Origin of the sequence: Paraglaciecola psychrophila 170, from assembly GCF_000347635.1 — a bacterium.
Classification (GTDB): domain Bacteria; phylum Pseudomonadota; class Gammaproteobacteria; order Enterobacterales; family Alteromonadaceae; genus Paraglaciecola; species Paraglaciecola psychrophila.
The window spans coordinates 1,095,759-1,153,429 of record NC_020514.1; the positions used below are offsets into that span (position 1 = coordinate 1,095,759).

Here is a 57,671-nt window from a genome sequence, read left to right on the forward strand (position 1 = left end):
TGGTAAAAGTCTAACAGGCATGGCTTTTAGCTTGTCTACCAGCGCATTCGCCATGCTGATGGGAGCAGGTTGGTCGGAAATTATATATTCTGGTTTGTTGGGCTTTATGGTCTACATGTGGACTTTATGGGCACTGCGTTCAAAACGGGTTAGCTTAATGTTGGAGCCTGTGGCTTCTTTTACTGTAGGCCTCGTGGCGTGTGCTATTAACCATTATTCAGCATCAGGATTGAACATCTGGCTGATTATTCTTTCCTCTTTAATTATATTAGTGCCTGGTTTGTCATTAACCATGGGATTAGCTGAATTATCTTCTCGTAATATGGTTTCGGGAACCGTCAGGGTAATGGATGCTTGTATGCAGTTATTTAAACTGTATTTTGGTGCTTTTTTAGGGGTGAGTCTGGGCTATCAATTATTTGGTCAACAAGAGCTAGCAATGGCGGCTACACTACCATTTTGGGTCAACTGGCTGGGTGTATTTATGCTGAGTGTGGGTTTGGTCGCGATATTTCGTACTCGCATGAAACATGTGCCCTGGGCAATAACCTCAACCTTTATTGCTTACTCCGCATCTACTTGGAGCTCTGGTTTTCTGGAGAACGGGCTGGGCGCTTTTGTGGGTGCATTTGCACTTGGCGTGTTTGCTAATATGTTTTCACGTATTGCTAATGCACCCTCTACCATAGTTGCTATGCCCGGTTTGATTGTGTTGGTTCCAGGTTCAAAAACCTATATTGGACTGAATTCGTTTATCTCAGGCCAAGATATTATCAAGACTGATCACATAGGCCAGGAAACCTTCTTGATCTTAATGTCGCTGGTGGCAGGGTTAATATTCGCTAACGTAGTAATGCCCACCAGAAAAGCGCTGTGACATAAGGCTTATTGTTACACTCTAAATTAAAATAATTTAAACCACCGAGGACAACGAGGAAAAGAAATTACACAGCACTGAAACGATCTAAGTTCCCATTTATTTAATGGAACCTAGTTATGATCTTTGTCTTTCCTCTGTGGTAGAAAAAATCTTTAGTCTTTGCTTTTTCTCTGCGCGCGGCATCCTTAAAATCAAAAGAATTTAAACCACCGAGGACAACGAGGACACAGAGGAAAAGAAATAACACAGTACTGAAACGATCTAAGTTCCCATTTATTTAATGGAACCTAGTTATGATCTTTGTCTTTCCTCTGTGTGCGGCACCAGGTTTATGCTGCCTCTTTGATTTCTGTGGTAGATAGCTTTTTGTTTTAGTCACAGAGAGCATAAAACCTTGCCGAAAAAACAAAAACACACTACTGTATAAAAAAACACGTTAATTGATTGTATGCGCCTTTTTATTGCCGAAAAACCCAGTTTAGGTCGTGCCATTGCCGATGTATTACCCAAGCCTCATAAAAAAGGTGATGGGTACATTACTGCGGCTAATGGCGACACAGTGAGTTGGTGTATTGGGCATTTACTCGAACAACAACAACCAGAGGCTTACGACCCAGCTTTTAAAAAGTGGAACCATGAACATCTGCCTATTATTCCCCAGCAGTGGCAGCTTGCAGTGAAAAAGAATACAGCCAAACAACTGGGAGTGTTACGCACCTTGGTTAAGCAAGCTGAGCAACTCATTCACGCTGGCGATCCTGATAGGGAAGGTCAGTTGCTGGTTGACGAAGTGATTAATTTCTTAGGGGTAACTGGCGCCAAAAAAGACAGTATTCAGCGCTGTTTAATTAATGATTTAAATCCCTCTGCAGTAAAGCAATCCCTAAGTAAATTGCGTAGTAATCGAGAATTTATCCCCTTGTCTACTTCTGCTCTGGCTCGCTCTCGAGCTGACTGGTTATACGGTATAAATCTGACTCGTGCCTACACCCTTCAAGGTCAAAAAGTGGGGTATAAAGGCGTGTTATCGGTGGGCCGAGTACAAACACCTCTGTTGGGTTTAGTGGTGCGACGCGATAACGCAATAGAAGCCTTTGTTAGCAAAGCATTCTATGAAGTATGGGCATGCTTAGAAACAGAAAAAGGGGAGCATTTTAAAGCTAAGTGGCAACCTAGTGAGCAGTGTGCCAAGTACCTTGATGAGCAAGGCCGAAATTTATCCCAAGCGTTAGCACAGAACGTTGCCGGGCGCATAAGCCAGCAACCGGCACAAGTAAAAAAACTGAAACGTGAGCATAAAAAACCAGCACCGCCACTGCCTTATAATTTGTCATCTTTACAAATAGATGCCAGTAAAGCCTTTGGTTTGAGTGCCCAACAGGTGTTGGATATTTGCCAGGGTTTATATGAACGCCACAAACTCATTACGTATCCTCGCTCAGATTGTCGTTATTTACCTCTTAGTCATTTTGTTGAGGCGAAAGATGTGCACGCTGCCATTTTGAGCAATAGCCAACATTTGGGTCAACAAGGTAGTCTATTTAGTCAAACCCAGTTTGATTTAAAGCGCAAATCAAAAGCTTGGAATGATAAAAAAGTAGATGCTCACCATGCCATTATTCCCACTAAAAAAACCAGCAATCATCTTTCTGGTAACGATGCCAAGGTGTATGCATTAATCTGCCGAAATTATCTAGCGCAATTTTTAGGTGAGCACCAGTATCATGCCGTACGCGTTGAAGTAGAGATTGCTTTGGGTTTATTTGTCGCAGTGGCTAAAGAGCTGATAGAAGACGGTTGGCGGTCTATCTTTATCCAGCGCAGTAAAAGCCATAACCAAGATAACAACAACGAAACAGAGCAGCTATTACCCCGTTTAAATCTTGGGCAACACCTTAAATCATTACAGGCAGAAGTATTAGAAAAGCATACCTCACCACCTAAAGCCTATACCGATGCAAGTTTATTAGCCGCCATGACAGGAATTAGTGCTCATGTTAGCGATCCCCAACTCCGAAAAATACTGCGCGATACCGACGGCTTAGGCACCGAGGCAACCAGAGCAGGTATTATAGAACTATTATTTTCACGAGGTTTTTTGTCGCGTACGGGGAAAACCATTACCTCAACTTCGAGTGGCAGGGGGTTGATCGAAGCTTTGCCCGATGTGGCCACGTATCCGGATATGACTGCCCGTTGGGAGTCTGAGCTATCTGCTATAAGCGAAGGAAGAAGTCAATATAAAAAATTAATGAGCCCGCTGCAGGAGCAACTTAAAGAACTTGTGGTACAAAGCCGTGAAGTGTTGCCAAAAGGTTTGTCGGGTTTAGGTAAACCGCGTTTTGCAAAGAAACGTAGAGCTAGTACTAAGCGTAAATAGGTTGTTTGTATTAATAAACTGAGTTGGGATATATGCACGCTATCAGCCTCAGCATTCACATTAGAATAATCGTCAGCCTTTTATAAGTTGAAAAGCAGAAGAGACACATACAGTGTCTCTTCTGCTTTTCGCTAACAACAAATTAGCCCTTGTGACTTTTAATGTTCTAATTTTTTAGATTGACCAAATAACGACCCACAACCTTAGCTTGAATAAAGCGCTTCAGATATTCTGGCGTTTGTTCTAATGGTATTTCTTCACATAGATTTTGTAAGTTTGGAAGCTTCATATCGCTGGCGACTCGATGCCAAATATGTTGTTTATCGCTAAGTGGGATATATACCGAATCCACACCAAGTAAAGATACACCTCTGATAATAAACGGAAATACAGTGGAAGAAAATGAATCAGAAGCCGCGAGTCCGCATGCTGATACGCCGCCACCAGATTTAATTTGTTTTAATAGGTTACTTAGATAATCGCCCCCTAAGGTATCTATTCCATGAGCCCATCTTTCTTTACCCATCGGTAAATCGGCTGCTTCGTTGAGCACATCACGATGCAATACTTCATCGGCACCAATAGACTTTAAATACTCGGTTTGTTCAGGTTTACCTGAAAAAGCTACCACGCTGTAACCTAATTGTTTGAGCAGGGCGATACTGATACTGCCCACACCACCCGTTGAGCCTGTCACTGCAACAGGACCATCTTCAGGGCTTGCGCCCATTTTTTCTAATTTTTGGATACAAAGAGCCGCCGTTAAACCGCCTGTTCCGTAGCTCATAGCCTCTTTTAAAGATAAATTTTCTGGGCGTTTAATTGCCCATTTTGCGGGGATGGATATCATCTGTCCTAATCCACCTGGTGTATTCATTCCCAAATCATAACCAAATACCAGCACTTCATCTCCGGGGGTAAATGTGCCAGAATTATCGCGAACCACGATGCCCGCTGCATCTATACCTGGTGTATGAGGAAAGTGAGCGCTAACTCGTTTGTTGCCACTAGCAGATAAAGCATCTTTGTAATTCAATGAAGAGTAATGAACGTTAACGAGTAAATCATTCTCAGGTAAGTCACTTACCAAGCGATTGACTATATTCAACGTAAATTGTTTGTTGGCTGTTTCTTCTACCAGCAAAGCTTTAAAAGTATTTAGCTCAGACATAGGTGCAAGTTTCCATGATGATTAATGTGAAGATTACTTTAACAAATAGCGATTGTTACGGCTAGAATTGTTGAATACGATCTGATGATGAACAGCTGATGCGGATAACATGTATGGATATAGGGATAAGTAGGATAAGTAGGATAAGTAGGATTATTGTCACACGACTTTTCAGTCGTGAATGAGATACCTGATAATGCAACTATAGCGACTTTCAATATGAACTCTAAGCAGTGTAGGTACTTAGCGAAAATTGTTAATCAAGCTTCAATAAAACATTCTTTTAGCCATCACATCGACAGGTACCTGCCCCATTATCTGATCTCTAAAAGCTCAACTTCAAAGATAAGCAAGGAACCAGAGGTTATTTTCCCCGTTGAACTGTTGCCATAGCCTAAATCAGATGGAACAAAAAATTTAAACTTATCACCCTCAACCATTAATTGAACCCCTTCGGTCCAACCTTTGATTACTTGATTTAAAGAAAAACTGATTGGTTGACCACGGTCTACTGAGCTATCAAATATGGTGCCGTCTAATAACGTACCATGGTAATGCACTTTTACCGTTGTGCTGGCACTTGGGTGTTTGCTGCCTTCACCTTTTTGTAATACTTGATATTGCAAACCAGAAGCCGTTTGAATCACATCTTGGTTAGCTTTGTTTTTTGCTAAGAAATCTTTTCCTATCGCAATATTTTCAATCGCTTCTTTTTTATTAACTGAGCTTCTAGCAAAATAGAATATCGCCAATGCAATCACTACAGCTAAAATAATATATTTCATAATTTGTCCTATTAATGTTTATAGATTTGTATTCTAACACTCGAATTTTCTGGAGGGTGAGTTTAGTCTGTAGCGTAAAGTAAAATAATACAATTTCTTGAATGAGTGGTTGAAGCGTTTGGAAATAAATTATCACCTTTGCCGCGAACTCAATTGCTGATGTCATAAAAATTTGCTGAACGTAAACAGAAACTATTCAGTTATGTTTAGATTAAAAATTGAAGTGAGCATACATAACAACTTTTAATCGAACTGAAGAAAACGTAATCGACCTGAAAAAAACCTTGCGCAAATCACCGTCGATGAGCAACCAAACTCACAAAGCAAAAAAAATTGATGATCAAGCTCTATTAGGTTCATGACTTTCACTGCGATGCTCTTCTGCTGGATCTAGAACCTCTTCTGATTCTGGATGCATAGGCAGTACATTCGATGATGTGCGAACCATCGCGACGTAATGACTTTCATGGTCTTCTGGAACTTCAACAATGCGCGAACGCAGTAATTGTATGCTAAGAACCACGCTAAAGATTGCTAAAACGAACAGGTAATAAGTGGGTAGTGCGCCAGCACCCATGTACTCCAATGTAAATCCAGCAATGGTTGGCCCAACAAACGATCCCAAACCGTAGATCATCAAAAGGCAACTGGAACCCGCTACTAGATGATCCTTGTTGATGCGTTCCACGAGATGTACTACTGAAATGGGGTATATAGCTAATACTAGGCCGCAAAAAATGGCTGACAACCCCGTAATTAGACCTCGTTCAACGACATAAAACTGAGCACTCAGAGCCATAGCTAATGCCAATAGACTGCCAAGTATAAAAGTAAATAAAATGACACGTCGACGATCCATATAATCGGACCAACGGCCAACCGGATATTGCAATAAAGCACCCCCGAGGATAGAAAGTGAGATAAAGGCAGCGAGTTCATTTTCGGTATAACCCAAGCCACTCACAAATAATGGTGTTAGGCCCCAAAAAGGTCCCATGATCAATCCAGACACTAAGCAGCCCGTTACTGCAACAGGAGCAGCATCAAATACTTTTCGAATACTCATAGACGGCATATCAACATCCACAATGGGTTGTTGTAGTCTGGTCCAAGAAATCGGCATTATTGCGGCTGTGACAAGCAGGCTAGCGACTATGAAAAGTGTATAACCAGTAGCATTGTCGATAAGCAGAAGTTGTTGGGAGGCAGCAACAGCTAATAGGTTGATAAGGGTATAGATAGAAAATACGCGGCTTCTGTAGTCATCTTGTGTTTGACCATTTAACCAACTCTCGACCACGGTATACATAGCAAATACGCCAAAGCCAGTAGCAAACCGAATAATCAGCCACGCATATGGAGAAACAACCAAGGCATAAGCCAACGTGCAACAGCCGAGTAAGGCAGTGCAGAATGTAAAGCATCGGATATGACCCATGCGCTTGATCATCTTCGAAGCCATCAAAGTAGCAATGAAGGCGCCTAAAAAATAGACTGATGTAAGGACACCTAAAAATTTACCTGAAAAACCCTCTGCAATTCCGCGCAGTATCAACAGAGTGCTCAGTAAACTGTTGCCCAATAACAGCAAAAAAATAGCCAAAAATAAGGCCATGATGGAAACAAGAATTGAACGCATGAGGTTTTCGATGAACTTTTGAAATGGTTAGCGGGCGGATTATAGTCGAACAACTTTATTCGTAAACAACTCTTTTTATGGATTTTGATTAAGCTGAGCGCGATGCTTTGGATTGATGTTTTTTTTGGAATGTTTCTATACAATTACTCAACTATTTATACTTAAGTGACGTTGCGGATATTTGGGTTGTAAATCGATTATTTAACAGTATATTTCTTATTTAAATCAAAGGCTAAAGGTTGTGAATGATTACCATAGAAATTACCACACCGATATTTTTGTTGTTAGCTGGTTTCATATAGCGATATCTATTTTCAGCAATAAAATATATGAAAAAGAGATAACGCTTAAAATAAAAAACAAATGATGGGTAATGCATGTTCATTTTACCCAATTATTAATATTGGGGTAATGTCGATAGCGGACAGAAAACTAAGCAGTAGTCTGGTGGAGTTTGTATGTTTAAGGGGTGGGAATACCCAAGTTCAGTAAGCGATCGTAGTTAAGCCGAGAATAGATGATCTTGCGCGGCGGCAATAACGGTCGTTTTACCACTACGCCATCAGGCTCGAATGTGAAAACAATATCTGGGCAATCTATGATCACGATAGACAAATTATTGATCTTAAATGAATGACCTGTGAGTTTTAAGAATTCACGGAACCCAAGAAAATATTTATTGTTCAACCACTGCTCCTAGTTTGCTGTGACTCAAGATATTGAATGCAGTTTAAGCAATAATTTGTCATTTAAAATCACATATAGTTCATTCTTTGCGTCAATTTAATTTTTGCAGGCTGTATTTTGCCCAACACAAATGATGCAAAATAAACCTAAAGTGTCATCATTGTGTAAGATGGGTTATTGGAACCACTTTGATTGATGATAAAGAAATGCATGACTTAACTGGTCTAGACTTGATAGTTAACTCGTAGTAGACAATCAATAATAATAATAGTTAAGAATGCAAGGGCAGTATGGATTCATTAACACAAGTAGTATTGGGAGGTGCGGTTGGTTATGCGGTACTAGGCAACAAAGTCGGGCGAAAAGCCGCAGTTTACGGTGCCATTTTAGGTACTTTACCTGACTTAGATGTGTTTATGCCTTATGGCGGTGAAGTAGAAGCTTTTACTTACCATCGCGGCTTTAGCCATTCTCTATTAGTGCACTTGCTAATCAGCCCGCTGATAGTCTGGCTAATAACGACTTATCATCACACAACTGCAGTGTATAAGAAACACTGGTTTTGGTTGGTTTTTTTGTGCTTATCTACGCATGCTGTTTTGGATAGTTTCACCGTCTACGGTACTCAATTGTTATGGCCTATCACTGAGTATCCCTTTGCAGTATCAAATTTGTTTATCATTGACCCTATGTATACTTTGCCTCTATTGATCGCTTTTATTGCTGTTCTGTTACCCAATATTAAGCCCTCAATTGCATCGACAATTAATCTATTTGCAATAGCCATAAGTAGCCTTTATGTATGCTGGTCTTTGGCGGCAAAGGTTTATATAGACGAAAAAGTAGCAATAGCGCTTAACGATAGGCAAATTCAAGCTAATCATTATTTGAGTTCACCTGCACCGCTATCCACATTACTTTGGCGGATATTAGTGATGTCGGATGGCGAGTATTATGAGGGGTATGTATCTGTTTTTGATTCGGCATCTGATGTTAGTTTAGATGTTTATCATTCCTCAGATTACCTGCTCGATAATATCCAAGATGACTGGAGTGTGCAGCGACTGCAATGGTTCACTAAAGGATTTTATTCAGTCAAGCAGGATAAGCAGAATATCGTGCTCTCTGACTTGCGTATGGGGGCAGAGTGTAGCTATGTTTTCAACTTTATTGTTGGCGAGCAATCAAACAATGGGGTTATCAGCAGTGATGTTAAGAAGTTCAGTGTTCGGCCAGAATTAAGTCAGATTGGCAGTATTTGGGATCGAATTTTGGACCCTTCTATTTCATTAACTCCAGATAAAGAAAACGGGGTGTGTGCAACTAACCAAAATTGATTTTATGGGATAGTAGTATGCATGTTGATGTTTGGTCAATATCTCCAATAGCATGAGATATAGACGGGGAATGTCAAATTAGTTCCGCTAATTAATCAATGTTGTAAAAGCTCATAATGCCCATCTTCGTAACGAGGCACCTTATATTTAGGTTGGAAAAAGTGATTATCTTATGCCTAACTCTACTGCCGATGCTGGCAAGCAAGTGTTGATTACTGGTGGGGCATTGGGATTGGATAACGTGATGTTAATTTTTTCTTCGATAGGACACTCTTAACAAGCTTTGAGGCAATTGATTTAGCTGTAATTGCTTATTACTGTTGGCGTTCTTTGCGGAGTATATTTATAAGTTGGTCAGAGACCTTGGAAAAGAGGAATATGACGTTCAGTCCAGATTAAAATTAACTGAAGACAAAATGCTGGAGCGGTAACAACTGGCATACAAGAATGTTGAGCGAAGCAGCATCAGTCAAATCATGTTATTGCTAGCTTTGGGTATTTTAGGTGCATTTCTTGGGGGGCGAAAGTACTGCCGATTTTGCTTCAGTCGCAATAGAAGAAATAAGACTCAATGGAATCGTCGCAGCAATTATCCTAGCCGTTTTTGCTGGCATGAGTGAATACGTCACAATGTGGACATCCCATCGTAAAAAAGAGTACGGAATAGCCTTGGCTAATGCCTTTGCGGTATTGCGCAGTTACTATTTTTGATTGTGCCTTTTACGTTTCTTGCCATAGCTTATTATCAGGCATGTGTTAATCCAAGCCATCCCGATTTACCTATTTTGTTTTCGGTGCCTAATGTTTTATTATTAATTTTTCTATTTCCTGCCTTACACACCTTGGCGTCGTTATTAGAAAATGACCATAAAATGACCATACAAGTGACAGTCAAGACACCACCATGATGGTTGCGCTGGTGGGGCTTTTATTAATACTGCTGGTGGCCTAAGGTGCAGCTCTAGGGTAAGTAGTTTGAAGCAAAAACATCAATAGGCCTATTCAGCACTAAATTGGCTCAGCATGGATATGTTTTTTGATCGCCGCTGATTTCCACAACACATAAACAGGAATAAAACTCAGCATCAAAATGCTTAACTGATCAGTGGCACTTATCGGTAACATCTGTAGTAAAAATACCACAAGAGCTGAGCCACTCATTTGGATAAACCCGAGCATGGCCGATGCTGTGCCCGCATTTTGACCAAAAGCACAAAGCGCTTGGCCTGCACATGCACCCATTAACATCGAAAACCCTAAAGAACTCAACATTATCGGCAACATAAAGCCCGTTGGATCCTGCCAGTCACGAAGCGCTAACATTAAAAACCCTGAGCCAATTAAGGTGACCATGCCTGTACCAATCGTTAACCTTGCACCCCAATTTACTAGTATTCTGGGCGCCACTACGCAGCCTATAATATTCAATACTGCATTGATGCTAAACCAATATACAAAGGCTTCTCGGTCCAAACCTAGGGTCACCATCAACCAGGCTGGAGAGCTTGTTACGTATGCCAATATAATCGACATGGATAACATAACAATAATGGAATTAAACAAAAAAACCGGATTAATTAGTACTGCAATGTAGGGCTTAACACTAAAGAGTTGCTTACTGACTAGAGTATTTGTTGGACGGCTTTCTGTCAGTGAAAGCATGATAATAACTCCAGCAATGACGGCATACAGAGCCATGAAATCGAAATTGCTGCGCCAACCAAAGAGCTCTGTTAATACATTACCTAAAATGGGGGCCATGGCAGGAATACAACATATTGCACCGTTGAGATAGCTATACATCATACCACTACGTAGTGCGTCATATCGGTCTCGCACACATGCAAATGCTGCTACAACTATCGCGCAGGCGCCAAGGCCTTGTAATAATCTTGCTGCTAGGAGAAATTCGAAATTATCTGCATTTGCTGCTAATAAAGACGATATCCCATAGATTAAAATTCCCATCATTGCGACGGGCTTTCGACCATACTTGTCTGCCATTGGTCCGCTTATCAACTGCCCAAATCCCATGCTTAATATAAACGCACTAATACTCCACTGCATCTGATTCAATGAAACGGAAAATTCAGAAGCCATAATGGGCAAGGCGGGTAAATAAATATCTATTGCGAGTGGGCTAAAGATAACCATTAATATCAATAAGGGCAGTGGATTCGAGGTTTTCATTAGGCGTCCAATTCTAGTTTAAGAGCATTATACAAACTTAGTGTTATGAGTAAAAATTAATTATCGTTATTCCAATAATTCCAATATGGAATAATGTAAAAAGAAACAATAAAAATGCAGGAGTGATGCAATGACTACACCCCGGCTAAAACTTGATTTAAATCTTTTACAAGTGTTGGCAATATTGATTGAAGAGAAAAACGTTGCCGCTGCTGCTTCGCGTTTAAACCTCAGTCAATCTGCGGTGAGTAAGCATTTGTCGCGTTTACGAGATATGTTCTCTGATCAGCTATTCGAACGCACAGCACAAGGGCTAAAACCCACTCCTCGAGTGATTGAATTAGCATCACAGCTTAGAGGTGTATTACAGCAACTGGAGCAAATTACCCGCCCGGCAGCATTTGAGCCTGCTACCAGCCAAAGGCGATTTAGTATTCATTTGCTTGAAACGGCATATGCGCTTACTTTCCCCTATTTTATGCCTACTTTACTTAATCAGGCACCTAACACCCGCTTAACAACACAAAATTGGAGCCAAGGCAGTTTAAATATGCTGCTGAGTTGCGAGATTGATTTGGGTATTACATGCAGGGAGTGGGATGAGTGTTCGCCGATTCATGTACGAAATATTCCGTCAGAGTTAAATCATGCTGAACTACTCCGTGAAGTACCTGTATGTTTATTGAGAGATGGTCACCCTGCTTCAAGCAAAAATGGGATCTCACCGCGTTTCTTGATTATCGACACATCCAAGTGACATTGGGTGGAATGGAAAGCTGGTTACTAGACGACGCTTTATCTTTGCAAGGGTTAAGTCGAGATCTTGTGATTAATATGACCGATTTTCATAGCGCCATGAGTTTGTGTGAACAAAGTTATCTAGTCCTGTGTGCTCCGGCCAGACACGCGGAAAAGATGGCGCAGCATTTTGACTTAAAAATCAAACAAGTGCCTGTGGAGTTGGAACCCGGTTCTTACATGTTGCTGTGGCATAAACATTTTGAACAAGACTTAAGTCACAAGTGGTTAAGAGAGATGATTACTAACAAAGTGACGCCAATTTATAGCAATACAAGGTAATGACATATGTTATTTGTTGCTCTAGAAATTAATGGTGCCATTAATCTCACAACCAGTAATATCTTAAACAAGCTCATAAACTGCTAATATCTCTGCATAAAATTAAATATGTAATGAAAAAATGAAAAATAAAGTATCTCCTGAAGTTGAAGTACAAGCGATGAAAATGGCCAAAGGCACCCAAAAAATCGGTCAAACCAAAGAGCAAACTAAGTTGGTTGCTCAAGGTATTGAAAAGGGGATTGCTGAATATAAAAAGCAGCAGGGTAAAAAGTTACGTGAAATAGATAAACAACGTAAACAAAAGATAAAACAACGAGAGTTCGACAATACCGAAACCGAAGAAGAGGCACCGAGTCATCATCCTATGCAATATCTACCATGGGTATTGCTGGGGTTAAGCTGGTTAGGTTTTAGCGCTTACATTATTCTGTGACACTTAACACTTAACACTTAAGCCTTTACCTCAAAATAACTGTTCTTATTTTGACCAAATTTGACATCGGTTCTGTTTAGAGTATATTAATTGTATATACGTTGCATAGCGGGTTCGACGCTAGTAAATTTTTTCCTATAAGCATATAAATAAAATGATCAAAAAACAGCGGACTAAGCTAGGAAAAAAAGATAGCCAATTGGTTATCCGCATTAATAGCCAAGAAAGAGACGACTTCGTTGCACTTTGTGAAGACTTAGACACCAGTGCAGCAAGAGAATTAAGAAAATTTATACGCGGCTTTATGGATGAACATAAAGCGGTCAATTAAAACATGCAATTTTGCAATTCTGTAATTTTGCACACAGGAGAAAATAAAATGGCTAAAGCATCAAAAAAAGCAAATAAGATCAAAGATGAGATCAAATTAAGAAAAGCAAAAATGAAAAAACAGGCAAGTAAAATAAGCAAACTTAAAAAAGCGTTGAAGAAGTCAGCCTAACGCTGTTTTTTAAATAAAGGAAAGGGCGGAGAATTACAACGTCCTTTAGACTTCATTTTTTTCTTAAACCCTTCTGAACATTTAGAGCCTTAAAATGACTAAAAAGACCGAAAAAAAATCTGCAAAGAAAGTAACAGTAGAAAAAAACAAAAGTGCAGCTACTTTAAAAGAAGTTAATAATACACTTACGTCGACCAAAAAAGATCTAGAAACTCAAGTAGAAGACTTAAGTGCCCAATTAAAAAAACTGCGCAAAAAATCAGGTAAAAAAGCATCAAAAATGCTTAAAAAATTAGATGCAAGCTATCACCGAAGATTAGTTCATTTGCAAACTGAATTCGAACAAGGACTTGCGACGTTATCAACAGTGCAGGATAAGGTGCTTGAAAGTTTACCCAATATTTTCTCTGTCAAAAGCAGTCCAACTAAAACTGGTGCAGTCAAATCCACTACACCTGTCGCTCTTAAAACTAAAACGCCAATATCAAAACCACGACCTAAACCGCCTGTTAAGACTTCGACCATTGCATCAATCAAAGGCATTGGACCTGTCATGCAAAAAAAGCTAGCTGAACAGGGTATTACGACCCTTGCAGATATTGGAAATACTCCGAAAAGTAAAATTGATACATTAAAACAGTTTGAAAAGGAACGAGGATTTAATACCTGGAAAGAACAGGCAAAGACATTGTTAGCCAATAATGAAGCTAAAAATAGTTAATTGTGAGCAGACTCTCTGTTCCTTTGAATAATAGTTTTTGTTTTTGCCATGATTAAGCTGAATGTTTATTAGGAACAGAGGGCAATGTTGACCTTTATATGTCGCCAATTTATAAAAGCAGAATATATCCTAGATGTTAGGGAAGCGGTCGGTTGAGATACAAAGGAAAATTAATTAAATGGAATGTTGATAAGGCCTTTGGATTTATCCAGCCAAATGCTGGTGGTGCTGATATTTTTATTCATAAATCGGCATTATTTAATCGAAAACGTACTCCACAGATTAACGACATCATTACCTTCTCAATGAATAAAGGTAAAGATGGCAGATGTTGCGCAAGCGATGCGACTTTTTCAGGTGAAAAGCTAAAAAACTTTCAGTCAAAAAAGAACACTTCGCTCTCAGCGTTCTCATCATATCTATCATTGTTGTTTTTAGCAGCGATAACGGCGGCTTATTATGCCGGTCAATTCCCTCAAAAATTGTTACTGAGTTATTTTTGTCTGAGTATGATTACTTTCCTAGCGTATGCTTTTGATAAATCAAATGCTCGACACGGTGCATGGCGAGTTAAAGAAAGCAAATTGCACTTTTTTGCACTTATTGGAGGTTGGCCTGGTGCTGCTATAGCACAACCATTATTAAGGCATAAATCCCAGAAACGAGAGTTTCTGATGGTGTTTTGGTTTACTGTTATAATTAATATTAGTTTATTAATTTTTTTATATTTGTCGGCAAGTAGAAAATACTTGGATATCTTGTATTAAGCTGATTGCGCGAAGTTGTCTTTGATGCCATCGCTACTATCTGAGCTGTTTCTTATTCCTCATCATTATTCGCAAAGTTGACGTTACGAACTGGAAAGATTAACGTCTATACTCTACTCAAACTCAAGAATTAAACTTTATGTTAAAGGTATTAGCTTGACTGCCTCAATCCCAACTAAGTTTTTCGATATGTTGCCACTGCCGATTTTAGTTATAGAAAGTAGTGAAGAGACTCTTAATCATTCCACGGTTTATATAAATCCAAGCTTTATTAACATTATTGGTTGGAGTCTAGATGAAATACCGGATAAAGAGCATTGGTGGAAAACGGCATATCCAGATCCACAATATCAAAAAGTGGTTGAAAGGCTCTGGGAAGTTAGTGTGGAGTCTAAAGATTCGAACAACGATAACTTTGTTCTTCTAACCGTTAATATTATGACAAAGCATCATGGCGTTAAACGTTTTAAAGTGTATACAGAATTGGAAAGTGCCTTATCGAACGGATATTATGTGGTTGCATTTGAAGAAGTCGGTGATTCTAATTATCTTATTTAAATGTCATTTTTTTAAACTTCAACTCAGATTAAATTACTAACATTTGTTACTGTTCGAACGCGGACAATGACTATGTAAAGTAAAAGAAATTAGAAGTTATAACACTTCGAGACGTAATCTTTTCTTGTCTTGTTCAATGCTAATCGAATCCTTAATACTGACGTTAACGCTTTTTACCTCAATCAAGAATATTCAATCCAATCATTAATTTAACTTTATTTGGTTGAGCTTTCAGTTGTTCCTTCACAGTCAACTCTGACCAAAGCGTTAGCTTGCCATTTGTTGTATAGCTTCTTAATTTTTGTTCACTTTCTTATATTTGATTAGATTTCGACACTGCGGCATAACTGAAGTGAAGTAATCCCCCGCATTATTATCACTGTGTAAATATTATTCATTTATCTTGAGCAGGTATTGTGTTTTTTTTATCAAGAATGCTATTTTGTTTAGATTATATTTCTTTTTTTTGATTCCATTTATGCCAAATCATCTAATGAATTTAACGTTCATTTCCATTACAATTCTCGCCCTAATTTTTAGGTGACGAACGGCGGATATGGCAGCAATAGGTATAGATTATGGGACTTCGAATTCTGAGGTGGTGTATTTTGATGGTAAGCAACATCATTTTGTAAAACTCGATCCTAGTCTAGAAGCAGCAAATAAAATTCGATCTTCGGTCTTTATTTATTATAAAGACGAATTGCCGACACCTCCTATTCCCATGATTGAAGCGAAAATCGCGCAAATAAAGCGCGCTATTTCTGACAAAATTGATAAATCCAAAGAAGGTTATTACGATGCTTCAGAACCAAAAGAGCAGCGCATACACAGTGATAGAATAGATGAGTTGCGGGCGGAATTTCACGATGTTCCTGCTTTGCAAGAGCGCGCTATTGAGCTTTTATTGGAAAATATGACGGTGCAAGACTTACCTCTGAAACAGTTAGTTGAAACGGGTGAGTTTGCTTTTGGTGAAGAAGGGTTTAGACGTTATTTGAAAACACCTGAAAAAGGCCGGTTGATATACTCGCCTAAAAATTTTTTAGGCGCTAATTTAGTAGCAGGTCAACATCAGGCATTTGTTGGTTTGATCGCTAAACAGTTAGAGTTTTTCCGATTAAGTGCTGAGCAGCAATTAGGCCAGTCTGTGGACACTGCCGTGATTGGTCGCCCAGTGCGTTTTCATGGCACACGAGGGCAAGACGGTAACAACCAAGCCATAGATATTATGACCCAAGCGGCAAATATGGCAGGTTTTACTAAGGTCGACTTTCTTGAAGAGCCTATAGCTGCTGCTTACAAGATTGAACGTACCCTTGATAAACACACCAATGTACTTGTGGTGGATATTGGCGGCGGTACTACGGATATTTGCTGCATTAAGTTGTCACCAGAAAAACTAGCCAATGTTGATCGTCAACAAGATGTCATGTCGGTAACCGGCACTCGTTTGGGCGGCATGGAATGCGATAAAAACCTGATAATAAAATCTATTGCACCAACGATGGGGCAAGGTTTATTAATGTATAACGGCTTGCCGGTGCCACCTGCTTATTTTTCTGATATGTGTGCGGTCGACGACATTCCAAAGCTGAACCGTTTTTTCTCAGAAGAGTACTGGTTGGACATTGCGAATACCAAGTCTTTGGTGAAAGAGCCTAAGTTATTAGAGCGGTTGTTGGAAGTACAAGAAGAAAAACTCTCAGCAAGGCTAGTGAATTCATCGCGATTAGCCAAAGAACTGCTTTCCTCAAAGGATGAAATCATCCTACCATTACATTATATCGAAGAAAATTACGATGTTAAGCTGAACGTTGAGGAGCTTAAGCGTTCAATGCAATCTTGGCTAACTAGGGTGAAGGGGTTAGTGACCGAATGTTTAGAAAATAGCTCTGAACCACCAGAGATGTTATTTATCACTGGCGGCATGAGTTTGTCGCCTATCGTTAAAAAAGAGCTGTTGGACATGTTACCCGGTTTACCTCTTATGGAAGGTGACGCATTTAACTCTGTATGCGAAGGTTTGGGCATTCAAGCGGCAAAATTATCTAGTACCAATTAATCTTAACAATCAATGGCTAATCAACCCATTAACTTACTAGTGACAAACTAGGTAAAAGGGGTGTTTCGCCGGATGTTAATTAATTGATTTTCAGGTTTTATTGATCTTCAGCTAAGCCATTCTTATTTCCTAAATTCGGTTGAACTGTGTTGTTCCATCGAATACCCATTTACTAGCTAAAAATACAAAAATCATAACCAATAATTTGAGCTAACAAGCAGTCAATTAATAAACCCAAGTTTGACCATTTATGTTGTTTCTTTTTTGCGCCAACACAATTAAAGTTGCTGTAATTTAATAAAGGGATATACACAATGAATACTTTGGATATGCAACCTTCTCGTCGATAATTTATACAACAATTGGGTTTTGGAGCAGCTTGGTTAGGACTGGTCGCAAATACGTCCTTGGTATTTGCTAACAACACACCTATTTTACGCTTTCGCCAAAATGCTGCGCCACTGCAGTTGCATTTTAATGAAAACTCTCTTGGTATGTCGCCTAATGCCTATCAGCAGCAAAGTCTGCCATTGAACATTATGGTAACCGTTACCCAAGTGCATCTGTTAATGAATTCAGAGAAAAGCTGGCAGTTCATCATCATGTTAAGTCTGAACAGTTAATCTTTGGCAACGGTTCAACCGAAGTATTACAAGCCATTGCTACTTTTGCTGCCAGGCAAAACGCTACTATGATTGAGCCTTCAACTACATTTGGTGCACTAAAAGAGTATTGCAAAGCAGAAAACCTGAATGTTATTCAAGTCCCTGTTGGCCAAAACTTCGAAATGAATATCGCTGCCATGAAAAAACAGGCAATGGCACAAACTGGCTCAGTGTTGATCAATATCTGTGACCCTAATAACCCCACTGGAAACATTGTTGATTTTACTACCATGTTTGATTGGATAAACAATGCGCCAGAGACTCATTTATTTTTGCTCGACGAAGCCTATTTTGATTATGCTCAAGCCAACCCTCGGTATAAAAGTGGATTAGATTTAATTAACCAAGGCAAAGACAATGTAGTCATCAGCCGAACTTTTTCTAAAGTACATGGTATGGCTGGTATGCGGTTGGGTTATGGTATTGCTACTGTAAACACAGCTAATAAAATCAAGCCTTTTGCCGCAGGGTTTAACCTAAGCGCAGCGGGAATAGCTGCTGCATCTGCAGCACTTGATGACAAGTCATTCTATAAAAAAAGCATTGAATACAATCAGTTATCTAGAAAAATATTAGTCGCTACCCTGAATGAACTGGAATTAGAGTCTGTCCCCAGTGATACCAATTTTGTTTTACATATAATAGGTACTCCATTGGCTGATTACGCCAAACATATGTAGCAAAACGGTATACGTGTAGGCAGAAAAATGACCCTAGATGATCGCTGGAATCGTATATCCTTGGGTACGCCTGATGAAATGAAGATATTTACTCAAACCTTAAAGGCGTTCAGACAAAAAGGTTGGGTTTAGTAGCACTCTTATTCCGGAATTAGGATACACCTTCTTTTCCACCTAAAATATATGCAGTCTATTGACATCGCTTGATGGGTTCGTTGAGCATAAAAAGTTTTGGTGATTTATGGCTGTTGCAATTATCTTTATGTTGGATACCGACGGGAATTAACAATAAAATGCAATTCTCGATTAGTGCTTTTTACTTTTTTAATGATATTGACTAGTCAGTCATTTATGTATAATGTTTGTTCGTCCTTGTCAGTCTTTTCAAAACTGAGTTTTAGAGTAGCCGTTGGTTAATAACATCAATAATATAAAAAATAAAAACATTCTTGAGGCGGCAATCAAGTTGTTGTCCGTTCACGGAACATCGGTTCCTACAGCCAAAATTGCGCAACACGCAGCGGTTTCAAATGGCACATTATTTAATTATTACCCAACCAAACAAGCGTTGTTAGACGGTGTTTATCTGTCGATTAAAAAAGAGATTTCAACCCATGTGTTCAACCAGGTTGCTAAGGAAACCAAACATATCAAAGATTTGATTTTGTTGCTGTGGCAGCAATTTATCTCTTGGGCTATGGCTAATCCGTTAAAACAACAAGTAGCCAGTTTACTCAGGTCTTCCTTAGCGATTTCTGATGAGGTTAGAGCATTAGTTGATGATATTTTTAGATTCATTAATATCAAACTGAAAGAAGCACAAAATAATCAAATTATTAGCGATATGCCGACTGAATTTCTGTGCGAAATTGCCGTTGCTCAAATGCAGGCAACGATACAGCACGCCAGAGTCAATGATTTTAGTCAACAACAGCTGAGCCAGCTAGTTCAGCAAAGTTTTGAAGTATATTGGAACGGTATTAAAACCTAACAACCTCTTTATTGGGTAAACATATCTGCGTAGGTATTTATCCCAGCTAAGTTACCAGGCAATGTATGCGCTTGATACAGCACGAATGAGACAGTATGAAGATAGGTTGTTTTTAATAATATTTTAAACAAAGGTAAAACATGATTGAACTCAAAGTTAATGACCAGATTCAAATAGTTGATGTAGAAGCTGATACTCCGCTCTTATGGGTTATCCGCGAGCAGCTTAACCTTGTTGGCACTAAGTTTGGCTGTGGTATGGCGCAATGTGGAGCCTGTACTGTGCATCTAAATGGTCAACCTATCCGCTCGTGTGTTACGCCTGTATCCGCGGTAGCGGGGCAAGCCATTACCACTATCGAAGGTATCGCAGATGACAGCGGTAAGCTAAGCAAAGTACAACAAGCATGGATTGATGAACAAGTACCTCAATGTGGTTATTGTCAGTCAGGCCAAATTATGTCTGCTGTTGCGTTGCTAGAAAGCAATCCTAACCCTTCTGATAGTGATATTGACGCCGCTATGCGCGGTAATGTGTGCCGATGCGGTATGTATGGCCGCATCAAACAAGCAATTAAGAACGCTGCGTCGGTTTAACAATTTCAAGGGGAAACAATATGAGTAAATTGACGCGAAGAGCTTTTTTGACTGCCGGCCTTATTGTTGGCGGTGGACTGATTGTGGGGGTGGCGATCCGTCCGGGTCATCGTACACCTAAGTTAGCGAAATTTATGCAACATGATGAGGAAGTACTGGTCAACGCGTGGGTTAAATTACTCCCAGACAACAGTGTCACAGTCATTGTATCCCACGCAGAAATGGGACAGGGAGCGCAATCAGCGCTCGCCATAATGTTAGCTGATGAAATGGACGTAGACTGGGACTCAGTCACAATAGAAGAAGCGCCAGCTCATGATGAATATGCTAACTTTCATATGGCCAGAGAGTTTTTGTTACCCGGGGAAATGCCCGGTATTGTTAATCAAACCCTTAACGGTGTGTTCCTGACGATCTCTAAATCAATCGCGTTGCAAGTCACTGGTGGCAGTTTTTCTATAAGATCAACCGGTGAACGCGGTATGCGGGTGGCTGGTGCTGCAGCAAGAGAATTGTTGGTGCAAGCGGCGGCGCAAGAATGGCAAGTTGCAGCAACTGAAATTAGAACCCAAAAAAGTGTTTTGTATCACGATGCAACTAATCGCAAAGCCCCTTATATAGAGTTTGCCAAAACAGCTGCAAAGCAACAAGGTCCTGAATTCCCAACCTTGAAAACTCCTGAGCAATTTACCCTTATGGGCAATGAAGAAATTCAGCGTCTGGATATACCTGAAAAAGTGAATGGCACTGCTAAATTCGGAATTGATGTGGTGTTGCCAGGCATGAAATACGCAACGGTTAAAACGTCTCCTGTGTTTGGCAGCAAAGTTGAGTCAATCGATTCATCCGCGGCTGAAAAAATGAAAGGCGTGATCAAAGTGGTTAACCTTGTCGATGGCGTAGGTGTTATTGCGGATAGTTATTGGCAAGCCAAAAAAGCTATCGCAGCAGTCACCGTGACTTATTCTGCTAGTGAATGGGATAACACCAGTTCTGACACCATCATGGCGCAATTTCGAACAGACATGGATAAAGCGGTCACCAACGGCGATGAAGAAACTGATTTCTCTGAGGGTAATGCCCGTAACGTTATCGAGTCAGCCGCAAACGTCATCACCGCTGAATATAGCGTACCTTATTTAGCGCACATCACCATGGAGCCGATGAATAGCACTGCTTTGGTTAAAGATGGCAAAACTGAAGTGTGGGGTGGCACGCAAAACCCATTAGGTATCAGAGCTGCGATAGCAGAATATTTGGACACGGATGCTGAAAATGTGGTGGTCAACAATGTATACCTTGGTGGTGGATTTGGACGCAGAGCCATGACAGATTACCCTATTCAGGCGGTAAAGCTGGCGAATGCCTTGCCCGGGGTACCGGTCAAAATGATTTGGTCCCGCGAGGAAGATGTGCAACATGACTTTTATCGTCCTGCTATTGTCAGCCGGTTTAAGGCTGCGTTAGGAGATTCCGGTTTGCCCACCGCATGGGAAAATCAATATGTTGATAAACATGAACCTAAAGAAGCGCCTTATATTCCTTATCAGGTGGATAATCAATTTGTACATTATATTGAAAGCCCAACTCATATACCTTTTGGTCCTTGGCGAAGTGTTGATCATTCTCAGCATGCGTTTTTCACCGAATCCTTCATTGATGAACTCGCTCATGCAGCAGGCCAAGATCCGTTTCAATATCGACGGACATTGTTACAATCAGAGCCACGTTATCTGAAAGTACTTGATGCAGTTGCAAATATGTCAGACTGGGACCGTCCTTTACCGCAAGGATGGGGAAGGGGAATCGCGATTCATGGCTCATTTAATAGTATTGTTGCCGAAGTGGTCGAAGTCGACATGTCTAGCGGCTCACTGAGAGTTGATAAAGTTTTTTGTGTCGCCGATGCAGGTTTTGCTTATTGCCCTAATGCATTTAGAGCACAAATGGAAAGTGGTATTATTTTTGGTTTGTCCGCCGCCTTGCATGAAGAAATCATCATTAAAAATGGTGCTGTGATGCAAAGTAATCTGCACGATTACAAAATGGTGAGAATGGATACTGCGCCAGATATTTATGTTGAAATTATCAACAGTGGCGAAAGAACCGGTGGTGCCGGTGAGCCCGGTACTCCGCCAATTGCGCCAGCATTAACCAACGCCATTTTCGCAGCAACGGGAAGTCGAATTCGAGATCTACCCGTGAAAATAGTCTAAACAAAGGGCGCTTATAAAGTGACTTAGAAATTAAATAACAATATAAGCACTTATTTTGCCACAGCTTGATCAGCTAAGTTAAATGCAAACTGATCACGCTGGCCTCTGGGGCAAAACAGAAGTCAAAATGTAGATTTCATTTCCAATAGTTCTATTCATTAGAACCCAATCAGTCCATTACCCGCCTTGCTTGTGAACAATCCTAAGTTTAGCGTTGTTCGCAGCTTACTAACTCAGTATGATTAACCTTAAATATACCCAGATAAGATACACTTACCATGACCGATACCAATCCCCCGTCAGCTGATTTTATGGCTCAAGTACAAGCCACTCAAACATTATGGGCGCTGCAAGACCAAGCTAGCGAAGGTTGGGTGGTTCTGGATTCAATTAATTTTGAAAATGCAGACGTGATGCCAGTATGGTCAAGCATTGAATTAGCCAAAAGCCACTGTGTCGACGAATGGAAAGATTACGTGCCTATGTCTATTTCCTTAGCGGACTGGTTAGAATTTTGGGTAGAAGATTTAGCCGAAGACAATGTGCTGATAGGTGTGGAATGGCGTGACGGCGGCGAATACATTGAGTTAGAACTCGTGGAATTTAGCCAGATGGTCGCTAAGCTAGAAACTTTATAACGAGTGAATTTGAATAGGTAATTGGCAGCACCGCGCTGTTGATTTTAATTCCCATCTTCATGATTACGCCATCGCCCAGGACTAAGTTGGTAGAGCTGTTTAAAGCGGTGGGCGAAGCTGGCACTGTCGGCATACCCAACTGTATCGGCTATTTGCTCTAGGCTATAGTTGGTATAACGTAGTAAATAGCAGGCATACCCCATACGCGCTTGTGTAATTAATTTCATCGGCGTCTTGCCTGTTTCTTTTTTACATAGCCGATAAAATTGTGGCTCTGACATGTGAAGTTCAGCTGCGAGAGAGCTCACAGTCCATGGCAACTTCAACTGCTTAGTAACGTTGCGTATCAGTGCTTGAAAACGTAGTTGTTGAGCACTTTGTGTGGGGGTCTTTTTTAGCGTCTGTTCAATCTGATAAAGTAGCACTTCGATGAGTCTTAGCTGAATGTCAGGCTGATAACGGCCATCGTTGTGATCAAAATCCCTAATCAATGACATGGTTTGATACAACAACGATGTATTATCACTGTGCCAAACGCCTGCCTTAAGTTGATGAATAAACCGATATTCTGGACAGTCATGTAACAGTAGCCAGCACATATCCCAATGTTCAGCATCAAGCTCATACAGAAAAGGTGTCCCTGCTGGGATTAGCAAAATAGTATTGGGGAGAATAGACTGGCAGCCAGAGTCTAAAGTGATTTTACCTGCACCTGAATTCGTAGAAATTAAGTAATGGACATGAACGGAGTCATTTTGCTTACCATTAAAATACTCACCTTTACCGGTTTTACCGATCTGATAGGCATTGCTTAAGTGTGATAAGCCTGCACAGGCAATGAAGGATTTTCCGTTACCAGGAAGTGATTCAAAGTTAAGAAAATATTCTTTACAACTCGGATCAATATTAAGAATTTCACGCCACATGATGTCTATACTAATGATAGTTTTAGACATGATACATGATATTCGTAATGATGTTTATTTTCACGCACTCTTATAAAATACACCTAACTACTCTTTATTTGCCTTTGCACAATATTTTATATCCATATGCTAAATAACAATACATCAACACTTCGGCAAAGCCTCAAACTTGCCTGGCCTATTTCGTTGCAAAGTATTCTAGTGACTATGCTGGGAATGAGCGACATTATGATGGTGGGGCATCTGGGCGACACAGCCGTAGCTTCTGTTGGATTAGGCAATCGGATTCAGTTTGTTGTGTTGATCATTTTGTCTGGTTTGGCTACTGGCGTAGGTGTGTTGTCAGCGCAGTATTTCGGCGCAGGGAAAAGCGCCCGTATTAGCCCTGTTATTATAAAAACTCTGGCTATTGGTGCTGGGGTTTTATTGCCTGTGGTATTGCTGACTTTTGCTTTTGGTGATCTTATTGTGGGGCTTGGCACCACTGATCAAGTCATTATTAATACAGGCAAAGCCTATCTGTGGGTCACTATGCCCAGTTTAGCATTTGTTGTAGTGGTGATGGTTTTTGAGAATGCCTTGCGCGGGCTCGGCCAGGTTAAGTTTTCGATGGCCCTTGGCATGATTGCGATTGTTATTAATATTGCTCTGAACTATTGGTTAATTAACGGCGGGGTAGGTGTTGATGCAATGGGCGTGGCAGGTGCTGCTTGGGCAACCTTTATTGCCAGAGGCATTCATGCAGCACTGATTGTATTCTGGCTGTATAAAAGAAAACATGTTGTTTTTCCTAATCGCTCAATTGGCAATGAGTTTTATGACAAAGGGCAGTGGGTTTATTTAATCAAATTAGTATGGCCGATGATGTTGAGCTTTGGTGTGTGGTCATTGGGAACATTTGTTTATCAGCTTATATATGGCCGTATTGGCACCCAAGAACTTGCCGTTATGAGTCTGATGGCACCACTTGAAGGTTTATTAATCGCTTTCTTCTTTGGTTTTGCTTCTGCCTGTTCGATTATGGTGGGGCAGCGACTGGGGCAAGACGCATTCAGTTCTGCTTGGTCTGTGGCCAGAGGTTTTGCTATTAGTGCACCTATCGTTACCTTTTTCTTAGGGCTGTTGATGTGGAGTCTGGAATCCTTTGTGTTCATGCCCTATGACAACTTGGATGAGGATACCCTTGCTGTTGCCCATGATATGTTTATGCTGATCACGTTCGGCACCTGTATCAAAGTATTTAACATGACAGCTTCTATGGGTATTTTGCGAGCCGGAGGCGACAACAAACATTGTCTACTCATAGACTTTTCTGGAATGTGGATCATAGGTATTCCGCTAACCTTTACTGCTGCATTTTATTTTGGCTTACCAATTTATTCGGTGGTGTTGATTACCTATTCAGAGGAGGTGGTTAAATCGGTATTGTTTGTGTATCGCTTAAAAGCAAAGTATTGGCTACGAAATTTAACTGTGGATATAACATCTGCGGCTTCTAACCAGTCAAATTAGTCGCCAGCCTGTTCTATTTGTGCGCAGTAAAAAGCCAATCATTTGGGTTTGATTAAAAGACTCTTATAAATGCTGCGCTCACCCCTTTCCCCTTAGCCCTCACTATTGCCTGTATCAATAATTCATTATTCAATGTTTGAATGAGTCTTCACTAAAGGCTCACGCTATAGTAAACCACAAACTTAGGCTTGAACTATTCGTCAGAATATTCAGAAAGGATACCGTTGATGCATGATTTTATTTTACACCACTATGACTTCTCTCCCTTCTCAGAAAAAATCCGCACGCTTTTAGGACATAAAAATGCTGACTATAAAGTTGTCAACATTCCGATAATCATGCCTAAGCCTGATCTTGTGGTACTGACGGGGGGGTATCGTAAAACCCCTGTGCTGCAACATAAGAATCACATCTATTGTGATACTCGCCTGATGGCGAGAGTCATTGACGAACACTTTGGTGGCGAGAGTATTTTTCCATCAGAACTATCACTCACTGCTAATATCTTAGCTCAGTGGGCTGACCAACACTTGTTTAGTGTTGCTGTGGCGCTGGCGTTTTCTCCGGCAGGGTTTGAAGCGTTTCGTCAACGTGTACCCGAAAAATTTGTCGAAGACTTTGTCAACGATCGAGCAGAAATGCGTGTGGGTGGCAGCGGTTTATCCATGGATGCCAATACCGCGTTGCAGCTCATACCCATTTACCTGCAACAGACGGAACAACAGCTTAAAAATGCTGGCCCCTATATTTGTGGCAAACACATTAGCATTGCAGATTTTTCAATTTATCACTGCCTTTGGTTCATCAATAACAACGCAGGCGTTCGTGGGGTATTAGAAGGTTACCCAAAACTTAATCAGTGGTTTGAAACCATGAAGGCGATTGGTCACGGTTCACACACTCGTCTCGATGCAACCGCTGCCATTGAAATTGCACATTTGGCTCAGAAAGCATCGTTTTCGAACGATGATTTTCTAGTGGTGAACGGTTTTGGGTTTGGTGAGCGCGTCGAAATTGTGCCTACTGACTACGGCATTAACCCCGTTACTGGGGAATTGATAGTGTCTAAGATCGATGAAATTGCGATTAAACGAGTCGATGAAATAGCCGGCGAGGTTTATGTTCACTTCCCCAGAGTTGGCTATAAAATGGTTACCGCAAAATAGAGCGATGTATTGGCCAAAAGATATCGAGCTCTAATTCACACAAGACTTTTTGGGGATATAAATATGGCAGGTTTTACAGCAGCTGACGTGCCTGATCAAACAGGAAAAACTATCGTTGTTACCGGTGCGAATACTGGTTTAGGATTTGAAACAGCGAAAACCTTAGCGGGCAAAGGCGCCCGAGTATTACTCGGTTGTCGTTCTCTGTCGAAGGCGCAAGCGGCCAAAGACAAGATACTTGCTGTATTTCCTCAAGCAGACGTTGTTATTGTCGAATTGGATTTAGGTAGTTTGGTGTCTATTCAAAAAGCGGCGCAGCAAATTAACCAAGAACCTCGCTTGGATGTATTGATCAACAACGCAGGCATTATGGTGCCACCATTGGAGTACACACAAGATGGTTTTGAATCACAGTTTGGTGTTAATCATTTAGGTCCCTTTGCATTAACGTCATTATTATTGGATAGAATCCGTGCCACAGCCAATGCTAGGATTGTCAGTACCGCCAGTATTGCCCACAGAAAAGGGAGAATTAATTTTGACGATATTAATGCCAAAAAATATTACAGTGCATGGACCCGTTATGCCCAGAGCAAAATTGCAAATTTGTATTTTGGCTATGAGCTACAACGCCGTTTAAGCGCTATAGGTGATAACACTATTTCAGTTGTGGCTCATCCTGGTGTTGCCGATACAGAATTGCCTCGATACATCCCTAAACCTTTTATGTTGCTCATGCCTGTTTTAAAACTGTTCTTTAATTCGGCTGAGCAAGGTGCTTGGCCAACCTTGTGTGCCGCCACTATGGCGGGTGTAAAAGGGGGAGAATACTACGGACCTTCGAAACGAGGTGAAATTGCGGGGCCGGCGATCAAAGTCAGGTCGAATCGACGCAGTCATCATGAGTCGATTGCAAAAAAGCTATGGGACTTGTCTATTGTGATGACTGGCGTTGATCCAAAGTTATAAGGTTTATATGCAGTTGAGATCATCAAATTAGTAGAGCACTTAAGAACTGTAAAACCCACTTCACAGCGAATATAATCATGCTAACGGTATATTTTTATATTTGAATTTATTTTATAGTTATCTTCAAACATTGAGTGAAACACGATGTTATCTTATAAAACACTCTAAATCTCAATATGACAAGAGCAACGATAACATGGCGAATTTACCAATAAAAACCAAAGAAATGCATAGTCATCACTTTGACTCAACTATTTGGAATGATTTCAAATTTCGCAATGACGATATTGTTATTTCCACGTATGCCAAAGCTGGCACAACTTAGATGCAAATAATAATTGCTCAATTATTATTTGGTGGGGATCCCACCCTTGAAGTGGCCGAAATGTCGCCTTGGATGGATCTTCGATTGCCGCCCAAAGAGATGAAGCTTCAGTTGGTTGAAGCTCAGACTCACAGGCGTTTTCTAAAAACTCATTTGCCTGTTGATGCGTTGTGTTTTTCCGATAAAGCAAAATATATCTATATCGGTAGGGATGCCAGAGACGTAATTTGGAGTTTGTATAATCACCATGCTAACGCTAATCAAATGTGGTACGACGCTGTTTACAAAACACCTGGATTAGTTGGGCCCGAAATCGGAAGACCCACTGAAGACATAAAAGAATATTGGAATGAGTGGTGCCAAAAGGTGGTTTTCCATTTTGGCCATTTTGGGAAAATGTTAAAAGCTGGTGGGAAATTCGTGACCTACCAATGTAATGTTCATACATTTTTCTGATCTTAAAAAAGATATGCCAAATGAAATTCGTAAGATTGCCGCTTTTCTAGAGATTAATATTAACGATCAGGATTGGCCCAAAATTCTAGAATATTCTTCTTTTCAATGGATGAAACAAAACGCTACTAAATCTGTGCCTCTTGGTGGTGCGTTTTGGGATGAAGGTGCGAAAGTCTTCATCAACAAAGGCGTTAATGGCCGTTGGGCTGATACATTAAGTGATGCAGATTGCTCAGAGTATGAAAAGAGTGCCGAGCTGGAATTAGGTGAAGAATGTGCAGACTGGCTTAAGTCAGGCCATCAGTGGTTTGGCAACAAGCAAATATTGTACGTCATTAATTTGAAGCGGATATAATTTTGGTTCTAAATTGAACTGTAATGTGTTGTCTTTTATAGCTGAAGTATATAGAAATAGATCCGAAAACAGCGGTAAGCCACTAAAAAAAAGTTTGGTTTTGCCTGTAGAGAATTTTAATGACTTCACTCATTATTAACATGGATTTCCTATTTTGGGTTATTGGGACAGGATAGACAGGAGCATGCTTAGCCTCTAAACTCCCAGTCAAGCAGTGCGATGAATGAAAGGTCTTAGAATGAATATAAAAATAATAATAATTTCAATAATATTGGTAGCAGCAGCTTATATGATAGTTAAATCGACAAATCAGTCCCCAGTTTCTGGACCCACAAATCACACCACGGCGGCATTCGGCGCTTGGGAGTCACCGGTCACAGCGGCCAGTATTTTTGAGGCCGCAGATAGCGTTTCTTATCTTACAACTGAAAACGACCAAGTGTATTTTATTGAGTCAAAGGCCGCCGCAGACGGTAAAAATATCCTTTTCAAATTAGACTCTAATAACGATGGCGTACAATTAAGTTCTGATCAAAGCAGTGTCCGATCCCGTGTTCACGAATATGGCGGTCGTCCTTACTTAGTTGATGGAGAAGATATTTATTATTCTCAATTCAAGGATCAGAAAATTTACCGTATCTCAGAGGGGGTTGAACCCCAAGCCATTACTGACGACAAATTGCGTTATATGGATTGCATTGCCGATAAGAAAAATAACCGTCTTATATGTGTCAGAGAGGATCACCGAGGCATTGCAGAACCCGAAAACACCCTTGTGGCTGTCAGTATAGGCGATAGCAGCGAAGACGAAATATTATTTGCAGGCTCAGACTTTGTTAGTTCTCCAAGTTTATCCCCTGATGGTAATTCAGTGGCATTTATTACTTGGTCTCACCCGAATATGCCTTGGGATGATACTCAATTACGAATTTTGAAGTTTGCTAGCGATGGTTCGGTAAAAACTGTCATTGATGTGCCACAAAATGGCAATGTTGCGATAAAGAATCCTGAATATGCTAAGGATGGTTTGCTTTATTTCGTCGCTGATTTTGACAACTGGTGGACACTTTATCGCTTTGACGTTTCAGTTGCACAAAATAAAGTCCCTGAAAAAGTATTAGATAAGCAAATTGAAGTTAGAAGTTATGCTATTGAAAACGACACTAGCGCAATTATCGCCTATTCAAAAGAGGGGGAAGATCATCTCGCTCGAGTTAACTTAAGTACCGGCGAAATGGAAAATATTGGGCACGCTTTTTCTTCGGTAGGTTCAATTTCTGTAACCAGTGACGCCGCATATTTCATTGCGTCTACGCCTTATTCTGACAACGCCATCTATCACTTAAAAGGTAATGTTTATCAGAAAGTTTATCAGCCTAGTAGCCCAGAGATAGATAAAGACTTTCTTTCTGTTCCTCAACCTATTGTATTTCCAACTGGTGTCAATGAAACCGCCTATGGTTTTTATTATCCTCCCAAGAACCACCACTTTATTGGGCCAAAGGGTACTTTGCCACCGTTAATAGTAAAAGTTCATGGGGGACCTGTTGGAGCAACTAATTCAAGTCTAAATCCGAGTATTCAATTTTGGACCAGTCGCGGATTTGCTGTTTTTGATGTAAATCACCGAGGTAGTACCGGTTATGGAAGAATGTTCAGAAAGAAGCTCTATCCTAATTGGGGAATTGTAGATGTTGAAGACGCGTCAAATGGGGTGAAATGGCTAGCGTCCCAAGATTTTATTGATGCTGATAAAGTGGCCATTCGAGGAGGCAGCGCTGGTGGTTACACAACGCTCGCAGCCATGGCGTTTCAAAATGTTTTTAAGGCCGGTACCAGCTACTTCGGGATCAGCGACTTAGAGATTTTGGCACGGGATACTCATAAGTTTGAATCTCGATATCTTGACCAACTTATTGGCCCTTATCCGGAGATGAAAAGTGTTTACGATCAACGCTCTCCGATTAACAGCGTCGAAAACATTACGGCACCGTTACTTTTGCTGCAGGGACTGGATGATAAAGTCGTGCCACCGAATCAATCTGAAATGATATTTAACGCATTAAAAGACAATTGTGTTGCTACTGCATATATTAGCTTCGAAGGGGAAGGCCATGGCTTTAGGAAACCTGCTAACAATATTAAAGCACTTAATTCAGAGTTGAGCTTTTATGGTCAGGTTTTTGGTTTCGTTCCCGCTGGGGGAATTGAACCGGTGCAGTTAGTCACATGCAATAACGAAAGTGACTAAATTTGGGTAGATATATCTACTCAACCTAGATTGCTCTTGGCGTTTCCTGCACATATTTTAAAGATATATGTGTCGCGCGCTGAGGGCTACATTGAGTATTTTGACAGCACCATTTTCTTTCATTTTGGAGCCTCTTAGGCTGCTTTAATTTCCGGTTTTATCCCTCATGTTGAGGTGGCTTGGGTAAAGTTATGCTATTCAAAATTACATCTGTCTGCCAAGAAAGATCAAGCCAGCAGCAAACGCCAATTAAATTGCTTCTTAGATTCACTGGCTTTTTTAAACCCATTTTTTCAAGAATAATATATGACGCGATATTGGTTTTTTCTGTCGAAGCGATTATTGCCTTAACCTTTTCTTGCTTTGCGGCCCAATTAAGCATGCCTTGAACGGCTTCTGTCATATACCCTTTTCCCTGGTGCTGATTATATGTTCCGCAGCCAATTTCATTTTCCCCTTGTTCATTAGGCTCCCCTTGAAAACAAACATTAGCTACTGATCTATTCTCGTTCTTATTAATGACTGTCCATAAAGTAGAAAATAGGTAGTTATTATTCTCGTTTTTCAAGCTCGGCATTATAGACTGCTGTAGCGCTTCTTTTAATAATTCTGAAAGCACCATTGATGAATCATTGAGTTTTAATTCAGTTTCTAGAGATTGATCGTTTTTAATGAATTTCAGCATGTGCTGATTGGTATTAAAGGTTTTAAAATTAATCTACGGGTTTCTATCACGTTAACTATCCATTACCTTAGGCTTAGTATTAATGAGTAAACTCATACCAAGCACATTTGGTGCAGGCGGTGTCTGCTGAAGATCCTTTACTGAATCAGTATCCAATTACTACAGATTAGAACCGCATCACTAGGCAATAACCTAGTATCAACATTATTAAGCTCGATGTTTAACAACTGACAACGTTATTTCATCGCCTTCAAAGAAGAGTCCCAAGACATGCTTAATGTTACACGTTTAATTTCATATCAGCTAAATATCGAGTTTTACGATTAACCAAATCGTTTTTATTCAAATCACATCTTTCATCTTGTCAACTAAACTACGCTAGAACTTTAACTCTCTGGCCTAATTCCTAATTGTTTTATTTGGGGAGAATAAGTCATGAAAATCCACGTCTTCTGTATATGAGTTTGTGCTTACAGTGGATACGGGGATTAACTGAATCATCTAAATAATAGACGATTCACTACGATCTAGTATGGAGTAACAAAAAATGAATAAACAACATGTATTCTTAAAATCAACCATAGCTGGCTTGGTCAGTATAGTTTTAATGACAGGCAGTGCTGTTGCTGAAACTGCTGAAATGACTAAACCTAAAGGTGCTGTGGGAACAGGAAATGTTAAAGAAGGTCAGCCAAAATCCAATCAATTTTGGTGGCCAGATCTACTAGATTTATCTGCTCTTAGAAATCAGGATGCTAAGTCGAATCCTTATGGCGCTGAGTTTGATTATGCCAAGGCATTTAGTAAGCTTGATTTAGACGCAGCAAAAAAAGATATAGATACTTTACTTACCACGTCACAAGACTGGTGGCCCTCTGATTATGGTAATTACGGGCCATTTTTTATTCGTATGACCTGGCATAGTGCAGGTACCTACCGCACCTTGGATGGTCGTGGTGGTGCCGGTGGTGCTCAGCAACGATTTGAGCCACTGAACAGCTGGCCAGATAACGGCAACCTAGACAAAGCAAGACGTCTTTTATGGCCCATCAAGCAAAAATATGGTGAAGCACTTTCATGGTCTGATTTGATCGTACTGGCGGGTAATGTTGCCCTAGATAATATGGGCTTTCAAACCTATGGTTTTGCTGGTGGCCGCGCCGATGACTGGGAGCCTGATTTAGTTTATTGGGGGCCAGAAATAGAAATGCTTGCCAGTGATCGTGAAGATCGAGACGGTAAATTACAGCGGCCATTGGGTGCCACACATATGGGCTTGATTTATGTGAACCCAGAAGGTCCAAAAGGTGTACCTGACCCAATAGGATCGGCTAAAAATATCCGTACGACATTTGCGCGTATGGCTATGAATGATGAAGAAACATTGGCACTTATTGCCGGGGGTCATACATTCGGGAAAATGCACGGTGCACGTAAACCTGCTGAATGTTTAGGGCCGGAGCCAGCAGCAGCAGGCGTCGAAGAACAAGGTTTTGGTTGGAAAAATAAATGTGGTAAGGGACATTCAGAAGATACGACTACCAGTGGACTGGAAGGTGCATGGACCCAAGCTCCCACACGTTGGACATCTTTGTATCTAAGTAATTTGTTGAACTTTGAATGGAAACAAACTCGCAGCCCTGCCGGTGCCATTCAGTGGATACCCACTGATGCGTCTATGCAAAACGTGGTACCTGATGCACATATTAAAGGAAAATTTCACGCACCTGTTATGACTACCGCTGATTTGGCGTTGAAGTTTGACCCAGAGTACAAAAAAATTGCTGAGAGGTTTTTAGCAGATCCTGAAGAGTATCGCTTAGCTTTTGCAAAAGCGTGGTACAAACTCACTCACAGAGATATGGGACCACCACGTAATTTTCTTGGTAAAGACGTGCCAAAAGATATTCATATTTGGCAAGATCCTATATCACCAGATAGCCAATCAAATATTGATGCTGACGCTGTGAAAGAGCTTAAAGCTAAGATCTTGGATTCGGGACTGACAACCGCAGAACTAGTTCGCGTGGCGTGGGCTTCTGCCGCAAGTTATCGTGACTCAGATATGCGTGGTGGTGCTAATGGAGCGCGGATCGCTCTTGTTCCACAAAAGGATTGGGAAGTGAATAATCCGGCTGAAGTGGCAAAAGTATTGAAAGTCTTAAAAGACATTCAAGATGATGCCTCTAGTGGTTTGTTTAACAGTGACAAAGTGTCGTTAGCTGATTTGATTGTATTGGGCGGTGCTGCTTCTATCGAGAAAGCAGCAAAAGATGCAGGGTTTGATGTGACTGTGCCTTTTACTCCGGGTAGAGGTGATGCGACCCAAGCACAAACTGATGAGAACGCATTTAGTTTACTTGAGCTAAGTTCAGATGGTTTTCGTAACTACTTTAAGTCTTCAGATAGCTACAAATCACCCACAGAAATGTTGGTTGATAAAGCTGATCAGTTAAATTTAACTGTTCCAGAAATGACAGTGTTAGTGGGTGGGTTACGAGTCTTGAACGCTAATTATAGTCAAGCTGCACATGGTGTGTTGACAGATAAACCTGGCACATTGAGTAATGACTTTTTTGTTAACTTGTTGGATATGTCAACCATGTGGAAAAAAGCCAAAACTGATGGTGTATATGACGGTGTAGACCGCAAGACAGGACAAGCTAAATGGACTGCTACCTCTGTGGATTTAATCTTTGGGTCTAGCTCAGAACTACGAGCAGTAGCTGAGGTGTATGCTTATGATACGTCTAAACAAAAATTTGTAGACGATTTTGTTAGGGCATGGGCTAAAGTGATGAATTTAGACCGATAATATAAATCATTATTAATAATGAGCTGCGGTTAAGGGATTTAACCGCAGCTCATTACATTTTTACTTTTGATTCCAATCAATCAACAATTCTAGTTTTTCTTGCTTGTCATCTAATCCACACATTTCATCGTAAGGTGTAGTTTGTCTTAACCATACCTCGTCAAAACGTTTATGGTTAAGATGCACTTTTATCTCGTTAAGACAATCGAACGTCATCGGTATATTATTTCGATCCCGTACAATATTTTGTTTATCTTCTGCTTTCCCTTCCCCTTCCCCTATTGAAGCAAGGTAGGTGCCGCCCTCGATAGATTCAATGTATAATTTCATTCATTACTCCTTTTTTATAGATTTTGAACGGGAGGGGTGTTTATTAAGATCATAAAATTAAGTCACTATTACATTGTTGAGATAGAAAAATGAAAATTGGAATCGTCATAAGCTTGTTATTGGGTTGTATTCAAGCCGTTAGCGCGCAAAGTGTGACCGACAAGCTGATAGTGGCTTTGGTTGAAAAACATTTGCCTCAGTATTGCACCAAGAAAAAGCCGCATCTTGGGAAATGGGCACCTATGATTTAACTGTCAATAAAACTGGGGCTGCTACATTTTCTAGTACTCATCAATATTTAAGTGTAACTGTGCCCATTAAAGTGACGATGACGGGGCAGGTCAATAAAGTATTTTTAGGCCAAAATCGTACTTAATTGTACCTCTGAGTTAGTCACTCAAGCAAGGCTAGATATTAAACCGATGATAGACACACCAAATTCAAAAACGAGTGTTGAAGTGACGGTACCTGTGTCTGAATCAAATTTGAATTGTGATGGATTAATACTGCCAATCAAACCATTACTTGAGCGGTTAGTCGCTGATAAAAATCGGCAATGGGAGCAAAAACTTGAGAAAAACATTCTCATTATGTTTAAACAAGTGGGTATATGATGTCTGAGCTACTTGCTATGAGTTAAGCGTCGCTAGCCGTGATTTACGAGATAAAAAAAAGAGATGTCGAAATGTCGGGTGAGACAGATTTAGATAAGTTGATTGGCTCTATGCAGCCTATTTTGGGCGAGCAAGAGTATGTGTTCGCTTCATTAGATAAAGATAGCCCCATTGCTGTTGCTCAGTTACAGCCACTGGCTACATTTTATGAGGAAGAAGGGCTAACGGTCATTGTGTTAAAAACCCATGCCGATGCCTCAGGCATACCTTATCAGGGGGTATTTCAGCGTATTACCTTAAGTGTGCATTCTAGTCTTGAAGCTGTTGGACTAACGGCAGCGGTGTCCTGTGCATTGGCCCGCGAAGGAATCAGCGCCAATGTGGTGGCTGCTTATTACCATGATCATATATTTGTGCCAGCTGCTAAGGCAAACCAAGCTTTGTCTTGTCTTCTAAAGTTGGTAGGTAATGGTGAATAAGAAGTGAAGAAAAAGCCAACTGCATGTAACAGTTGGCTTTTATATTTATAAAGTGCCAATCACTCCTTCTCGACGTTTATCTGCTGCGCCTTCTAAGGTGCCATCTGGTTTACGTAAAATGACGCTCAAACCTGAATTTTCACCTCGAGATGCATCAACGTTCAGACCAAAGTCTTTCAAGGCTTTAATTAAAGAATCCGGAGCTGCATCCTTTTCTAGTCTCACTTTTTCACCCCGTGCCACCAAGTTTGGCAGATCTACGGCGTCTTGTGGGCTTAATCCCCAGTCAAATACACCCACTAATGTTTTTGCGGTGTAGGCGATAATATTGTTGCCACCAGGTGAGCCGGTAGCCATTAAAAATTGACCGTTATTGTCTAACACAATGGTAGGTGACATAGATGAACGGGGCTTTTTGTTTGGCGCTACTGCATTAGCAATAGGTAAACCTTTATCATCGGTGTGCCTAAAGGAAAAGTCAGTTAATTCATTATTTAAAAACATGCCACCTACCATGCGAGTAGTGCCGAATATACTTTCAACTGTTGCAGTCATCGATACAACGTCACCCTGAGCATCAACAATGACAAAATGAGTCGTACCGTGCACGTCTTGAGTGGCATCGATTCCATTGACCTGAGCAGTGGTAGCGGTGTTATATTTCCAAGGATCACCAGCAGTAATAGACGGCATGGCTGAGTCTTTAGATATCAGTGCTGCACGTTGTGCAAGGTAGTCAGGGTGCAACATGCCCTGAAGTGGCACATCAACTTGCCTAGTATCAGCGACATACTGATCTCTGTCGGCATAAGCCAGTTGCTGGGCTTGAGCAAATAGCGCCCAGTTCATCGGGTCTTCAGCGCCTTTTTCTGAGAATCCATGGCTGTTTTCTAATATACCTAAAATCATACCCACTGCTACCCATGAAGACGGCGGGGGAGCGCCACAAACCTGAACATCTTTATAGGGCTGACATAAAGCGTGATGTTTGACCGCTTGGTAAGCGGCTATATCTTCTACTGTCAGTCTGCCAGCACGAGGAGGCCGCTGCACCATCTCAGCAATTTGCGCCGCAATAGGGCCCTTATAAAATGCCGACACATCTGCTGCAATCAATTTTAATGTGTTGGCATAGTCTGGGTTTTTTAATAAATGACCCACAGGATGAGGTTGGTCATTGTCACCAAAAAAATACTCATGGGCCTCAGTAGGCCCTTCTTCTAGGGTTGCTGGAATATATTTGCCATAGCGTTCCAACATGCCATATAAACGTGGGGAAATATTAAAACCGTCTGTTGCCAACTGGGAGGCACGCTTAAATAGTGAACTCCATTCTAATAAACCTTGGTCTTCATGTGCAAGTGACAACATTGCTAACATACCAGGTACACCAGTAGACAAACCGCTGTTTTTGGCATCAAGAAAACCCATAGGTTTATTGTCTGCATCTAAAAACATATCTGCAGTAGCGGCAGCAGGTGCCGTTTCACGGCCATCAAATACAGAGATTGCATTTTCTGAAGCGTCAAAGTGCACCATAAATCCACCACCGGCTAATCCAGAACTTTGTGGTTCGACTAAGCTAAGTACCGCTTCGATAGCGATAGCTGCATCAACAGCAGAGCCGCCTGCTCTTAATACTTCTAATCCTGCCTCAGTGGCGTGGGGATTTGCCGTTACCACCATCACAGGTGATTTTTTTTCTTCCGTGGGTGCTTTTTCACTAGAACATGCCATAAGGCTTGTGAACATAAACAGACACAAAAAACGGTATTGATTCATGAGGTGTGACCTTTTAAAAATTAAAGAATGATTTAAGCTATGAAAACAACAGCGTTTGCGTTGGAACCAAAGAAATATTGCAATTGGATTTTACCGAGATATAGACTATTTACAAACAAACAAACAAACAAACAAACAAACAAACAAACAAACAAACAAACAAATCAATTCCTACAGTCAAGCCTGTTTGGATCAACAGTCGATAAAGAATGATAAACTGTTTGCCATCACTGGAGATTTTTAAGCCATAGAACCGATGTATAGAATAATAGAGTCTCAGGTTAACTATTAATATGCACTTGTAGGGTCTTTGATGACTGAATTAATCAAATGTGAAATCAACTAATCGTCTTTACTAAATAGTATTAAGAAAATAATTAAGACAATAATCAAGACAATAATCAAGGAAATGTTTTATGGAAAACAAAGATACCTATGCAATAGGTCAAGCCGGCGTGAAATGGGGCTCTGCAGAAAAAACTCAGTGGTTGGCTTTGCAAAATGTTAAACGCTCTTATGCTGATGATGTGCTGAGTCAATTAGACGCATTAGGAAATCAATTTGATATAAAAGAATACGCAAATTTGGATTATGTATCAGGTTCATTTCCGTTATTTGTACTGAGAAATTTAAACTGGGATCCGTCGAAACCCAATGTATTGGTAACCGGTGGTGTTCATGGTTATGAAACCAGTGGCGTGCATGGTGCGTTACGTTTTGCTGCAACAGCATCTCAGGACTTTCAAGATAGGTTTAATCTTTTGATAGTGCCTTGTGTCAGCCCTTGGGCTTACGAAACTATTAATCGTTGGAACCCAAATGCTGTCGATCCTAATCGGTCATTCTGTATAAATAGCCCCGCACCAGAGTCTGCGGCTTTGATTAATTTGGTTTCAGGCTTAGAATTTCTTATGCATATAGACTTACATGAAACCACAGATACTGATAACTCTGAGTTTAGACCGGCCTTGGGCGCACGAGATGCTGTAGAGCATAAGGAATGGGCTATCCCAGATGGATTTTATGCAGTGGGTGATACCTTAAAACCTTGCCATGAATTTCAGAAAGCCATCATTGAGTCTGTTGAAAAAGTCACCCACATCGCTCCAGCCGATGAGAGTGGAAGGCTAATTGGAGAGACTTTGCAGCAAAAAGGTGTCATTAACTATGCTACTAAGGCTTTAGGTTTATGTGCAGGGTTAACCAATGCCCAGTTTGTAAGTACCACAGAAGTGTACCCAGATAGTCCTAAAGTAGATGCTGAAAACTGCATACAAGCCCAAGTTGCTGCGGTAACTGGTGCCTTGGATTATGTCAGTACTCTTTTAAGCTAACAGCGCGCCAATCGAACTGACTCTGCTGTGGCTGATTATAATCGATCTGTTTGATTAACCATGGTGGTTTCTATTCTTAATTGGAGCTCTAAATTTAATCCGCATAGGCAATCGAATTGTTTGCTTAGCAGCTAAACTTAACGCTGTATTTATCCGTATGCTTTGCATCATTAAACAAGAGGACAGTCAAATGAACCCCATTCAACAGTTTCTAAGCGTCGCGTTAACTGCGCTAATATTAAGTAGTTGCGCCAATTATGAATACCCTAGCCAAGTTTCGATTGGTGACAAAATGATTGAAGCGACGGGTCAAAGTTTGGAAGGCGAGCCAGTGGTTATCCCGCAAGATTTTGCCGGACAAGAAACCTTATTACTGTTTGGTTATAAACAAGACTCACAATTCGATATTGACCGTTGGTTAATTGGTTTAGATATGACTCAAACTAACGTCGCAGCTTATGAAATCCCCACGATTCAAGGAATGCTGCCGCGTATGTTTAGCGGTTTTATCGACAGCGGTATGCGTAAAGGTATTCCCAAGGATTTATGGAAAGGTGTGGTTACTGTGTATGCCGACGGCGATAAAGTGCAGCGTTTTACTGGCAATGTAAACCCTAACAATGCCCGCGTTATGTTACTCGATAAATATGGAAGCATCGTCTATTTCTATGACCGAGGATTTTCTGTTGAAGCATTAAATGAAGTGCGTGCAGCATTAGAAAAATAAATTATATTTATTATGTAAAATCACCTGAGTCGGCACTAGTTATGACGTATCGCCGACTAGGTTATGTTTAATGCAACAACTAATATTAAAACTACAACATCAATTTTGAATGTTATTTAAGTACTAAGTAGCAGAATCTAAAAAATTTAATCGGGCATTATATTATTTATCATAAGCTTGACTAACCTGTAAAAATGTCCAAAATGCACATCCTCGAAAATCCGCTTCTCAACGACAAACAGGTCTCCGTAATGCAATCAGAAATTAGTTATCGTTTTGAAAGAGCACAACTAGCCAACCGATTTTTAAACGAACTCAAACATTGGACAGTGGCAGACGTAAAAGCCAAATTGTTTCATAACTCAGATGCCGTCAAGATCACCTACGAATTTGATGGTAAAGGGTTTGATTATACTTGCTCAGAATTAGATGATTTGGCCCATAAATTTGGGGGTGAAGAGATATAATATAGTGCTGAGTCATGCAGATATTACATAAGTTAAAAAAGGTTAGTTAACACTCAAACCGACATTTCCCAATAACAAGACCTGACCAATTCTGACAGTCGCCAGTCAGTATCTGCGGTTTCTACGTCAAGTTTACTGATATAGCAGACAGTCAGGGCTATTTTGACCATTGGCGATTTGTGCCAAAACCCGCCATTCGGAGTCACTTCAGCTAAACTGATTTTCGCGATAATTTGTCAGTCTAGTTCGCAGCCCAAAAGGGGAGCTAACGACCTAAAGCGATCAAAAATGATGACTAATACTCATCTAAATTTCAGTCAGTTAGGATACGAAAGCAGACGTTAGCCTTGGCTCATCTAGCGACAAGTGATCCGACAAACCGGACCTGCGTCAGGTAATGAAATCATTCAAAATATTCATCCTGAAAATTGGGGGATTAATATCAGGTTCAATTGAAAATACTGAAAGCGGACATTCGACTAACCTCTATTAGGGACACTTGCTGCCTTATATTTTATGGCAAATTGGTGCGCAAAGCGGAATAAGCCCCATCAAAATATAAAACATCAACTTTTAGATCTTAAAGTTTACTTACGTAGTAGAAGTCTGGTTAAATGAAAAACGTCGCTAATAAATGTCCATAAAAAAATGCAGTAAATGGCAATAATAATCACTTTTACCACTAGGTGGAGTGTAATTAATGCAAGGTATCCCCTCCCCGGCTCTGCCGGTGGTACTTTAACTAGAAAGATATAAAAGAAAATCAGCTTATCAATCAGCTCGGTTGTTGTATCTAATCAATGGGAGTTAATGAGTTATGTTTCAATCTGTAATAAATAAGTTTATTCAAAGTGCTTCTATTGAAAATGCCCGGGCAACAAAGGGTGCGACGATAAGTAAAAGCCTTTACCGGCGCCTTGGTTGCAGTTTTTATCTGTGCCTCGCTCTATTTGCTTCTGCACCAGTGACGGCGACTGATTTTACTGATGACTTCTCAACTGTCGACTTTATTGATAGCGACAAAACCACGGCCAACTTGTCCACTGAGGAGCAATCGGTGTATTTAGCCTGGGCGAAATCACAGCAACATCGATTCCCTGATAGCTCCACAGCTGGCACAGCTATTGGCAGTGACAGTAATTACACATTGTCAGTGACGCTGGGGGATATCGATGGCGATGGTGACCTTGACCTGGTAACGGGTAATGATAGCCAAACCAATAAACTGTACCTCAACGACGGCAGTGGCGGTTTCACTGCGGGCGCTGGCACAGCTATTGGCAGTGACAGTGATAAAACTACGTCAGTGACGCTGGGGGATATCGATGGCGATGGTGACCTTGACCTGGTGACGGGTAATTATAACCAAACCAATAAGCTGTACCTCAACGACGGCAGTGGTGGTTTCACTGCTGGCACAGCTATTGGCAGTGACAGTGATGACACTTTCTCAGTGACGCTGGGGGATATCGATGGCGATGGTGACCTTGACCTTGTAACGGGGAACCAATACCAAACCAATAAACTGTACCTCAACGACGGCAGTGGCGGTTTCACTGTGCGCCCTGGCATAGCTATTGGCAGTGACAGTTACAGCGATGACACTAGGGAAGTGACGCTGGGGGATGTCGATGGCGATGGTGACCTTGACCTGGTGACGGGTAATTGGAACCAAACCAGTAAGCTGTACCTCAACGACGGCAGTGGTGGTTTCACTGTGCGCCCTGACATAGCTATTGACAGTGATAAAACTACGTCAGTGACGCTGGGGGATATCGATGGCGATGGTGACCTTGACCTGGTGACGGGTAATTATAACCAAACCAATAAGCTGTACCTCAACGACGGCAGTGGTGGTTTCACTGCTGGCACAGAAATTGGCAGTGACGGTGACAGTGATTACACTTATTCAGTGACGCTGGGGGATATCGATGGCGATGGTGACCTTGACCTTGTAACGGGGAACCAAAACCAAACCAATAAACTGTACCTCAACGACGGCAGTGGCGGTTTCACTGCGGGCGCTGGCACAGCTATTGGCAGTGACAGTGATGACACTTTCTCAGTGACGCTGGGGGATATCGATGGCGATGGTGACCTTGACCTGGTGACGGGTAATTTTAATCAAACCAATAAACTGTACCTCAACGACGGCAGTGGCGGTTTCACTGCGGGCGCTGGCACAGCTATTGGCAGTGACATCAATGACACTAGGTCAGTGACGCTGGGGGATATCGATGGCGATGGTGACCTTGACCTAGTGACGGGTAATTATGACCAAACCAATAAACTGTACCTCAACGACGGCAGTGGCGGTTTCACTGCGGGCGCTGGCACAGCTATTGGCAGTGACAGTGATAAAACTTGGTCAGTGACGCTGGGGGATATCGATGGCGATGGTGACCTTGACCTGGTGACGGGTAATAGTAATCAAACCAATAAGCTGTATCTTAACGATGGCAGTGGCGGTTTCACTGCGGGCGCTGGCACAGATATTGGCAGTGACAGTGACAGTGATTACACTAGGTCAGTGACGCTGGGGGATATCGATGGCGATGGTGACCTTGACCTGGTAACGGGTAATTTTACTCAAACCAATAAGCTGTACCTCAACGACGGCAGTGGTGGTTTCACTGCGGGCGCTGGCACAGCTATTGGCAATGACAGTGATTACACTTGGTCAGTGACGCTGGGGGATATCGATGGCGATGGTGACCTTGACCTAGTGACGGGTAATTTTAATCAAACCAATAAACTGTACCTCAACGACGGCAGTGGTGGTTTCACTGCGGGCGCTGGCACAGCTATTGGCAGTGACATCAATGACACTAGGTCAGTGACGCTGGGGGATATCGATGGCGATGGTGACCTTGACCTAGTGACGGGTAATTATGACCAAACCAATAAACTGTACCTCAACGACGGCAGTGGTGGTTTCACTGCTGGCACAGCTATTGGCAGTGACAGTGATTACACTAGGTCAGTGACGCTGGGGGATATCGATGGCGATGGTGACCTTGACCTTGTAACGGGGAACCAATCCCAAACCAATAAACTGTACCTCAACGACGGCAGTGGCGGTTTCACTGCGGGCGCTGGCACAGCTATTGGCAATGACAGTGATAAAACTTGGTCAGTGACGCTGGGGGATATCGATGGCGATGGTGACCTTGACCTGGTGACGGGTGATTATAACCAAACCAATAAACTGTACCTCAACGACGGCAGTGGCGGTTTCACTGCGGGCGCTGGCACAGCTATTGGCAGTGACGGTGATGACACTAGGTCAGTGACGCTGGGGGATATCGATGGCGATGGTGACCTTGACCTGGTGACGGGTAATTTTCATCAAACCAATAAGCTGTACCTCAACGACGGCAGTGGCGGTTTCACTGCGGGCGCTGGCACAGCTATTGGCAGTGACAGTGATAGCACTTATTCAGTGACGCTGGGGGATATCGATGGCGATGGTGACCTTGACCTGGTGACGGGTGATTGGAACCAAACCAATAAGCTGTACCTTAACGACGGCAGTGGCGGTTTCACTGCGGGCGCTGGCACAGCTATTGGCAGTGACGGTGATGACACTTATTCAGTGACGCTGGGGGATATCGATGGCGATGGTGACCTTGACCTGGTGACGGGTAATTTTACTCAAACCAATAAGCTGTACCTCAACGATGGCAGTGGCGGTTTCACTGCGGGCGCTGGCACAGCTATTGGCAGTGTCGGTGATACCACTAGGTCAGTGACGCTGGGGGATATCGATGGCGATGGTGACCTTGACCTGGTGACGGGTAATAGTAGACAAACCAATAAGCTGTACCTCAACGACGGCAGTGGTGGTTTCACTGCGGGCGCTGGCACAGCTATTGGCAGTGACATCAATGACACTAGGTCAGTGACGCTGGGGGATATCAATGACACTAGGTCAGTGACGCTGGGGGATATCGATGGCGATGGTGACCTTGACCTGGTAACGGGTAATTATGACCAAACCAATAAACTGTACCTCAACGACGGCAGTGGTGGTTTCACTGCTGGCACAGCTATTGGCAGTGACAGTGATTACACTAGGTCAGTGACGCTGGGGGATATCGATGGCGATGGTGACCTTGACCTTGTAACGGGGAACCAATACCAAACCAATAAACTGTATCTCAACGACGGCAGTGGCGGTTTTACTGCGGGCGCTGGCACAGCTATTGGCAGTGACAGTGACAGCGATGACACTAGGGAAGTGACGCTGGGGGATGTCGATGGCGATGGTGACCTTGACCTGGTGACGGGTAATAGTATGCAAACCAATAAGCTGTATTCAAGCCAATCCTATAACACCAATGCCGGCAATGTCTATTCCCAAAAAGTCAATGGTGTTACAACCGGTGTTGTCGGTGTGACGCTAACGGTCACTGATAACGTTAACACAACTAGTACCCCTAATACCTCTATTGATTATTTCATTACCAATAATGGCGGTGCTCAATGGCACTCAGTGAGCCCCACAGTTCCCTTTTATTTTCCAGACACAGATACTAATGATGTTCGCTGGCGGGCAACCCTCAGATCATTATCACCAAGCATTAGCCCTAAAATAAATGATGTTAGTTTAACGTATATTCGACAGTTGACCGTTTCAGGTCTAACTGCGGTCAATAAAGCCTATGACGGCAACACCGTAGCATTGGCCTCAGGCACTGTGACACTAAGTGGTGTCGCCTCTGGTTCTGTTAATACCGTCGCCTTGACCGGTACACCGAGCTACGCCTTTGCAGGTGCTAATGTTGGCACTGGTATTGTCGTGACTACCACTGGCTATACATTAACGGGGGCGGATGCGAGTAACTACACCTTAATTCAGCCAGTGTTATCGGCAGATATTACTGAAGCGACTGATACCTTAAATGCGGGCGCTGATGATACGCGCGTCTTCGTTGCTGGAGATACCTTTACTCAGGCAGCCACTGGTGGCTCGGGCACAGGTACGGTAACCTACAGCTCATCTACTTTGGCCGTTGCCACTGTTGATGGTAGTGGTGGAGTGTCCATTGTTGGTGCTGGTAGTGCAGACATTACCGCCAGCCGTGCAGCCGATACTAACTACCAAGCAATCAGTGTTAATTATACCGTAACGGTTACTCAAGCGACTGATACCTTAAATGCGGGCGCTGATGATACGCGCGTCTTCGTTGCTGGAGATACCTTTACTCAGGCAGCCACTGGTGGCTCGGGCACAGGTACGGTAACCTACAGCTCATCTACTTTGGCCGTTGCCACTGTTGATGGTAGTGGTGGAGTGTCCATTGTTGGTGCTGGTAGTGCAGTCATTACCGCCAGCCGCGCAGCCGATACTGACTACCAAGCAATCAGTGATACTTATACCCTGATCATCACTAACCAACCCTATATAACCATTACTGCAGTGGATATGAGCAGTAATGCATTGGTTAGCCCTTCGTCGACCAGCGAACAAAGTATCAGCTTGACCTTTACATCCACTGATTCAACGGCCGACTTTATAAATGATGATATTACTGTCACCAATGGTACGTTAAGCGGATTTTCAGGTGCCGGCTCGGTTTATAGCGCAACCTTTACTTCCGCTGCAGACGGTGTTAGCACGATATCTGTCTTAGCTAATACCTACACTGCATCTTCTAGCAGTAATGCTAATATAACATCAAACGTGTTCACTTTGGCCTCGAACTATGCCAGTACGACAGCTATCATAACAGTATCAACTGCGACCACTTCAGGTGATACATCTACTGTCACCGAGAGTGTGCTCAATGCGATTATTGGTCTGACGGGTGTCGATACAACTAACAACCTTGAAGCCTATAAAACAGCGATAGCCTTAGTTGCTAATGCGGGTGAACTTGATACTTTAATTGAAATACAAGCATTGATTGATGCGGTTAATACCGAGCAAGCAGCTATTGCCGCCGCTAATGGCGCAAGTGATGCTGGTTTGGTCGCGGCAGTAGACGATATTAATGGTAACACCGATAGGGTTTTTGCGACTGCAGCACAGCTTAACGCCATTAATGGTGTGACTGGCGCGGTGAGCGGTGTTGATTACTTGGCGGCATTGCTTGCGGGTACATATGTTGACAGAGCCAAGCCGACAGCGGCTGAAATACAAACCGTGATTACTGCGGTTAATGCAGCGGCTAATAATACGGCCCCTGTGGCACAAGAGATTAATGTTGACGTGGCAGAAGACATCGAAATAGCGGTGCTGTTAATGGCCACTGATGCACAGGGCGATACGCTTAATTATGTCATTGTCACCGAACCGAGCAATGGCACCCTAACCTTGCCCAGCAGTGGCGAAGGCTTGTGGTTTTATCAAGGTAATGCTGACTATCACGGCAACGACAGTTTTAGCTATCAGGCCAGCGATGGCGTAAAAACCTCTAATATTGCACAAGTTAATATTGTGGTTAGGCCCGTTAACGACAGCCCCGTCGCCGAAGAGGATGCGCTCACCCTTATTTTTAATGATGAAGGCAGTTATGTGATTGACGCCTTAGCAAACGACAGTGACATTGATGGTGACAGCTTAACGATTACCCGTGCTAGCACGACTATTGGTAACCTCAGTATTGATGAGGGCCAGTTGGTCTATCAACTGAGCGGCGCCTTACAAGAAACTATTGAATTGACTTACACTATTGACGATGGCACAGGTTCAAACAACAGTGTGGCCCGAGGACTTATCCGTCTCACTATTGATAGCACAGCTAATGAGCCTTTGCCGATTGTTATATCAGTGAACGATGTGCAATATCAAGCCCATGAGCTGTTCACTAAAATTGTATTAGACCCACCTGTCGCCCGGGACAACAACAACAATATCGTGGCGGTATCTTTAGTTGACGACGTCTCTCGATTCGCACCCGGTAATCACTTAGTGTATTGGCAAGCAGAAAATAATGCGGGCATAGAGACCTTAGCCCGTCAACAGGTGGCGGTTTACCCGTTGATTTCACTTAGTCAAGATAAGCAAGCCGTTGAGGGCGGGCAATATAGTGTGTCGGTCTACTTAAACGGCCCCGCGCCGGTATACCCGGTTATTATTGGCTATACCGTGGGCGGTAGCGCCGACGCTTTCGACCATGATTTAACCTCTGGCGTGCTTATTATAGAACAAGGCATTGAAGGGGCGATAGCATTCTCTGTCTTTAGTGATGGGCTAGACGAAGACGAAGAAACCTTAACCATTACCTTGGATGAGTCGCAAAATATTGGCGCAAAGTCGGTGTTCACTTTAACGATTGCTGAGCAAAACCTCGCACCTGATGTGACTTACTCGGTGACTCAGGCAAATGAGCAACGCTTAACCCTTATCGCTAATGAAGATGAAGTGGTTATCCAAATCCAAGTCACAGATGCTAACAGTCAAGATACCCACAGCTACCAATGGTCAAGTGATAACGGCACCCTAATAAACAGTAGCAGCGACCAAACCCGCTTTACTTTTACACCAACTGGCCTAGAGGCGAGGGTAACGAAACTGACCTTAACCGTCAGTGACGATGGTAGCCCAGTGCAGAGCACACAAACGGATATCTACCTTAATGTGGTGGCTCAATCAATACCGTTAACCGACCAAGACAGTGACGGTGACTTGCTCCCCGATAACCAAGAAGGCTATAACGATAGTGACTTAGATGGTATTCCTGACTACCTTGACATGGCAAGTGCATGTAACGTAATGCCAGTCGAGGTCACTGAGCAGCAGAAGTTCTTGGTAGAAAGTGAGCCTGGGGTTTGTTTGCGTAAAGGGCTGTTCACTCAGCGTATAATCAGTGCAGGCTTGTTGTTGCTTGAGGCTGATGATTTACCAGGGGACTTAGAGGCCAGAAATACAGGTGGAATTTATGACTTTATTGTCAATGGGTTACCTATTCCTGGTCAAAGTGCGGGTGTTGTGCTTCCGCAGTATATTCCTATTGGAAATAATGCCCTTTATCGTAAGTACAGCACGGCCAATACCTGGGTTAACTTTACCCTTGACGACAAAAATAGTGTCGCCTCCAGTGAGGGCGAACTGGGTTATTGCCCACCGACAAACCATGAGAGTTGGACCCCAGGATTAACCTTAGGTCATTGGTGTGTTCAACTGTTGATAGAAGATGGCGGTCCGAATGATGATGATGGCTTAGCCAATGGGACGATTGTTGACCCCAGTGGTGTCGGGGTCGTGATAAGTGAGAATAGCCCACCCATTGCACAGCCTGAGCTTGTTGAGCTGTTGTGGAATACCGATGTCACCCTTGATGTGCTGGCCAATGACAGCGATGCACAAGGTGATACCTTAACCATTATCAGCGCAGCAGTTGACTTTGGTGAAGTGCTTATCATTAACGAGCAACTCCATTACACCCCCGCGGCTGACTTCGCTGGGGTGGCAACCATTATTTATGCCATTAGTGATAACTATGGCGGTACAGGGTTTGCCAAGGTGACGGTGACAGTTGTGAGTGTGGTCAGCAATACCATCCCTATTGCGACTAACGACACGGCAATGACAGACGATTACAGTAGCATTACTATTGACGTATTGGCTAACGACAGTGACGAAGAGGGTGATACTTTAACCATCCATCGTGCCAGTACACAGAAGGGCACGGTCACTATTACCACAGAAAATACCCTGCTTTACACACCACTAGTGGGGTTTGATGGTATTGATATCATTGATTACACTATTGATGATGGCAATGATAATCAAGCCAGCGCGCAGGTGAGCGTGACAGTCAGGGCTTATAAAATAGTGACAGTGACCAACACCACAAAAGGGGGCAGTATGGGGTTAATGCTTATCGGGCTAGCCGGGCTGTTGCTGTTACGATTACTCCGATTACGCCGCGCTAGCCAACAGGCTACAGGTCAATTAACCACAGCCATGGCGTTGATGCTGTGCATAACCTTAACGGCTTGCACTTCGCCAGATGACTATGTAGTTGTGGAAGCACAAGACGCGTCTTTGGACACAGGCTCAGCAGAAGTACCCGCCCTTGTTGATACGAACACCTTAGTCGCCCTGCCTCAGGATGATGAGGTGAGCACGAGTGCGGGGTTACCAGTACCCCAGAGCACTTTAGTGACGACGACGTTACCCTTGAATACCGAGAAAACGCCAACATTGACAGCGCCGAGCGTGAGCGATGGTGACCACGTGCTTAGGATGCTAGCGGATGAACTTGGCCCAGAAACGGTGACAGAGCCGCAAGCAGAGGCAGCGAGTGGGCCTGTGACCGATACCGTCATAGATATCACCGAGCCTGCAACCCCAGAGCCCATAGTGGTTGTCGCCGGGCCAATCCCCACCGCATCGCCAGAGGGTGGGCTTATCGCGGACACCGACGAGCCAGCGGGCGATATAACCGGTATCCGTGCAACTGGTGAAGTATTGGTGACAGAAGTAACAGTAACGGTCAACGCGCCGGGTGTCATGAGTACGGGTGACACCCCTGATGCCACAGATAATAGTGATAGAAGCGTGACGACCGACACCCCATTGATAGCAAATAGTGCTAGCGATGTAGGGGATGAAATCCATTGGTTTATCACCGTCAATGCCGGACACAGTAAGGTGATTGATACTCTGCTCATACCCAGTAACAATAAAATTGAGGACATCAGTATTGACAACCAGGGCAGCAGTTACACGATAGGGGGAGGCTTTCACTACCAGCGCTTTAGTTTCATCATTAGTTACACCAACTTAGGGGAAGCCGGGGCCGAGATAAGCGGTACTACCCTCAACCGTGACAGCTTTGAGCAATCTTTACTGAATACCGCGCCTAAATTAGTCGATGGTGTGAGCGTAGAAACCCAATACACCCTGTGGTCAAACGACAGGGTGACTGCAGCGGTGGGCGTGGGCTTACTCGCCTGGTCCCTTGATGACAGCAGTCAATTACAAAGTGGCACTATCAGGGGTGAGGAGCAAGGCGTGGATGTGTTTTATCAGGCTAACCTGGCTTATGAACTAAATGAGCGGATGCACGTCACCCTAAAAGTGGCCCGTTATCAGTTAGCGCTGAATAAAGTCAATAATGTGACTGTTGGCCTGCAATACCATTTTTAAGTTTATTTAAGGCCGCCCAAGAAGGTCGCTATTGAGTGGCTAATACCCCGTTGTATGGTAAAGAGCCCCTCTTAGCATCGAGTGCAAGGGGGCATGATGATGTAACAACCCTGTAACTTTACCCCAGGTTTTGATACGCATCAATCCGCAGCAATCAGTCCAATGGATGTCAGATGAAATACCAACAGGGGGTGACCCCAGCGTTAGTCACTCTTATTGAGTGTCGGCTATCTGCTATTTGTAATTATGGGTTTTAGTAGCAAAATGCACCAATATAATTCTAAGTGCTAATGTCTGCTTTGTCGGAACCAATACCATTAACTTAAGCATTTAGCACAAACCTTTATAGGCGATAGAGTATTTATCTACACTCATCTTGACGTGTGGCCGATCGAATTTTCTATCTGGCCTATATGCATTGGTTACTTGAGATGTTTTTTCAATCATTAGCCGACTTAATCCATCATTCGAAATGCACATTAACAACCTCACTACATTACCTGAGATCTGCTTAAGCAATAATCATAGAGTTCAGCTCTACGTCAGTTAAATTACGGCTTGGCTTATTTTCTTTTAAACAATAAGCGACCAATCCCGCGAGTAAATTCAGCATAAAGCCGTTCATACTCCGATGCCTTGAGTGTTCGATATAAGAAATATTCTTAAGTTGGTCGTTTATTGTTTCAACTATATAGCGCCTTGAAAGCATGGCCCTATCCCACAACGATATAGCTTTTGCTTTCATATTTTTGCGAACTGTTGTGATGAGACTTACACCTTTGTCTAATAAATCCGCTTCCAAAGCTTTACTCAAATAGCCTTTGTCTCCATACAATTTATTAGTCAAACCTTCTGCTAATTCACGTATGGGTTGAGTGTCATGCACATTGCCGGTTGTGACTTTCGCAGCAACAATTTCACCGTGATGATTGACGACTAAGTGGAGCTTAAAACCATAAAACCAACCCATAGTACCTTTACCTCGTTGAGCGATACCGTCGAAGGTTTTATGTCTAGGTATTCGGATGTTATGACACACCTTGATGCTTTTAGAGTCAATGAATTCATGTCCTGAGGGCTTTCCTTTAAGTGATGTGAAGTAGGCACACATGGGCAAGATAACTCTAGGCATGACCGCTAGAAATCGTGTGTAATTCAATAAATTTGGAAACGCATTTTTGTACACAAGAGATACATACCCAAGAGAGTAGTTTTTGAAATCACGGTAATGTGACATATGAAAACTGACGACAATCGTCATAATTTCACTGGTGGTCATTTGCCCTTCTCTTTGACGTTTTCGCGTACCGTCTTCAAGCAGTTGTTTACACCATTGAGGGATAAATACTTTGCAAAAATCATCGACATCACAAAACAACTCAACTAATTTACTCATGCCTGTTCCTTTTTAGATTCATCTCTTTTAGTCGAAAGTTCGGATCTTGGAACAGGCATTTGGTTTAGTTTCTTGAACAGGATTCAGGTTACATTATCTTTAAGTTGGCCAAGGGCGTAAGTTAAATTGATTTTGTATTTGTATTTCTGCAACGCATATACAGTAGGGCCTTTGGTCAGCTCTACAGCAACGGCAATGTTACCTTTCGCGGTTTTATGCAGCTCATTCAACCAAGTATCTATAGATTCAGGTGTGTGTGAAATAACTTTAAAACTGCGCTTGTCACTATCACCAATCTGGACACAAACATCATGTTTTATATTAGCCCATTCTAAACCGACAAAAATTGAGAATTTACTTTTTGAATCATACATAACAAATCTCCAAGAGTGGAACTTTGTTATGTATTCTTTACTCTGCGAAAGAAATATAGACAGCGTTTAATGGCGAGCCCTGAGTGTTCGTTATGAGTAAAGTAAGCCGTTGCATCGAAAGAAAAGCAGAAATCATCATATGAATATCGCTCAATATTCGTATGCAACGAGCACATAACCTAAACAATCTAAGTGTAGATGATTAAGGTTGAAAGACTATATTTTGCTCTGAGGAGTCATATAGTCAATTTCATCGACCGTCTGCAATCTTCTAATTTGAAACAGTCACTATGATCTTCCCTCAGTTATGATTGTGCTCAGATATTTTGAGCTGTCAAATCAGTTGCAAGCAATTACAGTTAATCAGCACTTCTATATTGTTGAAAATTTAGACACAAAGGTTGCAAACTGCTCATAAACTTTCATCTGATTTCTCGGTCTCATCCCCCACAACTCTGCCAGATAATTAAACTATGAATATCAAAATTTTATTTAATAAATTAGTAAAAGAAAACTGGGGCATTTTGCTTTTTACTTTGGTGTTATTTGCTTCACGTAGCAGTTTCGCTGATTGGTATGTGGTACCTACTGGGTCTATGCTGCCGACTATTGTGGAAGGTGACCGGATTTTTGTGGATAAAATGGCTTACCGCTTAGAATTGCCCTTTACTGATATCGAAATTATGCAAACTGGTCAGCCTAAACGAGGTGACATAGTGGTGTTTAATTCTGAGAAAGCCGATAATAGGTTGGTTAAAAGGTTGATTGGGGAGCCTGATGATAAGGTAGCTATGCTTGATAACAAACTGAGTATCAATGGTGAGCAAGTTCTCTACGAGGACAGTGATAATGAACTTCATAAAACCGAGTATCTAGGCGATGTTGCGCATTTTGTACAGTTTATGCCTGTGGCTAAGGCGCGAGATAATTTTTCTGAAGTGATTGTGCCTCAAGGGCATTATTTGGTTTTGGGTGACACCAGAAACAAGAGTGCTGACTCTCGATATTATGGGTTTGTACCTGCAATTGAAATTCAAGGTAAGGCGAATAACGTTTTGGTATCTCTTGATCCTGAAAACTACTATTTACCGCGTAAAGAGAGATTCAATGCGCCGTTGATTTAGGTACTGGCCATAAGCCTAAAATAGCTATTGCTAATGTTTGTCAATAGTAGATGTAAATATTGCAAAGCCATTCATTGCCATATAGTAAGTTTGATTACGGCTAAATGGGTCGCATAATCCATCCTAAATATTAATCACAAAAGGGATCTCCATGAGACGACTTGGCATTATCTTACTTAACTTTACTTTATTCATTAGTTTTAATGCCTACAGCGCTCATCACGGCGGCGCAAATTCTCATCGAAAAGCAGTGTTGGTGACAGGCTCTAGCTCTGGGCTTGGTTTAAAAATGACCCAAGAATTGAGTAAAAATGGCTTCTTTGTTTACGCTGGTGTTTTACATAAAGACGAAATGAAAGCAATGAATGCGATGGACAACGTCACTGCTGTTCAATTTGATGTACGTAATCAACAAGAGGTTGACGCTGCTGTAAAGTTTGTCAATGACCAAGGTCGTGGTCTGTATGGTTTGATTAACAATGCTGGCGTGGCTGTCTTTGGACCTCTGTTGGAATTACCTGTCGAGCAACTGCAATATCAGTTAGATGTAAACGTATTTGGGCCTTTTCGTGTCACTCAAGCATTTGCACCAATGATCATTGAAAGTAAAGGCCGTATTGCCACCACCGGTTCGATTGCAGGTATTCTATCTAGCTCAATGTATGGCGCTTATAGTATGAGTAAACATGCTATCGAAGCCTACACTGATGCTTTATCTTCAGAAATGACTCGTTTTGGGGTGAGTGTGCATGTGATTGAACCTGGAAATTATGCATCCAATATCGGCAACGCCGCTAACAAATTGATGAGTGATACTCATTATTGGACGGATGATAGTCAATACAAAAAAGAGCGTGATGGCTTGGTAGTTAGGCTAACTCAGGTAGAAAAAGGTCCAGACCCTATTGATGTTGCGATGGCTGCATTGGATATTATGCAAAGTGACATGCCAAAAAATCGATATATGGTTACCGCGACTGTTGGTCAAGCTGATGCCACAGTGCGTCGCCAAATTAGTAAGCTGTTAGAACTTAATGATGGCCAAGTTCACCAGTTTGACCGCGCTAGGTTGATTGAAATGCTAGATGAAGAAATCGCTAAAGGTTCAAAAAATAATGCTGCTGCAAAATAACTAGAATACTTAGCTAAACCCAGTAATCCTAGTTGCGCACAGACTAAAATAAGTGGGGCACGCACTAGGTATAGATGTTTGGAGCGGTTATCTATCCAGAGCTCAGGTTATCTTGTAAAACAGCTAAGCTGTTTCTACCTGCAAATTATAGCCAGAATATTTACGCATATTGATCACTCGGTCGCCGTCTAACATCAGATATTGGCCTTTAATACCCAATAGGGTGCCTTCAAATGTCAGTTCTTTATCTAAGTTGATAGACTTTACTTTTTCGGGGTATTGCTCAACGGGATAACAAATATCAATAGCGGGAGTATTGGTGATATCAATCGCTTGAAAGCCATATTCTTCAATGATTTCGTCTAAATCAGCTTCAACTTGCTCCAGTAGTGATTCTTTTAGCGCGGCTAAATCAACTTGTTCGGGCTGACTTTTGAGCATGGTACGCCAATTGGTTTTGTCTGCAATATGCTCTTTAAATGCCATTTCAACCAAGCCACTGGTTAGCCTGTTTTGTACACGCATGATAGCAATGGCTTGGGTGGCGCCTTGATCTATCCAGCGACTAGACACTCCGTCAGTAACATGACGAGTAATCCCAACTTTTACCGTGCCGGTATTGGCTAAATAAACAAAATGGTCTGATAAGCAGTTAGCTTCACCCCAAGCGGGCTCGCGGCAGGTCCCTTTTTCGTAGTGACACAGTTCTGGTTTAATAATACAGGTATCACACTGTGCCAATTTCATTAGGCAACGATAGCAGTATCCCTGATTAAAGCTTTTTTTGTTTTTGTCGCACAATGCACGCAATGTATCTCGCCGCCATATACAACCTTTAGTGATTGGCCTATCAGCGCATTCATATTAATTTCGTTAACGCCAATAGGCAGAGAATATTGAGCTACATTGTTTGAGTCAGTACTCACACTCATCTTGCGGGTATTGCCTTGGTACAAGGTCATCTAATTTTATCCAATAATGGTCTCAAAAATATTGAAACAAATTTAACACAGACATCTATCTAAACAACAAATATCAAACAGTATGATTTTTTATATTGATTTTTACTTGTTTTTTGCTCATCTTATCCCAAGCTCTATAGTAGACGTTGTTCTTACATATTACGGTGAGATTTTCATCAAAACGTTCTCAGGCAAGATTAAAACAGTACTTTTTGGGTACCCAAATAAACTGGCTTGACACAGCATGGGGATGTTTTGAGGAAAACCCTTGAGGCTGGAATATTTGTTCGCTTGATGTGTTTAGAATGACCAAACTTCTAGATGGGCGCCACGCGATTAACGCGTTGGAGAAAACAGACGATTTCAGTTTCGGCGATGTATGAGGGAGCAATGCGCCCTCGACAATAAAAATGTAATCAGAGCAAAGAGGAAAATCTATGAAAATAAATGTTTCAGGTCATCATTGTGAAATCTCAGAGTCAGTTAAAGAAGATATTCATCAAAAGTTCTCTAAAATAGCTAGCCATTTTCCTACCTTAATCGCATTAGATATCATCGTAACTAAAGAGCACGGTGAATTTAGTGCCGAAGTTGCCACTAAATATGAAGGAACCAGTATTGCGGTAAAAGGCAAAGGTGATGTGATGTACCCAGCTATATCCCAAGCAGGTAAAAAATTAGATGCAGCACTTAAACATCGTAAAGGACAGTTAAAAGGTGATTTGCATGAAAAACCCAGTGTTACTACCCCTGAAATTGCCCATGAAATTATTCAGGGTATGGATCTGACCTAGTCTTCCTAGTATTAACCCGCGCGCTCAAGTTAACAATAATATCTTGAGCGCCATGCCTGATATGGCGTTTTCACCTCTCCTTTATTTTTTCTGCACGTTTTTTGCACACTGCTTGCTAGTTTCTTGCACACTGTTTGATTGATTTTTGGTAAGCCTTGCTTGAATTTAAATCAACATGTAGGACATATTACAAATTTTGTTAACAGTGTAAAAACGAATATATCGGTAACGTTATTGACAATTTGTTGTTTGATTGGTACCACTATAAGTCTATCTGCTCATGCTCAAGATCGCGTGTCAAAGGATAAGCCAGAACATAAACGCCCACAATTTTCGTTATTAGATTTGGACCAATATGGTTCTGTCACATTCGAAAAGTTTGCGCAAAGTGACGTGCCAAACGATGATTAAGTCACTATTTTTGGTCATATTGATACAGACGGAGACGGTGTCTTGACAGAACAAGAATTTAACAGCCACGAACCGCCTCATTGCGATAGATAGATATTAAGAATAGATAAAACCACGCTTCAGAGCCGTTTTATCTATTTATTCTTCTTCGCGTTTTCTGTTTGGGGTAACATATTGACAGTCAGTCAATCTTACACACACAACGGATGCCAGTTATCAATGTTTTAGCCCTGCTTAAACAGAATTTTGCGGACAACTCATTATATAAACTACAAACCGTGCAATCTCTTTGGAGTGGCTACGGGGATATTTCGCGGTATGTAAGTCCAAGACTCCACACTACTTTTATTGTTAAACACATTTCACCACCCATCGAGCAAGTTCATCCTAGAGGATGGAATACGCAAACCAGCCATCAACGTAAATTACATTCCTATCAAGTTGAAACCAATTTTTACCGATATTATGCATCCTTATGTGATGATAATTGTGTGGTGCCTAAACTATTGGCTGAGTTTTCAGAAAACCAACAACAGATATTAGTATTGCAAGATTTAGATCACGCTGGATTTTCGCTGCGTAAAGACCAAGCCAGCATCGCTGACGTGAAGCTAGGCATTAAATGGTTAGCCTATTTTCATGCTAGGTTTTTACAACAACCCAGTTCTGACCTTTGGCCTGTTGGCACCTATTGGTATCTGGCTACGCGCCAAGATGAGCTTAAGGTGATGCAGGCAGGTAAACTCAAAGATGCTGCTCAAGCTATAGACAGCGCATTGAATAATGCGTGTTTTCAAACCCTGGTTCACGGTGATGCGAAGTTGGCTAACTTCTGTTTTTCTGATAACAATAGCGCTAACAGAATAGCCGCAGTGGATTTCCAGTATGTGGGTCAAGGAGTAGGTGTAAAAGACCTTGCTTATTTTTTAGGGGCTTGTCTTAGTCAAGATGATTTATTTAAATATGAACAAAGCTTATTAGACGAGTATTTTTCACAGCTCAAACAAGCATTTTGTCATTATCAGTTAAAGTGGGATATTGCGTTGATACAGCATCAGTGGCGCCGCTTGTATCCTTTAGTCTGGGCTGACTTTTATCGATTTTTATTAGGCTGGAGCCCCGACCACTATAAAATCAATGGATACATGCAAAAGCAAACCAACATAGCGCTAGCTAGCTTATAAACTAAGTTATATTCA

Annotated in this window: 46 protein-coding genes and 3 pseudogenes (1 of these 49 only partly in view); 37 read left to right on the forward strand and 12 right to left on the reverse strand. The window is 41.9% G+C overall.

Annotated elements, in window-relative coordinates; translation table 11 throughout:
• Positions 1-877 carry the 3' portion of a threonine/serine exporter family protein gene (locus C427_RS04775; RefSeq protein WP_007636903.1) on the forward strand. It extends 350 nt beyond the left edge of the window, so the window shows 877 of its 1,227 coding nt (coding positions 351-1,227); the start codon falls outside the window, past its left edge; it ends in the stop codon at positions 875-877.
• Positions 878-1,328: 451 nt separating this feature from the next.
• Entirely contained in the window at positions 1,329-3,260 is a 1,932-nt protein-coding gene (locus tag C427_RS04780) for a DNA topoisomerase III (RefSeq protein ID WP_007636905.1), read from the forward strand.
• A gap of 166 nt (positions 3,261-3,426) precedes the next feature.
• Here C427_RS04780 and C427_RS04785 read toward each other — a convergent pair whose 3' ends face one another.
• The 4 genes from C427_RS04785 to C427_RS26195 form a co-directional block, all read right to left on the reverse strand.
• The gene (locus C427_RS04785; protein WP_007636906.1) at positions 3,427-4,431 is read right to left on the reverse strand and encodes a YhdH/YhfP family quinone oxidoreductase; all 1,005 of its coding nucleotides are present in this window, start codon (positions 4,429-4,431) and stop codon (positions 3,427-3,429) included.
• Positions 4,432-4,745: 314 nt separating this feature from the next.
• Positions 4,746-5,216, reverse strand: a complete 471-nt coding sequence (locus C427_RS04790; RefSeq protein WP_007636908.1) for an FKBP-type peptidyl-prolyl cis-trans isomerase — start codon at positions 5,214-5,216, stop codon at positions 4,746-4,748.
• Positions 5,217-5,556: 340 nt separating this feature from the next.
• Positions 5,557-6,855, reverse strand: a complete 1,299-nt coding sequence (locus tag C427_RS04795) for an MFS transporter (RefSeq protein ID WP_007636912.1) — start codon at positions 6,853-6,855, stop codon at positions 5,557-5,559.
• Between the two features lie 462 nt (positions 6,856-7,317).
• Entirely contained in the window at positions 7,318-7,542 is a 225-nt protein-coding gene (locus tag C427_RS26195) for a hypothetical protein (RefSeq protein WP_162471182.1), read from the reverse strand.
• 290 nt (positions 7,543-7,832) lie between these two features.
• On the opposite strand from C427_RS26195, the gene C427_RS04800 reads away from it, so the two are divergent.
• A complete protein-coding gene (locus C427_RS04800) occupies positions 7,833-8,879 on the forward strand; it encodes a metal-dependent hydrolase (RefSeq protein ID WP_007636918.1) in 1,047 nt (348 codons plus the stop codon).
• 504 nt (positions 8,880-9,383) lie between these two features.
• Entirely contained in the window at positions 9,384-9,590 is a 207-nt protein-coding gene (locus tag C427_RS04805) for a hypothetical protein (protein ID WP_226991103.1), read from the forward strand.
• 297 nt (positions 9,591-9,887) lie between these two features.
• Here C427_RS04805 and C427_RS04815 read toward each other — a convergent pair whose 3' ends face one another.
• Complete coding sequence (locus tag C427_RS04815; protein ID WP_007636925.1) at positions 9,888-11,069, reverse strand: multidrug effflux MFS transporter; 1,182 nt, start codon at positions 11,067-11,069, stop codon at positions 9,888-9,890.
• 130 nt (positions 11,070-11,199) lie between these two features.
• On the opposite strand from C427_RS04815, the pseudogene C427_RS04820 reads away from it, so the two are divergent.
• The 14 genes and pseudogenes from C427_RS04820 to C427_RS04880 all read left to right on the forward strand — a co-directional run bounded on the left by C427_RS04820 (position 11,200) and on the right by C427_RS04880 (position 22,984).
• Positions 11,200-12,149 (forward strand): annotated as a pseudogene (locus C427_RS04820) (LysR family transcriptional regulator).
• 121 nt (positions 12,150-12,270) lie between these two features.
• Entirely contained in the window at positions 12,271-12,585 is a 315-nt protein-coding gene (locus tag C427_RS04830; RefSeq protein WP_007636930.1) for a DUF2956 domain-containing protein, read from the forward strand.
• 154 nt (positions 12,586-12,739) lie between these two features.
• Positions 12,740-12,916 carry a hypothetical protein gene (locus tag C427_RS26200; protein ID WP_007636932.1) on the forward strand — a complete coding sequence of 59 codons (177 nt, stop codon included), beginning with the start codon at positions 12,740-12,742 and terminating at the stop codon, positions 12,914-12,916.
• A gap of 48 nt (positions 12,917-12,964) precedes the next feature.
• Positions 12,965-13,087 carry a hypothetical protein gene (locus tag C427_RS28100; RefSeq protein WP_007636934.1) on the forward strand — a complete coding sequence of 41 codons (123 nt, stop codon included), beginning with the start codon at positions 12,965-12,967 and terminating at the stop codon, positions 13,085-13,087.
• A 94-nt stretch (positions 13,088-13,181) separates the two neighbouring features.
• Complete coding sequence (locus tag C427_RS04835; RefSeq protein ID WP_007636936.1) at positions 13,182-13,808, forward strand: hypothetical protein; 627 nt, start codon at positions 13,182-13,184, stop codon at positions 13,806-13,808.
• A gap of 152 nt (positions 13,809-13,960) precedes the next feature.
• Positions 13,961-14,575 (forward strand): cold shock and DUF1294 domain-containing protein, encoded by a 615-nt coding sequence (locus C427_RS04840; RefSeq protein ID WP_007636938.1) that lies wholly within the window; start codon positions 13,961-13,963, stop codon positions 14,573-14,575.
• A gap of 156 nt (positions 14,576-14,731) precedes the next feature.
• Positions 14,732-15,133: a hypothetical protein gene (locus C427_RS04845; protein ID WP_007636939.1), complete on the forward strand. Its 402-nt coding sequence runs from the start codon at positions 14,732-14,734 to the stop codon at positions 15,131-15,133.
• A gap of 556 nt (positions 15,134-15,689) precedes the next feature.
• Positions 15,690-17,198 carry an Hsp70 family protein gene (locus C427_RS04850; protein ID WP_007636940.1) on the forward strand — a complete coding sequence of 503 codons (1,509 nt, stop codon included), beginning with the start codon at positions 15,690-15,692 and terminating at the stop codon, positions 17,196-17,198.
• Positions 17,199-17,560: 362 nt separating this feature from the next.
• A complete protein-coding gene (locus tag C427_RS04855) occupies positions 17,561-17,821 on the forward strand; it encodes a hypothetical protein (RefSeq protein WP_007636942.1) in 261 nt (86 codons plus the stop codon).
• On the forward strand, positions 17,785-18,543 hold the full coding sequence (locus C427_RS04860) for an aminotransferase class I/II-fold pyridoxal phosphate-dependent enzyme (RefSeq protein WP_236613766.1): 759 nt from the start codon (positions 17,785-17,787) through the stop codon (positions 18,541-18,543). The genes C427_RS04855 and C427_RS04860 overlap by 37 nt, the downstream gene beginning before the upstream one ends.
• A 409-nt stretch (positions 18,544-18,952) precedes the next feature.
• A complete protein-coding gene (locus C427_RS04865) occupies positions 18,953-19,534 on the forward strand; it encodes a TetR/AcrR family transcriptional regulator (protein ID WP_007636945.1) in 582 nt (193 codons plus the stop codon).
• A gap of 140 nt (positions 19,535-19,674) precedes the next feature.
• On the forward strand, positions 19,675-20,130 hold the full coding sequence (locus C427_RS04870) for a (2Fe-2S)-binding protein (RefSeq protein ID WP_007636947.1): 456 nt from the start codon (positions 19,675-19,677) through the stop codon (positions 20,128-20,130).
• 20 nt (positions 20,131-20,150) lie between these two features.
• Positions 20,151-22,346 carry a xanthine dehydrogenase family protein molybdopterin-binding subunit gene (locus tag C427_RS04875; protein ID WP_007636948.1) on the forward strand — a complete coding sequence of 732 codons (2,196 nt, stop codon included), beginning with the start codon at positions 20,151-20,153 and terminating at the stop codon, positions 22,344-22,346.
• 278 nt (positions 22,347-22,624) lie between these two features.
• Positions 22,625-22,984, forward strand: a complete 360-nt coding sequence (locus tag C427_RS04880) for a DUF2750 domain-containing protein (protein ID WP_007636949.1) — start codon at positions 22,625-22,627, stop codon at positions 22,982-22,984.
• Between the two features lie 44 nt (positions 22,985-23,028).
• Here the strand turns inward: C427_RS04880 and C427_RS04885 are convergent, their stop codons facing one another.
• Complete coding sequence (locus tag C427_RS04885; RefSeq protein WP_226991104.1) at positions 23,029-23,940, reverse strand: helix-turn-helix transcriptional regulator; 912 nt, start codon at positions 23,938-23,940, stop codon at positions 23,029-23,031.
• A 156-nt stretch (positions 23,941-24,096) separates the two neighbouring features.
• Between C427_RS04885 and C427_RS04890 the strand changes: the two genes are divergently transcribed.
• The 6 genes from C427_RS04890 (at position 24,097) to C427_RS04910 (ending at position 30,944) form a co-directional block, all read left to right on the forward strand.
• A complete protein-coding gene (locus tag C427_RS04890; RefSeq protein ID WP_236613741.1) occupies positions 24,097-25,422 on the forward strand; it encodes an MATE family efflux transporter in 1,326 nt (441 codons plus the stop codon).
• Between the two features lie 227 nt (positions 25,423-25,649).
• Entirely contained in the window at positions 25,650-26,588 is a 939-nt protein-coding gene (locus tag C427_RS04895; protein ID WP_007636952.1) for a glutathione S-transferase family protein, read from the forward strand.
• Between the two features lie 63 nt (positions 26,589-26,651).
• Positions 26,652-27,557, forward strand: coding sequence for an oxidoreductase (locus C427_RS04900; protein ID WP_007636953.1), 906 nt, complete (start codon positions 26,652-26,654; stop codon positions 27,555-27,557).
• 325 nt (positions 27,558-27,882) lie between these two features.
• Positions 27,883-28,338 (forward strand): sulfotransferase domain-containing protein, encoded by a 456-nt coding sequence (locus tag C427_RS28105; RefSeq protein ID WP_015430497.1) that lies wholly within the window; start codon positions 27,883-27,885, stop codon positions 28,336-28,338.
• 13 nt (positions 28,339-28,351) lie between these two features.
• Positions 28,352-28,693, forward strand: a complete 342-nt coding sequence (locus C427_RS28110; protein WP_269079241.1) for a sulfotransferase domain-containing protein — start codon at positions 28,352-28,354, stop codon at positions 28,691-28,693.
• 289 nt (positions 28,694-28,982) lie between these two features.
• The gene (locus tag C427_RS04910; RefSeq protein WP_226991105.1) at positions 28,983-30,944 is read left to right on the forward strand and encodes a S9 family peptidase; all 1,962 of its coding nucleotides are present in this window, start codon (positions 28,983-28,985) and stop codon (positions 30,942-30,944) included.
• Between the two features lie 157 nt (positions 30,945-31,101).
• Here the strand turns inward: C427_RS04910 and C427_RS04915 are convergent, their stop codons facing one another.
• Positions 31,102-31,629 carry a GNAT family N-acetyltransferase gene (locus tag C427_RS04915; protein ID WP_015430499.1) on the reverse strand — a complete coding sequence of 176 codons (528 nt, stop codon included), beginning with the start codon at positions 31,627-31,629 and terminating at the stop codon, positions 31,102-31,104.
• A gap of 547 nt (positions 31,630-32,176) precedes the next feature.
• Here C427_RS04915 and katG point away from each other — a divergent pair.
• Positions 32,177-34,444: a catalase/peroxidase HPI gene (gene katG / locus C427_RS04920; RefSeq protein WP_007636957.1), complete on the forward strand. Its 2,268-nt coding sequence runs from the start codon at positions 32,177-32,179 to the stop codon at positions 34,442-34,444.
• 60 nt (positions 34,445-34,504) lie between these two features.
• On the opposite strand, the gene C427_RS04925 is transcribed toward katG, so the two are convergent.
• Complete coding sequence (locus C427_RS04925; RefSeq protein WP_007636959.1) at positions 34,505-34,774, reverse strand: DUF6482 family protein; 270 nt, start codon at positions 34,772-34,774, stop codon at positions 34,505-34,507.
• A gap of 89 nt (positions 34,775-34,863) precedes the next feature.
• Between C427_RS04925 and C427_RS26205 the strand changes: the two genes are divergently transcribed.
• The 3 genes from C427_RS26205 (at position 34,864) to C427_RS04935 (ending at position 35,867) form a co-directional block, all read left to right on the forward strand.
• Complete coding sequence (locus C427_RS26205) at positions 34,864-35,025, forward strand: hypothetical protein (RefSeq protein ID WP_153810645.1); 162 nt, start codon at positions 34,864-34,866, stop codon at positions 35,023-35,025.
• 171 nt (positions 35,026-35,196) lie between these two features.
• Entirely contained in the window at positions 35,197-35,388 is a 192-nt protein-coding gene (locus C427_RS04930) for a hypothetical protein (protein ID WP_007636965.1), read from the forward strand.
• A 71-nt stretch (positions 35,389-35,459) separates the two neighbouring features.
• Positions 35,460-35,867 carry an ACT domain-containing protein gene (locus C427_RS04935; RefSeq protein WP_007636967.1) on the forward strand — a complete coding sequence of 136 codons (408 nt, stop codon included), beginning with the start codon at positions 35,460-35,462 and terminating at the stop codon, positions 35,865-35,867.
• Positions 35,868-35,912: 45 nt separating this feature from the next.
• Here C427_RS04935 and ggt read toward each other — a convergent pair whose 3' ends face one another.
• Positions 35,913-37,649: a gamma-glutamyltransferase gene (gene ggt / locus C427_RS04940; RefSeq protein WP_007636969.1), complete on the reverse strand. Its 1,737-nt coding sequence runs from the start codon at positions 37,647-37,649 to the stop codon at positions 35,913-35,915.
• Positions 37,650-38,065: 416 nt separating this feature from the next.
• Between ggt and C427_RS04950 the strand changes: the two genes are divergently transcribed.
• The 4 genes from C427_RS04950 (at position 38,066) to C427_RS04965 (ending at position 50,279) form a co-directional block, all read left to right on the forward strand.
• The gene (locus C427_RS04950) at positions 38,066-38,983 is read left to right on the forward strand and encodes a M14 family metallopeptidase (protein ID WP_007636973.1); all 918 of its coding nucleotides are present in this window, start codon (positions 38,066-38,068) and stop codon (positions 38,981-38,983) included.
• A gap of 190 nt (positions 38,984-39,173) precedes the next feature.
• Entirely contained in the window at positions 39,174-39,710 is a 537-nt protein-coding gene (locus C427_RS04955; RefSeq protein WP_007636975.1) for a hypothetical protein, read from the forward strand.
• A 251-nt stretch (positions 39,711-39,961) separates the two neighbouring features.
• Positions 39,962-40,177, forward strand: coding sequence for a hypothetical protein (locus C427_RS04960; RefSeq protein ID WP_007636977.1), 216 nt, complete (start codon positions 39,962-39,964; stop codon positions 40,175-40,177).
• A gap of 817 nt (positions 40,178-40,994) precedes the next feature.
• Positions 40,995-50,279: an FG-GAP-like repeat-containing protein gene (locus tag C427_RS04965; protein WP_015430500.1), complete on the forward strand. Its 9,285-nt coding sequence runs from the start codon at positions 40,995-40,997 to the stop codon at positions 50,277-50,279.
• Between the two features lie 511 nt (positions 50,280-50,790).
• Here C427_RS04965 and C427_RS04970 read toward each other — a convergent pair.
• Positions 50,791-51,675 carry an IS982 family transposase gene (locus tag C427_RS04970; RefSeq protein WP_015430501.1) on the reverse strand — a complete coding sequence of 295 codons (885 nt, stop codon included), beginning with the start codon at positions 51,673-51,675 and terminating at the stop codon, positions 50,791-50,793.
• A gap of 134 nt (positions 51,676-51,809) precedes the next feature.
• Positions 51,810-52,049 (reverse strand): annotated as a pseudogene (locus tag C427_RS04975) (IS110 family transposase); the annotation flags it as partial.
• A gap of 473 nt (positions 52,050-52,522) precedes the next feature.
• On the opposite strand from C427_RS04975, the gene lepB reads away from it, so the two are divergent.
• On the forward strand, positions 52,523-53,173 hold the full coding sequence (lepB, locus tag C427_RS04980; RefSeq protein ID WP_007639427.1) for a signal peptidase I: 651 nt from the start codon (positions 52,523-52,525) through the stop codon (positions 53,171-53,173).
• Between the two features lie 151 nt (positions 53,174-53,324).
• On the forward strand, positions 53,325-54,305 hold the full coding sequence (locus C427_RS04985; RefSeq protein ID WP_007639425.1) for an SDR family oxidoreductase: 981 nt from the start codon (positions 53,325-53,327) through the stop codon (positions 54,303-54,305).
• Positions 54,306-54,428: 123 nt separating this feature from the next.
• Here the strand turns inward: C427_RS04985 and C427_RS04990 are convergent.
• Positions 54,429-55,267 (reverse strand): annotated as a pseudogene (locus C427_RS04990) (DUF2797 domain-containing protein).
• 437 nt (positions 55,268-55,704) lie between these two features.
• Between C427_RS04990 and hpf the strand changes: the two are divergent.
• The 3 genes from hpf (at position 55,705) to C427_RS05005 (ending at position 57,656) form a co-directional block, all read left to right on the forward strand.
• Positions 55,705-56,061, forward strand: a complete 357-nt coding sequence (hpf, locus tag C427_RS04995; RefSeq protein WP_007639422.1) for a ribosome hibernation-promoting factor, HPF/YfiA family — start codon at positions 55,705-55,707, stop codon at positions 56,059-56,061.
• A gap of 159 nt (positions 56,062-56,220) precedes the next feature.
• The gene (locus C427_RS05000) at positions 56,221-56,472 is read left to right on the forward strand and encodes a hypothetical protein (RefSeq protein ID WP_034899644.1); all 252 of its coding nucleotides are present in this window, start codon (positions 56,221-56,223) and stop codon (positions 56,470-56,472) included.
• A gap of 206 nt (positions 56,473-56,678) precedes the next feature.
• Positions 56,679-57,656, forward strand: a complete 978-nt coding sequence (locus tag C427_RS05005; protein ID WP_007639418.1) for an oxidoreductase family protein — start codon at positions 56,679-56,681, stop codon at positions 57,654-57,656.
• Positions 57,657-57,671 lie beyond the last annotated feature (15 nt).

Coding starts and splice junctions, on each gene's coding strand:
- C427_RS04780 (WP_007636905.1), top strand. CDS start 1,329: ATGCGCCTTTTTATTGCCGAAAAACCCAGTTTAGGTCGTGCCATTGCC.
- C427_RS04785 (WP_007636906.1), bottom strand. CDS start 4,431: ATGTCTGAGCTAAATACTTTTAAAGCTTTGCTGGTAGAAGAAACAGCC.
- C427_RS04790 (WP_007636908.1), bottom strand. CDS start 5,216: ATGAAATATATTATTTTAGCTGTAGTGATTGCATTGGCGATATTCTAT.
- C427_RS04795 (WP_007636912.1), bottom strand. CDS start 6,855: ATGCGTTCAATTCTTGTTTCCATCATGGCCTTATTTTTGGCTATTTTT.
- C427_RS04800 (WP_007636918.1), top strand. CDS start 7,833: ATGGATTCATTAACACAAGTAGTATTGGGAGGTGCGGTTGGTTATGCG.
- C427_RS04815 (WP_007636925.1), bottom strand. CDS start 11,069: ATGAAAACCTCGAATCCACTGCCCTTATTGATATTAATGGTTATCTTT.
- C427_RS04830 (WP_007636930.1), top strand. CDS start 12,271: ATGAAAAATAAAGTATCTCCTGAAGTTGAAGTACAAGCGATGAAAATG.
- C427_RS26200 (WP_007636932.1), top strand. CDS start 12,740: ATGATCAAAAAACAGCGGACTAAGCTAGGAAAAAAAGATAGCCAATTG.
- C427_RS28100 (WP_007636934.1), top strand. CDS start 12,965: ATGGCTAAAGCATCAAAAAAAGCAAATAAGATCAAAGATGAGATCAAA.
- C427_RS04835 (WP_007636936.1), top strand. CDS start 13,182: ATGACTAAAAAGACCGAAAAAAAATCTGCAAAGAAAGTAACAGTAGAA.
- C427_RS04850 (WP_007636940.1), top strand. CDS start 15,690: ATGGCAGCAATAGGTATAGATTATGGGACTTCGAATTCTGAGGTGGTG.
- C427_RS04870 (WP_007636947.1), top strand. CDS start 19,675: ATGATTGAACTCAAAGTTAATGACCAGATTCAAATAGTTGATGTAGAA.
- C427_RS04875 (WP_007636948.1), top strand. CDS start 20,151: ATGAGTAAATTGACGCGAAGAGCTTTTTTGACTGCCGGCCTTATTGTT.
- C427_RS04880 (WP_007636949.1), top strand. CDS start 22,625: ATGACCGATACCAATCCCCCGTCAGCTGATTTTATGGCTCAAGTACAA.
- C427_RS04885 (WP_226991104.1), bottom strand. CDS start 23,940: ATGTCTAAAACTATCATTAGTATAGACATCATGTGGCGTGAAATTCTT.
- C427_RS04895 (WP_007636952.1), top strand. CDS start 25,650: ATGCATGATTTTATTTTACACCACTATGACTTCTCTCCCTTCTCAGAA.
- C427_RS04900 (WP_007636953.1), top strand. CDS start 26,652: ATGGCAGGTTTTACAGCAGCTGACGTGCCTGATCAAACAGGAAAAACT.
- C427_RS28105 (WP_015430497.1), top strand. CDS start 27,883: ATGCAAATAATAATTGCTCAATTATTATTTGGTGGGGATCCCACCCTT.
- C427_RS28110 (WP_269079241.1), top strand. CDS start 28,352: ATGCCAAATGAAATTCGTAAGATTGCCGCTTTTCTAGAGATTAATATT.
- C427_RS04910 (WP_226991105.1), top strand. CDS start 28,983: ATGATAGTTAAATCGACAAATCAGTCCCCAGTTTCTGGACCCACAAAT.
- C427_RS04915 (WP_015430499.1), bottom strand. CDS start 31,629: ATGCTGAAATTCATTAAAAACGATCAATCTCTAGAAACTGAATTAAAA.
- katG (WP_007636957.1), top strand. CDS start 32,177: ATGAATAAACAACATGTATTCTTAAAATCAACCATAGCTGGCTTGGTC.
- C427_RS04925 (WP_007636959.1), bottom strand. CDS start 34,774: ATGAAATTATACATTGAATCTATCGAGGGCGGCACCTACCTTGCTTCA.
- C427_RS26205 (WP_153810645.1), top strand. CDS start 34,864: ATGAAAATTGGAATCGTCATAAGCTTGTTATTGGGTTGTATTCAAGCC.
- C427_RS04930 (WP_007636965.1), top strand. CDS start 35,197: ATGATAGACACACCAAATTCAAAAACGAGTGTTGAAGTGACGGTACCT.
- C427_RS04935 (WP_007636967.1), top strand. CDS start 35,460: ATGTCGGGTGAGACAGATTTAGATAAGTTGATTGGCTCTATGCAGCCT.
- ggt (WP_007636969.1), bottom strand. CDS start 37,649: ATGAATCAATACCGTTTTTTGTGTCTGTTTATGTTCACAAGCCTTATG.
- C427_RS04950 (WP_007636973.1), top strand. CDS start 38,066: ATGGAAAACAAAGATACCTATGCAATAGGTCAAGCCGGCGTGAAATGG.
- C427_RS04955 (WP_007636975.1), top strand. CDS start 39,174: ATGAACCCCATTCAACAGTTTCTAAGCGTCGCGTTAACTGCGCTAATA.
- C427_RS04960 (WP_007636977.1), top strand. CDS start 39,962: ATGCAATCAGAAATTAGTTATCGTTTTGAAAGAGCACAACTAGCCAAC.
- C427_RS04965 (WP_015430500.1), top strand. CDS start 40,995: ATGTTTCAATCTGTAATAAATAAGTTTATTCAAAGTGCTTCTATTGAA.
- C427_RS04970 (WP_015430501.1), bottom strand. CDS start 51,675: ATGAGTAAATTAGTTGAGTTGTTTTGTGATGTCGATGATTTTTGCAAA.
- lepB (WP_007639427.1), top strand. CDS start 52,523: ATGAATATCAAAATTTTATTTAATAAATTAGTAAAAGAAAACTGGGGC.
- C427_RS04985 (WP_007639425.1), top strand. CDS start 53,325: ATGAGACGACTTGGCATTATCTTACTTAACTTTACTTTATTCATTAGT.
- hpf (WP_007639422.1), top strand. CDS start 55,705: ATGAAAATAAATGTTTCAGGTCATCATTGTGAAATCTCAGAGTCAGTT.
- C427_RS05005 (WP_007639418.1), top strand. CDS start 56,679: ATGCCAGTTATCAATGTTTTAGCCCTGCTTAAACAGAATTTTGCGGAC.